Raw genomic sequence first — 57671 nt, forward strand, 5'->3', positions numbered from 1 at the left:
TCGAAGATAACAGACTGACCAACGTCATGGATCTTGATGAGTTAAAAGAAGAATACATTAAAATTCAAATGGCCTTCGATACAGATGTCAATTTGGCCATCAGAGAGCAAAACATTCCGATGCTCGATCAGGCCGGCGTGTTTTACACAGTGCTGATTCCGAAAAGCGATGAGGAGAAAAAGAGCTTTTTGAGAGAGCTGAAGCCAAAAGTATGGAATGAGATTCCTGTCAACCTGGAAGAAGTGTTCATTGCGAAGTTTGGAGGGAAGCGGAGATGGTAGACCGAGGTCTCCTCTATCGAGAGTGGAAGCAGAATCAAGTGGTGATTTTGTTAAGTATTGCGTTTTTAGTGCTGGCAAATCCTTTAACGATTTATCACTCATATTCTTTAAACGAGTCATGCCTAGCACATTCAGACCCAAAACTGTGTGCATTTTTTGTGGATTACCACATAGACAGCATGATTCAAATCAATTGGGTGATAGGGATTATACTGGCAGTATGTTTGGTCGGGCTTGAACGTTCGAGAGGTACGATGGACTTTTTGTTAGGTCTTCCATATAAAAGAAGCCAAATTTTTCAAACGAAATTTTGGCTAGGCGCAGTTGTCCTTTTGCTTTCACAATTAGTCGGATTTTTATTGGCATGGCTGCTGATTCTTTTCTTAAAACCTGAACAAGTAAACTTTTTTGAACATGGAAGCATTGGTGTTATGATCACTAGCATTATGTTTTACTCATTAGTAATGGCCGCTGGGTCGTTAGCTGGAAACGCTTTTGCTCAGTTGTTGACAGCTTTTGCAACTTCTGTATTGCCATATTTGATTATCGTTTTGCCATTTTCTAATATAGAAATTATCTCAGGGGTTCAAGTTTGGAGACTAATTCCTAACGTTGAATATTACTTCGATTTTGAAAATAATTTGATGGACTTTTCCCCGATTGCTTATGTGGATTCAAGTTGGGTGGCGGAAAGTAAATATTTATTACTAATCCCTGCAGTGATGAGTATTCTCTTTTATTTCATTGGTTATATCAGTTTTATAAAACATCATAATGAGCGTAATGGATACTTTTTCTTATGGAAAACATTAGATCGACCTATCCAAATCCTTGTCATTGTGTTAGGAATCCTGGGTTTTGGTATAGTGGGGCATTCTGCTGGTGAATCCATAGCGGGTTACATTATCGGTATGATTATCGGAGGAATTGTAGGATTTTTGGTCAGTTATTTTTCCATCTTTAAAAAAGTAAGACATTAAGATAACGGATTAAGGTTTGGAGGGAAGTGAAATGCCGGATTCCGGTCTGCTTTATAAAGAGTGGAAGCAAAATAAAGTTGCCTTAATCATCAGTATTTTGGTTTTTATATTGGGTAATCCATTATCAATTTTAAATATGTATCTCATCTATCAAGGTTGTGTCACCGGAAAAGAAAATTGGGTCGGCCCCTGCGTATTCAGCGTTGATTATTTAAACAGCTCATTTATCTCATTGTTTTGGATTTGGGGAGTCGTTTTGGCGGTCAGCCAGCTAGGGATTGAACGAAGCAAGAGCTTTTTTGATTTTACATTAAGCCTTCCGTATACAAGAGGGCAGATATTTCATGCGAAGTTCCTTACTGGCGGAATGGTGATTGTGATACCGCAGCTCATAGGTTATGTTTTATCTGTTTTGCTGATCATGCTTTTGAAGCCTGATCAGGCCGTTTATTTTCACAATTACAGCCTTGGAATGATCATCATCAGCATGCTGGCTTATTCGCTAGTTATGGCAGGAGGAGCTCTGACAGGAAATATTTTTGCCCAGCTTTTGGTCTCATTTACCGTGGCCATTTCGCCATTTTTGCTCATCAGCCTGCCTGCAATCAACCTGGAGATCCTTTTTGGCGGATCAATAGATTTTATCCATGGTCCAGTACCCAAATGGGTGCAGTATTTCATTCCGATAATCTATGTAGACGCGAAATGGGTTGAGAATTCACCATATTATTTAGTGATTCCGGCTATCATGACTATCATCTTCTACATCATCGGCTATATTAGTTTTGTCAAACTATCTAATGAAAGAAACGGGTACTTCTTCTTATGGAAGCCGCTTGACCGTCCGGTGCAGATCATCGTTATTATCATAGGAATCATGGGCTTTGGGTACTTTGGATTTTCTGCCAGCGAAAGCTTTGCAGGCTATCTCATTGGCATGGCTGCCGGTGCGGTAATCGGTTTCTTGATTAGTTATTTTGCGATTTATAAAAAAATGAAACTTTTGTAAGGGAGAGAGAACATATGATTGATGTTCAGCATATCGACCATTCTTTCACGATCGGAAAAAAGGGCCGTGAGAATGAAGTTCCAGTATTGAAGGATGTTTCATTACGTGTGGCGAAAGGTGAGATCGCCTGTATTGTCGGGCGAAGCGGCTCAGGGAAATCAACGCTTTTGAATTTGATTTCCGGCTACATATCGCCGACAAAAGGGCGGATTGTCATTAATGGCACTGATGTTACGGGGTTTAATGAAAAGGAATGGGCGCAATTTCGGCTTGATCATTTCGGGTTTATTTTTCAAAGCTTTCAGCTCATTCCGGGCTTAACAACGTATGAGAATGTGGAAATGCCGCTGGCGTTAAAAGGAATCAAGCCATCTGAGCGGAAGCAAAAGGTGCAGGACATGCTGAAACGCGTCGGTCTGGAAAACCACGCCGCTCATTATCCGAATGAACTGTCAGGCGGCCAGCAGCAGCGTGTCAGTATTGCTCGAGCGTTGATTTTAAATCCTTCGATTATCTTAGCGGATGAGCCGACGGGAAGCCTTGATTCAGAAACGGAACATGAAGTGCTGGAATTGATCCAGCAGTTGAATAGTGAGCGTGGCATTACATTTGTGATCATTACTCACGATGATGAAGTCGCTTCTATCGGACATTCAAAATTTCAGCTTCATGATGGTGTGCTAAAAGGAGGAATTACCGTTGAGGTTTAAGGATCAGGTTCATTTTATCAGAAGAAATATGAAGAAAAACAGACTTCGCGTCTTTATGACGATTCTTGCGACAACAATGGCGTGTGCGTTTTTGGTTGTGCTGTCGTCCGTTGGATTTGGGATTCAAAAGACAATTACAGATATGACAATGAGCCAGCAGATTGTAACGAAAGTCAGTGTAATGGGCAAGGAAGGAGACAAGCCTATTAAAAAAGCTGATTTAGAGAAGTATGATCACGTAAGGTCAGTTGTAGAAAGAACGCAAGTGTATGAACCAAACAAAGCTACTTTAGGCAATCGTACAAATGAAAGCTCAAATCTCATTTTTACTAATATGAATGATGAATTAAAGGCCAATATGGAATTGGAAAAGGGAAGAGTCGCAAAGTCGGAAAATGAAATCGTAGTAGGATACGACTTCGCAAAGAGATTATTGACGAAAAAAGAATCGGAAGAATATAACAAAAAAATCGAAGAAGCAAAAGGAAATCCAGAAGATATAAAAGAACCAAAGGGCTATACGAAAGATATTCTGAACAAAACAATAGAACTAAGTGTATCGAAGACAGATCCTAAAACAGGCGATGTTACAAAAACAAAAACATATGACTTTAAAATTGTCGGTATTACAAAAAAACCATCTCAAGACTGGATGGAGGACTCAAACATTTTCATCAGTGACCAATTCAAAAAGGATTTTTCGGAATTCTTAGATTTCAAAGGCGGAAATGTTGAAACGAACATTGGTGTTTTTGCTGATAAGTTTGAGAATGTGGAACAGCTGACAAATGATCTAACAGATGACGGGTACTATGTCACATCAGTGACTACCGAACTTGAGGGAGCCAATACCTTCTTCATGGTCTTCAAAATCGGACTGATCTTTGTCGGATGTATCGCAGTTATCATTTCAGCGATCGGCATTTTTAACACGATGACGATGGCGGTGACAGAGAGAACGCAAGAGATCGGCATTATGAAAGCGATTGGGGCGAGCCCGTCAATCATTCGCCGAATGTTCTTGATGGAAAGCGCGTATATCGGAATTTTAGGCTGTGTGATTGGGATTATCATTTCTTACGGCGTGAGCTACCTTGTCAACCTGGCCGTTCCGATGATTCTTGCGGCCACAAGCGGAAGCGATGCGGGCGACTTGAATTACACATTCTCCTACATCCCGGCGAGTCTTGTGATCATTGCCGTTGTGATTTGCGGAGGGGTTGCAGTCATTTCCGGAATGAACCCGGCGAGAAAAGCAACAAAAACCAACGTGCTGACAGCGTTGAGAAGAGAACTATAATGCGAACGAGCCGGCTGAGACAGCCGGCTTTTTCTATAGCGCATGATAGCGTTTTGCTATACACTTGATAAAAAAGGAAAAAGTGCGGTGAGTTGATTGTTTAAACTTTTGCTGATTGAAGATGATGAATCGCTGTTTCATGAAATCAAGGATCGTTTAACGGGATGGTCCTATGATGTATACGGCATTCAGGATTTCAGTCAGGTGCTGCAGGAATTTTCGGCGGTTAATCCTGATTGTGTCATTATTGATGTACAGCTGCCTAAATTTGACGGCTTTCATTGGTGCCGGCTGATCCGCTCCCGGTCAAATGTTCCGATTCTCTTTTTATCCTCCCGGGATCATCCTGCTGATATGGTGATGTCCATGCAGCTCGGGGCAGATGACTTTATTCAAAAGCCATTTCATTTTGATGTGCTGATCGCGAAAATCCAAGCGATGTTCCGGCGTGTGCACCATTATAATACGGAGCCGAATACGATTAAAACGTGGTGCGGCGCTGCTGTAGACGCGGAGCAGAACCTCGTCAGCAATGACAAAGGATCTGTTGAACTGACCAAAAATGAAATGTTCATTCTAAAACAATTAATAGAGCAAAAAAACAAGATCGTCAGCCGGGATGAGCTGATCAGAAGCTTGTGGAACGATGAGCGTTTTGTTAGTGATAATACGCTGACCGTCAATGTCAATCGCCTGCGAAAAAAACTGGACGTCCTGCAGCTTGGCGCATATATCGAGACAAAGGTGGGCCAGGGCTACATCGCGAAGGAAGAGGACAAGTTCTATGATTAAAGCATTCCTTATCGAAAGGCGGAGCTGGATTGCCGCGTTTTTGTTTCAGCAGGCTTTGATGCTGTTCATTGCTTTTGTCGATCCTTCTATATCATTCGGGAATGTACTTTATATGGTGTATTTGTGCATCATGTTTTTTTTCATATTCCTTTGGTTCCGCTATCGGAAAGAAACAGCGTTTTATAAAAGCTTGAAAACATGGGAGAACAATCTCGATGTGACAGCCATAAATGAACCGGAAACGCCGTTTGAAGCAATGGTTGAAAGAAGCATTGCCGGGCAAACAGAACACTTGAAGCAGACCGCAGCACGACATCGCTTAGCATTGGAAAATGAAAAAGATGAGCTGATGGCATGGATCCATGAGGTCAAAACCCCATTAACAGCGATGCATTTAATCATTGATAGAATGGAAGAAAAAGCACTGAAATCCCAGCTGTCCTATGAATGGCTGCGTATTCACCTGCTTCTTGATCAGCAGCTTCATCAAAAACGCATTTCATTTATTGAAAACGATCTGTCAGTAGAATTCATTCAGCTTCAGCCTTTGATCTTTAAAGAAATCAAAGATTTACAATCGTGGTGTATCCAAAAAGGGATCGGTTTTGACATACAGCTCGATGCCAAAGAAGTGCTGAGCGATGCAAAATGGCTGGCGTTTATCATCAGGCAGCTGCTGACAAACGCGGTGAAATACAGCGAAGCCTCTGAAATCGAGATCAAAAGCTTTCAAAAAGGGGAACAGACGCAGCTCCAAGTGAAAGACTGTGGCAGGGGCATTGATCCAAAAGATGTACCGCGTATTTTTGATAAAGGGTTTACATCCACAACGGATCACCATGATCAAGCGTCAACTGGCATGGGGCTGTACTTGGCAAAAAAAGCAGCGGCGCCGTTATTGATCCTTATTGATGTTGAGTCGGAGTTTGGTGCGGGGACAGTTTTTACATTAACCTTTCCAAGACGGAATCAATTTGAACATGTCATAAGCGTGTGACGAAAATGTCACATGCTTTTCTTTTTTGTTCGCCGTATCGAAGGAAAAGCCCGGCATTCCTTTTTATAATGAGATTATCCAATATAAAGGAGACTGCGTAAATGGTGATTTTAGAAGCGAATAAAATTCGAAAAAGTTATGGAAACAAGCTGAATAAACAGGAAGTGCTGAAGGGCATCGATATTCACATTGAAAAGGGCGAATTCGTCAGTATTATGGGTGCTTCCGGGTCGGGAAAAACCACTTTGCTCAACGTTCTGTCCTCAATCGATCAGGTCAGTCACGGAACCATTCATATTAATGGAAATGACATGACGGCTATGAAGGAAAAGCAGCTGGCTGAATTTAGAAAACAGCATTTAGGCTTTATCTTTCAGGATTACAATTTGTTAGACACATTGACAGTGAAAGAGAATATCCTTCTGCCTTTATCGATCACGAAACTATCAAAAAAGGAAGCCAATCGCAAGTTTGAGGAAGTTGCAAAAGAACTGGGAATATATGAATTGCGGGATAAGTACCCGAATGAAATTTCCGGCGGCCAGAAGCAGAGAACATCCGCCGGAAGAGCGTTTATTCATGACCCGAGCATTATTTTCGCTGATGAACCGACCGGCGCGCTTGATTCGAAATCGGCCTCTGATCTATTAAATAAGCTGAGCCAGCTCAATCAAAAACGCAACGCCACGATTATTATGGTTACCCATGATCCCGTCGCTGCCAGCTACTGCGGCAGAGTCATTTTTATTAAGGATGGGCAAATGTATACACAGCTGAATAAAGGGGGCCAGGACAGGCAGACGTTTTTCCAGGATATTATGAAAACGCAAGGCGTGTTAGGCGGGGTGCAGCATGAACATTAATCAGCTCATCCTGCGAAATTTGAAAAAGAATCTTCGTAATTACTATCTGTATGTGTTTGCGCTCATCTTTAGCGTGGCGCTTTATTTCGCCTTTGTCACGCTGCAGTATGATCCAGCAATTAACGAAGTGAAGGCTTCGATCAAGGGAGCAGCGGCTATTAAAACCGCTTCGATTTTGCTTGTGGCTGTGGTGGCGATCTTCATTTTATATGCCAATACGATTTTTATTAAGAGACGGAGTAAAGAAATCGGGTTGTTTCAATTAATTGGAATGACGAAGCATAAAATTTTTCGCATCTTAAGTGCAGAAAATGTCATGCTGTATTTCGGTTCATTAGCAATCGGGGTAGCGGCCGGGTTTTCGATATCGAAGCTGGTCTTGATGATTCTGTTCAAAATTGTCGATGTCAAAGCGGATGCGAAACTGCATTTTTCTGAGCAGGCCTTGGTCCAAACGGTCATTGTGTTCTGCGGCATTTACCTTTTGATCATGATCATGAATTATACGTTTATCAAAAAACAGAGTATTTTATCTTTGTTTAAAGTAACGTCCTCCACTGAAGACAAAGTGAAGAAAATATCATTTTTCCAAATGCTGATCGGCGCTTTAGGCATCTTGTTGATTTTGACAGGATACTATGTGTCTTCTGAGCTGTTTGGCGGAAAATTTAAGACCATTAATGAACTGTTTGTTGCGATGAGCTTCATTCTGGGGAGCGTCATTATCGGGACGTTTTTGTTTTATAAAGGATCAGTTACGTTTATCTCGAATATCATTCGAAAAAGCAAGGGCGGCTACTTAAATATTTCTGAGGTCCTGTCACTGTCATCGATCATGTTCAGAATGAAATCGAATGCGCTGTTGCTGACGATTATTACAACCGTTTCAGCGCTCGCCATCGGGCTGTTATCTCTTGCTTACATCTCGTATTACTCATCGGAAAAGACCGCTGAACAAAATGTAGCGGCTGATTTTTCATTCATGAATGAGAAAGATGCCAAGTTATTTGAAAACAGATTGAGGGAAAGCAACATCTCGTTTGTAAAAAAGGCAACACCTGTCCTGCAAGCAAATGTTGACATTGCAAATATTATGGATGGAACTCCGAAAGAGATGCAGGGCGACCCCAGCAATATGCAGCTTGCTGTTGTTAGCGACAAAGATGTAAAAGGAGTCGATGTGGCGGCTGGAGAAGCCGTTTTCTCAGGATACACCGACTTGCTGCAAAAAATAATGGTTTTCAAGGACTCTGGTGTTATTAAAGTAAAAAGCAAACATGAGACGCAGCCATTAAAATATAAAGGATTAAGAGAAGAGTTTCTTGTGTCCTACACGTTTACAAGCGGGGGCATGCCCGCTGTCATTGTGGATGACAGCCTGTTTAAACAGCTGAACAAGGATAAGGACCCCCGCATTCAGCTGGCGCAATCTACCTTTATCGGCGTCAATGTGAAACATGACGATCAAATGGAAAAAGCAAATGAGCTTTTTCAACAGGTGAACAAGAAAAACGAGCATTTATCAAGACTGGATACAAGCGCTGCGCAAAAATCACTGTTTGGTATGGTGATGTTCATCGTCGGCTTCTTAGGGTTAACGTTCCTGATTACATCAGGTTGTATCCTTTATTTTAAACAAATGGGTGAAAGTGAAGATGAAAAACCGAGCTATACGATTTTAAGAAAACTCGGTTTTACGCAGGGCGACCTAATAAAGGGAATACGCATCAAACAAATGTATAACTTCGGCATTCCGCTCGTTGTCGGCCTCTTCCACAGTTACTTTGCCGTCCAATCCGGCTGGTTCTTATTTGGATCAGAGGTATGGGCGCCTATGATTATGGTGATGGTGTTATATACTGCGCTCTATTCCATTTTTGGTTTTCTGTCAGTTCTTTATTATAAGAAGGTCATTAAATCGTCGTTGTGAAACAGAAAAAGCTCCAGACATTCTGGAGCTTTTTGTTTATCGTTTTGGCGCCCGATAACCGGCGGCTTCAGCTTCTTCAACTGAGCAAAACATTTCAGCCGGATCGGTTGTCCGGTCGTAGTATGTACTGCCTGGCGTGTGGTAGATGCCGTTTTTGCTTCCTTTGATATTACAGCCTTCTGCTTTGTCAGCTGTTTTGGTTTCATCACTTTTACTCGTATTGCTTGAAGAACTTCCAGTGTCTTCATGAGAACTGGCGGTTTGGCTTTCCGTCTCTTTTAATTGATTTTCAAGCTTTGTTTTATCTTGTCGGAGTGTTTCATTTTCAGCCTTTGCCGTTTTTGCATCTTCTTTGAGCTGCTTTTGATTTTCTTGAAGCTCTTTAATCTCAGCTTTTAATGATTTCTGAGTCTTTTTTAGATCGCTATTTTCGTTTTTAAGCTTCTCAAGCTTGTCTTGATCTTCTTTGTTGTCTTTTAATTTCTTTGCTTCAGAGCTGACAGATTTATATTCTTTCTCAAGTTCTTCATGCTCTTTTGTGAGGTTTTTATATTCGGCGTTTAGCGCTGAATATTTTTTCTCGGCATTTGCTGCGGAAGTGTCAGGTTCTGCCAATGCTGCCCCGGTAAAGAGCAGCACAAGGCCTCCAATGAAAAGCGGCCAAAAAAGTCTCTTGGAGAAACGTTTTTCCTTTTTCAGTACATATCTGACAAGGTGATATAATCCATAGCCCAGTGCAATGAGACATGCCAGAAAACCTAAGAATGCTAATACCATTTCCATAATATGACCCCTTTTTCTATTTATTTTACATTTTTCAAACAATATTTGTTAGATTTTTTCACGCTCATCAGTTGAAAAATGTGAGAGAGATAGATAGAATGAATGTGCTATGATAACTGGATTCGTACGGAGCCGTTTTAGGTTTCGTTTTTTTCATGAGCTTTTTTAGGTAAGAAAGGGGGATAAGTATGCCGCGTGCTCTTAAAATTTTAGTCATTGGAATGTTTATCAATGTGACGGGTGCTTCTTTTTTATGGCCGCTGAATACGATTTATATCCATAATCATTTAGGAAAGTCGTTAACAGTAGCCGGACTTGTCCTGATGCTGAATTCCGGCGCCAGTGTGGCTGGTAATTTATGCGGAGGTTTTTTGTTTGATAAAATCGGTGGTTTTAAATCGATTATGCTTGGGATAGCCATTACGTTAGCAAGCCTGATGGGTCTTGTCTTTTTTCATGATTGGCCGGCCTATATTGTGCTGCTGACGATTGTGGGCTTTGGCTCCGGTGTTGTTTTTCCGGCCAGCTACGCAATGGCGGGATCGGTATGGCCTGAAGGGGGAAGGAAGGCATTTAATGCGATATATGTCGCGCAAAACGCGGGTGTGGCCGTCGGTTCAGCGCTTGGCGGTGTCGTGGCATCTTTCTCGTTTTCATATGTATTTTTGGCGAATGCCGCGCTGTATCTGGTCTTTTTCTTTATTGTATATTTCGGATTTCGAAATATTCAGACGGGAGATGCGTCCCAAACGTCTGTGCTAGATTACGATGCTGTGAACAGCAAAGCAAAATTTGCCGCACTGATCATTTTAAGCGGAGGCTATGTACTCGGATGGCTGGCTTATTCTCAATGGTCAACCACAATTGCTTCGTACACACAAAGCATTGGAATATCTCTTTCCTTATACAGCGTGCTATGGACAGTTAACGGAATTCTCATTGTGCTCGGCCAGCCGCTCGTCAGTTTTGTGGTGAAAAAATGGGCCGAGTCGCTAAAAGCGCAAATGGTCATCGGCTTTATCATTTTTATTGTGTCTTTCAGCATGCTGCTGACTGCAAAGCAATTTCCGATGTTTCTCGCTGCGATGGTGATCCTGACGATCGGAGAAATGCTTGTTTGGCCTGCTGTGCCGACAATTGCCAATCAGCTTGCCCCTAAAGGGAAAGAAGGCTTTTATCAAGGCTTTGTCAACAGTGCGGCGACAGGCGGCAGAATGATTGGTCCCCTGTTCGGAGGAGTGCTTGTCGATCATTACGGCATTAAGGCCCTTGTTTTATCTCTGTTGGTATTGCTGCTGATCAGTATTGCCACAACGCTTCTATATGACAAACGGCTAAAATCAGCTAAAGAAACAAATAAGCAGGCATCAATCTCTTCATAATAAAAGATCCCGCCGGATGAGCGGGATCTTTTTACATAATCGGAAGCACATTAACGGCATCCTTTACATTTAAAAATGTTTTCAGCGATGAAAAATTGGCATCCAATTTATTCATTTTCATGGCCAATTCAGGCTTAATGCCGGTAATGATTAACTCAGTTCCGGTCAATTTCAGCAAATGGCTCAGCTTGAAAATTTGGTCGGCCGTTTGTTCGTTCACTTGGGCCAATCCGGATAAATCAATGATCAAGTAATCATCTTTGGATGTTGATAAGATATTCGTCAATGTGCAAACGATGGAATTAAATCGCTCCTCTGTCAGGTTTCCGACTAGCGGAAGAGCCGAAATGCCATTGCGAATCGGGACAATAGGAGTTGAAAGTGCAGTAATTTCTGTGAGGGAATCCTCGAGAAGCTTTTCATACTCTTTTTGCTTGGTGATGTCTTTCTGAATTCCGACAAAATACGTTTTATCTTCTATAACCATTGGATCAATATTTAATTCATTCCAGAACATCGTTCCGTCTTTTTTGTAGTTTTGGATCTGAACGGTGACCGGTTCTTTATTTTGTAAAGCGGTTCTGATGTTGTCCACTTCTGCAGGATCTGTGTGTTTCCCCTGTAAGAAGCGGCAGTTCTTTCCTAAAATTTCCTCGGTTTCGTAGCCGGTCATTTGAACAAAGCCTTGATTTACGTAGACAATAGGATTATCTCCAAGTGCGGGATCTGTAATTACCACACCGACTCGCACGTGATCAAGCGCTTTTTTGATGACTTCCAGCTGTCCTGGTATCCCAAATGATTGAAAACTAGCCATATAAATCCCCCTTAGGCCGTCAGCTTGCTATGCGAAAGCCTGATATTCCCCTTTTTTAAAATGAATTCTACAGTAACCGTAGCACAACACATGTTCTGATTCAAGCAAGCGCAGTTTGTTGTTTGTCATTAGGGCTTGTCCTCGTATACACTAAAAATAAGAACAGAATTTGAACATATGAACGGAAAGGTTTTCTACATGCTAAATAGGTGACTAGGTCAATGTCACTGGGTGAAAAATGAATCCAATGCATCAAGCTTACCGATCATGTGTTCACATATAATGGAAGAAACAAGCTTTTTACAGATTTGCCGGTATGTAGATATCGAAAATCATCGGAATCGTTTAAGGGGGCTGGATGGCCTGAAGTCGCTTTACGAAATAAGGGCTTTAGGAAGGTGATGATGAAGATGCTGCATCAGGTACTTATTGCTTGTGTAATTGGAGGAATCATGGGGATTCTCGGTCATGTGAAAAAGAGAGGCAGACTGGAGAAGCCCAGAATGACGAAGCGGTTTATCTACCTTGGATTTTTGGAAGATTGGTTTATCGGAATGACAGCTTCCATTTTACTTGTATTATCCGCTGACCCCGATTCAGGAATTCAACTTGTCATCTTATCCATTATCTCAGGCTACGGCGGTGAAGCTGTTCTCAGAAGTTTTGACTTTGTGAGAGAACTGAACAGCGGCGGCGAACCGGCCGAGTCCAAACGTCAAACCAAAACTCCACCCGAATAATTGTCCTCAATCTCCGCCCGTTCAGGGTACATTCCCATTGTATACAAACCTGCTTGCACTTATGAACAGAATTCTATAAAATACAGTTAGATTACGGTTGCGATAAGAACAATGAAGAGGAGCAGTAAGAAACAGATATTGTTGCAGAGAGTTGACGGCTGGTGAAAGTCAATCAAGTTTGTTTCCGAACTCACCTCAGAGTTGCAGCGGTGAAAAGCCGCTGACGCATAACTGCGTTAAAAGTATCAAGTGAGTGCGGCGTATGCCGCGCTAACGAGGGTGGTACCGCGGGAAAACGAAAGTCTCTCGTCCCTTTTTGGGATGAGGGAGTTTTTTTTAGTTTGGGAATATTCTGAATATAATCCTCTCCTTCCCGTCAATACTTGAACCATACACGCCGTATTCAATCAGAAGGAGGTTTTTACTTTGAGTTTTCAGCACAAAGAGATAGAAAAGAAATGGCAAACATATTGGCTTGAAAACAAAACATTTGCCACTCTTGATAATAATGAAAAACAAAAATTTTACGCGCTGGACATGTTTCCTTATCCGTCTGGAGCTGGGTTGCACGTCGGCCATCCTGAAGGATACACAGCTACGGATATTCTGTCCCGCATGAAGCGCATGCAGGGCTATGATGTCCTTCATCCAATGGGCTGGGACGCATTCGGCCTGCCAGCTGAACAATACGCCCTTGACACAGGGAACGACCCTGCTGTGTTTACGAAGCAGAATATTGATAACTTCCGCCGCCAAATTCAAGCGCTTGGCTTCTCATATGACTGGGATCGCGAAATCAATACGACTGACCCTGAATACTATAAATGGACGCAATGGATTTTCTTAAAGCTATACGAAAAAGGCCTTGCTTACGTTGACGAAGTGCCTGTAAACTGGTGCCCTGCGCTCGGTACTGTTCTTGCCAACGAAGAAGTCATTGACGGCAAGAGCGAACGCGGCGGCCATCCGGTAGAGAGACGCCCAATGAAGCAGTGGATGCTGAAAATCACCGCTTATGCGGACAGGCTCCTTGAGGATTTGGAAGAGCTTGATTGGCCGGAAAGCATTAAAGATATGCAGCGCAACTGGATCGGCCGTTCGGAAGGCGCTCACGTCCATTTTGCTATAGATGGACATGATGATTCCTTTACGGTGTTTACAACAAGACCAGATACGCTGTTTGGCGCTACATACACTGTCCTTGCCCCGGAACACGCATTGGTGGAAAACATCACAACGGCTGAGCAAAAAGAAGCTGTTGAAGCTTATATCAAAGAAATTCAATCAAAGAGTGACCTTGAACGCACAGATCTTGCGAAAACAAAGACAGGCGTATTCACAGGAGCGTATGCGATCAATCCTGTAAACGGAGAAAAACTGCCGATTTGGATTGCGGATTATGTTCTTGCATCATACGGAACAGGTGCTGTCATGGCAGTTCCAGGCCACGACGAGCGTGATTTTGAATTCGCCAAAACATTTGGCCTTCCGGTGAAGGAAGTCGTAAAAGGCGGGAACGTTGAGGAAGCAGCTTATACTGGCGACGGCGAGCACGTGAACTCTGATTTCCTGAACGGCCTTCACAAACAGGAAGCGATTGAGAAAGTGATCGCTTGGCTGGAAGAAACGAAAAACGGTGAGAAGAAAGTGACGTACCGTCTTCGTGACTGGCTCTTCAGCCGCCAGCGTTATTGGGGCGAGCCGATTCCGGTCATTCATTGGGAAGACGGAACGTCAACAGCTGTCCCTGAAGAGGAGCTGCCGCTGATTTTGCCGAAAACGGATGAAATCAAACCGAGCGGAACGGGCGAATCACCGCTTGCGAACATTAAAGAGTGGGTGGAAGTCACAGACCCTGAGACAGGGAAAAAAGGAAGAAGAGAAACGAATACAATGCCGCAATGGGCGGGAAGCTGCTGGTATTTCTTGCGCTATATTGATCCGCGCAATCCGGATCAGCTGGCATCACCAGAAAAATTGGAAAAATGGCTTCCGGTCGATATGTATATCGGCGGTGCAGAACATGCCGTGCTTCACCTTCTGTATGCCCGCTTCTGGCATAAGTTCCTTTATGATATCGGCGTAGTGCCGACGAAAGAACCGTTCCAAAAGCTGTACAACCAAGGAATGATTCTCGGTGAAAATAACGAAAAAATGAGTAAATCTAAAGGGAACGTTGTCAACCCTGACGAAATCGTGTCCTCTCACGGCGCTGATACGCTGAGATTGTACGAAATGTTCATGGGACCTCTTGATGCTTCAATCGCCTGGTCTGAATCAGGATTAGACGGTGCGCGCCGTTTCCTTGACCGTGTATGGCGCCTGTTTATTGAAGACAGCGGTGAGCTTAATGGCAAAATCGTTGAAGGCGCGGGTGAAACATTGGAGCGCGTCTACCATGAAACGGTCATGAAAGTCACAGACCATTATGAAGGCCTTCGTTTCAACACGGGTATTTCCCAGCTGATGGTCTTTATTAATGAAGCTTATAAAGCATCAGAACTGCCGAAAGAATATATGGAAGGCTTCGTGAAGCTTCTTTCTCCTATCGCGCCACACTTAGCGGAAGAGCTTTGGGAGAAGCTTGGCCATTCCGGCACAATTGCCTACGAAGCTTGGCCTGTATATGATGAAACAAAACTTGTGGATGATGAAGTTGAAATCGTTATTCAGCTGAACGGAAAAGTAAAAGCGAAATTACAGGTTCCTGCCGATGCAACGAAAGAACAGCTGGAACAGCTTGCTCAAGCAGATGAAAAGGTCAAAGAGCAGCTTGAAGGCAAAACGATTCGGAAAATCATCGCGGTGCCTGGGAAGCTTGTCAATATTGTGGCAAACTAAGCCTAGAAAAAATCCCCTTTGCCAAAAGGGGATTTTTTTCATCAGTCTCAGAATAGCAATCGTTCAGCTGACTTTGATATACTGAACATGATCAGTGTGAATAGGAGTGTTTTCTTTGGAAATAAAAGAAATCAGCACAGCCGCTTTGAAAGAAAAAATTGAGGCGGACGAAGAATTATATTTAATTGATGTCAGAGAAGATGAAGAGGTAGCGGAAGGCATGATCCCGCAAGCCGTTCATATTCGCATGGGGGATATTCCTGAAAAAATGGAAACCCTTGATAAAGACAAAGAGTACGTATTTATCTGCCGCTCAGGAATGCGCAGCATGAACGTCTGCAAGTACCTGGATGAGCAAGGCTTTAAAACAGTCAATGTTGAAGGCGGCATGATGGCCTGGGAAGGCGAAACAAAACCAAAAAACTAGGGGAGAGCGGTCCCCTAGTTTTTATTTGTATTCCGGAAGCCAATCGCCGTGTGCTGCAAATAAATCGTCACACATGGAGATGATGTCCTTCATGGAAAGCTCCGCGCTTGTATGCGGATCAAGCATTGCAGCTTGGTAAACCGCTTCTTTTTTCCGTGTGACAGCCGCTTCGATTGTCATCAGCTGTGTATTAATATTCGTCCGGTTTAAGGCGGCAAGCTGCTCAGGCAGTTCTCCGGCGAAGCACGGTGTAATTTTTTTTCTGTCGGCGACGCATGTCACTTCCACAACCGCTTTTGAAGGAAGGTTGGTGATCAGCCCTGTATTCAAGACGTTTCCTCCGAAGGTGAATGGTTCGTTTGTTTCCATTGCTTCTATAATTCTTGAACCATATTCCTTTGAGCGTTCGTGCGTAAGGTTTTTATTATTGACGATATCATCCCGCATTTTCTCCCAATTTTCAATTTGCTTGACGCACCTTCTCGGATATTCGTCGAGCGGGATTTGCAGCTCGCTGATCAGTTCGGGGTAATTCCGTTTAATAAAGTATGGGTGATACTCTGCGTTATGTTCGGACGATTCCGTGACATAATAGCCGAACTTATCCATTAATTCAAACCGCACCATATCATGATGCTTTGTTTTTTGTTTTTCTTTCGCTCTCCTTTTGATTTCTGGATATAAATCTGTGCCGTCTTTTTTGACTTCCAAAAGCCAAGCCATATGATTAATGCCTGCGATGCGTTCCTCAATTCCGTCATGCTCCATTCCGAGAGATTTAAATAAATCCTTCGTGCACACTTGAACACTGTGGCAGAGCCCGATTGTTTTGATATTGGTATAGCGGAGCATGGCGCCTGTAAGAGTGGCCATTGGATTTGTATAGTTTAAGAACCATGCGTCAGGGCACATTTCCTCCATATCTTTTGCGATATCAAATAAGACCGGGATTGTTCTGAGAGATCTGAATATCCCGCCAATGCCGACTGTATCGGCGATCGTCTGGCGCAGCCCATACCGTTTAGGAATCTCGAAATCGATGACTGTGCTCGGTTTGTATCCTCCAACCTGAATCGCATTGATGACATAGCCTGCGTTTTGCAAGGCGAGTTTTCTGTCATCATAGCTGTTGATGGCCACACTTGGGTTATAACGGTCTCTTAGATTTTCGAGCATGAGCTGGGATTCCTGCAGGCGTTTGGGATCAATGTCGTAAAGAGCGAACTCAAATCCATTCAGTGCCTCTGTTAACAGGCAGTCTCCCAAAACATTTTTGGCGAAAATCGTGCTCCCTGCACCGATAAATGTAATCTTTTTCATATTGCTTCCTCCTTTAATGTTAACCCTTTACCGCTCCGGAAGACAGGCCGGCAATAAAGTATTTTTGCAGCGCCAAAAACAGAACAACCATCGGCAGCATTGCCATAAGTGCCGCTGCGGCAACTAAATGAAGGTTGTTTGCGTTTTCTCCGAAAAAACCTGCCATGGCTACTGTTAATGTCTGAACCTTTTGATCTTGTAAAAAGAAAATGGCAAATTGATAGTCGTTCCAAATAAAGACACAAGAAATAATACAGATGGTCGCAGTGATCGGCTTCAGCAGAGGGAACACAATCGTAAAAAAGATTTTCAGCATGCCTGCGCCGTCAATTCTTGCGGCTTCTTCAAGCTCTTTTGGAATGGTCGATCGGATAAAGCCCGAATACAAGAATACGGTTAACGGCATGTAAGCCGCTGTATTGATGAAAATGGCGATTGCGTGTGTATTGACCATTCCGGCGTCCACGACCATTCGGTACAAAGGAACCATGGACGTTAACGGAGGGATGATCATAATGGAAATCAGCAAGGCAAAAACGGCTTTATTCAGTTTCGTTTCCCGCCGGGCAAGCGGGTAGGCGGCAAGTGAGCCGAATATAATTAATAACAAGGCAGAAAAACCTGTGATGATCATGGTGTTTATAAAAGAGTTTCCTAGCGAAGCGCGCTCCCACGCCTCTGAAAAATTATGAAAGGAGATGTCGGCTGGAAATATCCATTTCGAACTGTAGTCTCCTTTTGCTTTCAATGAAGTGGTCAGCAGGATATAAAAAGGAATAAAATGCGCACAGGCCACAATGGCTGCAAGAAGCGTAATGATCCGCATGCTTTTTGTACGGGCGGCTTTCATGACATTTCCGTCTCCTTTCTTTTAAAGTACGCAAGCGCGCAAAAGCTGATGATCAAAATGACAAATGCCATAAATATGCCTTGCGTTGCGGCATAGCCGGCATCCTGCCGTTTGAAATACAAATCATACATAAATGTGGACATGGATTGTGACGCATTTCCGGGGCCGCCAGCGGTGAGTGCAATGATGACGTCAAACAGCTTTAAGCCTCCGATAATGTTGATGACCATATTAATGGTAATGGAGGGCATTAACAGCGGCAGCGTGATGGTAAAAAACTGCTGGCCTTGTTTCGCGCCATCCATTTGCGCCGCTTCATAGTAGTCTTTAGGAATGCTTTGCAGACCGGCTAAGTAGACAACCATAGCGATCCCGACATATTGATAGGTGTTAATCATGACAATGATCCATGGATTGAGCGAGGGACTGGCGAGCGCATTAATAGGGCTGATGCCGAAGACCCCGAGCAAATCGTTGAGTGCGCCTCCGTCATAGGAGAAGAAAAAGTACCAAATGTAGCCCATAATGAGCGGGCTGATCATCACCGGCAAATACACAATTGTTCTTGTTACCGCTTTCGTTTTAATGCTTTGATTTAAGAGCAGAGCGTACAGAAGCCCGACCACATTTTGAAAAAAGGTGCTGCCAAGCCCGTAAAGCAGAGTGTTTTTTAAGATATGCCAAGTGTCAGGATCAGAAAACAGCCTTTCATATTGCGCGAATCCAACCCATTGGTAGACTTGTGAAAAGCCGTTCCAGTTTGTAAAGGTAATCAATGTGCCTTTCACAAACGGATAAATCATAAAGACCAGAACGGAGAGCAAAGCAGGAATGTACATCCACCAAAGTGAGGACTGCTTTTTTGGCTTAACCTGTTTCACATGAACGTCTTTTGCGATCTCACTCATTGTTTTCAGCTCCCTGTGTTTCCGATTGCTCCCGGAGTCGTTTATATTCTCTTCCCAGCTTCTGCGAAATGTCTTGAGGCGCCAAAATGTCAGCCGCCAGCTCCTGTCCGACCGTGCCCAGGACATCCCACATTCCGTTTGGCAAGTATAAACGGTCGAAGTAAGGCTCGACTTTGACATCTTGATAATGCTCATAATCGTTTGCGTAGAAAATATCAGCTTTCACATTGGTCAGCCCTGAAGGAAGCGATGTGGCTTCAGCCATTTGTTTGGCATTGGCCGGGCGGGCCATAAATGCGATAAATTCTTTTGCCTCTTTTAATTGAGGCGAATCTTTCCATGCTGCAAGCGTGTAGCGTTCACCGCCGATCCATATCGGATCATCACCGGGATGGATGGCAGGTGTCGGGATAATGCCGACCTTGACATTCGGATTGATCTGGGCAACGTCTTGGCCGAGTGTGCCGCCTTGCATTGTAAAGGCGATTTTGTTTTGGGCCATTAATTCAATGAGCTGTGATTTTTTTGCCGTGACGGCGTCGATATTGATCAAATTTTCTTTCTGCATTTGTTTGAGGATTTCTGATAAATAAGTGAATTTACTCCATTGAAAAGAACCGTTGATGAGCTGTTTTTTTTCATTATGGGCAGGGTCTGTGATGAGAAGAGGTGTAGCGAATTGGTCGTAATATTGGGCGAATGAGCTTTTGTCATAGCCGGCAAACCAGAAGGGTACGATCTTTCCCTTGCTCTTTTTTTTAATCGTTCTCAGTGCTTTGATAAAGTCATCCATGGTTTCCGGCGGAGCAATGCCGTAACGGTCTAAAATATTGCGGTTATACGCCAGACCGTCTTTTGCCTGATTGATCGGATAGGCATACACCTTTCCGCTTTTATTTTTGAGGATGCTGTTTAAATTAGGATCGAGATCCTGAGTCCATTCCATCTCCCGGAGATCCGCTGTATATTCTCCGTACCTGATTTTCCCCCAGCCATGTGTATCGAATAGATCAGGCAAATCATTGGCCGCCATTCTGACACGCATCATATTTTCATAGTCATTGCCTGGGAAATGAAGGCTGACATGAATGTCACTGTGTTCCTTTTCGAATGCTGCTGCCAGTTTTCTGAACGTATCTCTTTCACTGTCGGTTGACATTGTAGAATAAATGGTTAACGTCTTTTTTGCGGTATCTGCTGAGCTTTTCTCTGCTGAACACCCGGACAGAACAAGCAGAATAAGAGAGAGAAATAAAACAAAAGTGTGTTTCATCTTTTCCTCCTTATCATCGTGATGAATCTTTGCTTATGTCACCTCCTTTGTTGTACATCCGCAGCTTTGTCTTACGATTAATGTTGTGGGCAGGGTGACATGGTGAGGAAGCGTTCGGCCATTGAGACGGTCAAGCAGCAGTTTTACGCCTGTCCGGCCCATTTCTTCTGTGTATACCTTCACCGTCGTTAAAGGCGTGCTGGCAAATTCAGCTTCCTCAATGCCGTTAAAGCTGACAATTGCAGTATCCCGTGGCACTTGCAGTCCGGCTTCCTGCAGCGCTTTTAATGCGCCGATCGCCATAGAATCGCTGGCAATAAAGAATGCTTCCGGCAGATGGCTTTGATCGATTGCTTTCTTCATCAGGCGATAGCCCTCACGCATGCTGTATTCTCCGATCAGCACATGCTCAGGCTGGGGGGCGGCTGACTCCAAAAAAGCGGTCAGGCGTTTGTCTTCAATCGTTCTGCGAATGCTTTGGCCGTCCTTCAGCGTATGCTCTTTTTCTTGTCCGCCAATGTAGCCTAACCGTTTGTAGCCTAAGTCGAAAAGGTGATCAATCGCCTGGCGTGAAGCCGATTCAAAATCGATTCCAATCGAATCGTATGCTTGCGGATCTGGTGAATGATTGATAAATACGGCATGCTCCAGCCTTCCGCTAATATGCTTAACCGCTTCATCATGAACACGGCCGATGACAATGACACCATCCAATTCCCGAAAGATATGTTCCTGAAAGGAGCCGAGATGAATCGAATTTGTAATGAAAATTTCCTGTTCAAAGCATTCCTTTTCAATCCCTTTCCGAATGGAAGAAAAATAAGGGTCCTGCCTTTCCTGATCAGGGGACAGACAGCTCAGCACACCGATCAGCGGCTGAGCCCGCTGTTTTTGCCCGCGGGATTTTCGGCGTTTGGCAACGGTTTGATAACCAAGCTCTTCAGCGATGTTGATGACTCTTTGTCTCGTTTCGCCCGCAACAGAAAGCGACTCATCTTCATTTAAAATTCTGGACACAGTTGCGCTGGAAACTTTAGCTTTCAAGGCGATATCTTTAATACGAACCATGGGTATCCCTCTCATCTATTTAGTAAAATATTAACTCATCTGTTTTTGATAAATTGATACTATCATATAAAAGTAAGCGGTTACAATAATTGTTTTCAGAATATTTCGTTACATTTACTAAATATTTAGTAAATGATGTGATTTATGTTGGAAAAATAAAGGGGAACCCAGATCTGTCTCGTAAATGTGAAGTAAGCGAATAAGGAAGGGTGATGGGATGAGAGTCGAAAGAAGAAAGCAACTGTTTCGATTGCTTGGTGATTTGCCTGATCGGAGGCCAATCAGTGTTGAGACATTACGTATTGAAGAAAGAGAAGAAAATATTGTTGAAACGCTCGTGCTCGATTTAAATGGACATGAAAAGGTGCCCGCTTATTTTGTGAAGCCGAAGAAAACAGAAGGACCGTGCCCAGCCGTATTGTTTCAGCATTCGCATGGGGGCCAGTATGATAGGGGAAAAAGTGAGCTGATTGAGGGAGCGGATTATTTGAAAACGCCTTCTTTTTCTGATGAGCTTACTTCACTCGGATACGGCGTTCTTGCGATTGATCATTGGGGATTTGGAGATCGGCGGGGAAAAGCGGAAAGTGAGATATTTAAAGAAATGCTTCTCACCGGAAAAGTGATGTGGGGGATGATGATTTATGACAGTTTAAGTGCGTTGGACTATATGCAGTCACGCTCTGATGTTCAGCCTGACAGGATCGGAACCATCGGCATGTCTATGGGAGGTTTGATGGCGTGGTGGACAGCGGCGCTCGATGACCGGATTAAGGTGTGTGTGGATTTGTGCAGCCAGGTGGATCATCACGTGCTGATCAAAACACAGAATCTTGACAGGCACGGCTTTTATTATTACGTCCCATCGCTTGCAAAGCATTTTTCCGCATCGGAGATCCAAAGCCTGATCGCGCCGCGCCCGCACCTTAGTCTTGTTGGTGTACACGACCGGTTAACGCCGGCTGAGGGCGTGGACAAAATCGAAAAAGAATTGACAGCTGTCTATGCTGGACAGGGAGCTTCTGATTGCTACCGAGTGGTCCGTTCTGCTTCGGGACATTTCGAAACAGCAGTTATGAGGCATGAAGCTGTACGGTTTTTGCAAAAGTGGCTGTGACTGTTAAAAGAAATCGAAAAAGACCGTTTTATGTGAAAACGGTCTTTTTGTTTCCTTTTAACCAACTGCCATAAATCGATGCTTTCTTCTATTGACAGAAACAGGAGAGAATAATATATTCTAATTGTTAACCTTTAAATATAATTGGTTAACAATTAAAGCGAGAAGCACTACACGTTCTTCAGTTATCAGTGAAAGGGCGAGAAATGATGCAAGAAGAAACTTTTTATAGTGTCAGAATGAGGGCTTCTATGAATGGATCTCATGAAGACGGCGGAAAGCATATATCCGGCGGAGAACGGCTTATTCCTTTCCATGAGATGAAGCATACAGTCAATGCTTTATTAGAAAAAGGGTTATCCCATTCAAGAGGAAAACCTGATTTTATGCAAATTCAATTTGAAGAGGTATATGAATCGATAAAAACCATTCAGCCATTGCCTGTGCATACGAATGAAGTGAGCTGCCCGGAAGAAGGACAAAAGCTGGCCCGATTGTTATTGGAAAAAGAAGGCGTTTCACGAGACGTGATTGAAAAAGCATATGAACAAATCCCTGAATGGTCAGATGTCAGGGGTGCGGTGTTGTTTGATATTCATACAGGCAAGCGAATGGATCAAACAAAAGAAAAAGGGGTGCGGGTCTCCAGAATGGATTGGCCGGACGCTAATTTTGAAAAATGGGCGCTTCACAGTCACGTGCCAGCTCATTCAAGAATAAAAGAGGCCCTTGCGCTCGCTTCAAAGGTAAGCCGGCACCCGGCAGCCGTTGCAGAATTATGCTGGTCGGACGATCCGGATTACATAACAGGCTATGTTGCGGGTAAGAAAATGGGCTATCAGCGTATTACAGCAATGAAAGAATACGGGACTGAAGAGGGCTGCCGAGTCTTTTTTATTGATGGATCCAATGATGTAAACACGTACATACATGACCTGGAGAAGCAGCCTATTTTAATAGAGTGGGAGGAAGATCATGACTCATGATTTGATAGAAAAAAGTAAAAAGCACCTCTGGCTGCCATTTACCCAAATGAAAGATTATGATGAAAACCCCTTAATCATCGAAAGCGGGACTGGAATCAAAGTCAAAGACATAAATGGCAAGGAATACTATGACGGTTTTTCATCAGTTTGGCTTAATGTCCACGGACACCGCAAAAAAGAACTAGATAACGCCATAAAAAAACAGCTCGGAAAAATTGCGCACTCCACGTTATTGGGCATGACCAACGTTCCAGCAACCCAGCTTGCCGAAACATTAATCGACATCAGCCCAAAAAAGCTCACGCGGGTCTTTTATTCAGACAGCGGCGCAGAAGCGATGGAAATAGCCCTAAAAATGGCGTTTCAGTATTGGAAGAACATCGGGAAGCCCGAGAAACAAAAATTTATCGCAATGAAAAACGGGTATCACGGTGATACGATTGGCGCCGTCAGTGTCGGTTCAATTGAGCTTTTTCACCACGTATACGGCCCGTTGATGTTCGAGAGTTACAAGGCTCCTATTCCTTATGTGTATCGCTCTGAAAGCGGTGATCCTGATGAGTGCCGTGATGAGTGCCTCCGAGAGCTTGAACAGCTGCTTAAGGAACATCACGAGGAAATTGCCGCGCTTTCCATTGAATCAATGGTACAAGGGGCTTCCGGTATGATCGTGATGCCGGAAGGATATTTGGCAGGGGTGCGCGAGCTATGTACAACATACGATGTCTTAATGATCGTTGATGAAGTCGCTACAGGCTTTGGCCGTACAGGAAAAATGTTTGCGTGCGAGCACGAGAATGTCCAGCCTGATCTGATGGCTGCCGGTAAAGGCATTACAGGAGGCTATTTGCCAATTGCCGTTACGTTTGCCACTGAAGACATCTATAAGGCATTTTATGATGATTATGAAAACCTAAAAACCTTTTTCCATGGCCATTCCTATACAGGCAATCAGCTTGGCTGTGCGGTTGCGCTTGAAAATCTGGCATTATTTGAATCTGAAAACATTGTGGAACAAGTAGCGGAAAAAAGTAAAAAGCTCCATTTTCTTCTTCAAGATCTGCACGCTCTTCCTCATGTTGGGGATATTCGGCAGCTTGGCTTTATGTGCGGTGCAGAGCTTGTCCGGTCAAAGGAAACCAAAGAACCTTACCCGGCTGATCGGCGGGTTGGATACAAAGTTTCCTTAAAAATGCGGGAGCTGGGAATGCTGACAAGGCCGCTTGGGGACGTGGTTGCATTTCTTCCTCCTCTCGCCAGTACTGCTGAAGAGCTCACGGAAATGGTTGCCATTATGAAACAAGCGATCCACGAGGTTACGAGCCTTGAAGATTGATTCTTGGTTAAACGAGCGGTTAGACAGAGCAAAGGAAACCGGCGTACACCGTAACCTGCGGACAATGAATGGGGCACCGGTTCCAGAGAGGAACATTGATGGCGAAAATCAAACGGTCTGGTCCTCAAACAATTATTTAGGGCTCGCAAGCGATAGACGTTTGATCGATGCAGCCCAAACAGCATTGCAGCAATTTGGGACAGGAAGCAGCGGTTCACGTTTAACGACAGGCAATTCGGTCTGGCATGAAAAGCTAGAAAAGAAGATTGCCAGCTTTAAACGGACAGAAGCGGCCCTGCTGTTTTCGAGCGGTTACTTGGCCAATGTCGGTGTCCTTTCATCCTTGCCAGAAAAGGAAGATGTCATTTTAAGTGACCAGCTCAATCATGCAAGTATGATCGACGGTTGCCGACTTTCTAAGGCTGATACAGTTGTTTATCGGCATAGTGATATGAATGATCTTGAAAACAAGCTGAATGAAACACAGCGTTATCAGCGCCGTTTTATCGTAACAGACGGGGTATTCAGCATGGATGGCACAATCGCCCCTCTTGATCAGATCATCTCACTTGCGAAACGCTATCATGCCTTCGTGGTCGTTGATGATGCCCACGCAACAGGAGTTTTGGGCGATTCGGGACGAGGAACGAGTGAATACTTTGGTGTTTGTCCCGACATTGTGATCGGCACCTTAAGCAAAGCTGTTGGCGCGGAAGGAGGTTTTGCGGCAGGATCAGCGGTCTTCATCGACTTTTTGCTGAACCATGCCAGAACATTTATCTATCAAACCGCTATTCCGCCAGCCAGCTGTGCGGCTGCTCATGAGGCTTTCAACATCATTGAAGCCAGCAGGGAAAAACGACAGCTTTTATTTTCTTATATCAGCATGATCAGAACCAGTCTGAAGAATATGGGTTATGTGGTAAAAGGAGATCACACACCGATTATTCCTGTCGTCATTGGCGATGCCCATAAAACGGTCATATTTGCTGAAAAACTGCAGGGCAAGGGAATTTATGCTCCTGCCATTCGGCCGCCGACCGTTGCGCCGGGTGAAAGCCGTATTCGAATTACAATCACGTCTGACCACAGTATGGGTGATATTGATCATTTGCTGAAAACATTTCATTCAATCGGAAAGGAGCTGCACATCATTTGAGGGGTTTTTTTGTGACGGGAACTGATACAGAAGTGGGGAAAACGGTTATATCCAGCGGTCTTGCTGCCTTATTGAAAGAACATAATAGAGATGTCGGGGTGTATAAACCATTTTTAAGCGGGATATCGCGTCATCATCCAGATAGTGATACTAGTCTGCTGAAAGACATGTCGCAGACCAGTCTTTCTCATGAAGACATTACGCCTTTTGCCTTCAAAGCGCCGCTTGCACCATACGTTGCAGGGAAACTTGAGGGAAAGACTGTCACCATGGAAGAGGTTTTAAGCCATTGGGAGCGGATTAAAGAAAAACATGAATGCTTCATCGTAGAAGGTGCGGGCGGTATTTCTGTGCCATTGGGAGAGGACTATTTGGTCAGTCATGTCATAAAAGCGTTGCAGCTTCCCATGATTATTGTGGCACGTCCTCACCTTGGAACCATTAATCATACCTTTTTAACTGTCAAATATGCAGAAAGCATGGGGCTTCCAATCGCCGGAATTATCATCAATGGAATCAGTGACTCTCCTGATGAAGATGAAAAAACCAATCCTGAGATGATTGAGCGCTTATGCGGTGTGCCGATTTTAGGGGTTACGCCAAAGCTTGCCAACGTGACGAAAGAAACGGTTCTACATATGGTAAAAGACCATATCAATCTATCATTACTGATGAATCAAGTGGGGGTATGAGAATGAATCAATGGATGGAACTCGCAGACCGGGTGCTGGCTGGAGCAGAAGTGACAGACGAAGAGGCGCTTTCAATATTACATTGTCCTGATGAAGATATTTTGCTATTAATGCATGGAGCTTTTCATATCAGAAAACACTTTTATGGAAAAAAAGTAAAGCTCAATATGATTATGAATGCGAAATCCGGGCTCTGCCCGGAAAACTGCGGCTATTGTTCACAGTCTGCGATTTCGAAAGCGCCGATTGAGTCTTACCGAATGGTGAATAAGGAAACGCTGCTTGAAGGCGCAAAGCGGGCGCACGATCTGAATATCGGCACATATTGTATCGTGGCAAGCGGCAGAGGGCCGTCTAACAGAGAAGTGGATCAGGTCGTAGATGCGGTTCAGGAAATTAAAGAGACGTATGGACTGAAGGTTTGTGCGTGTCTCGGACTGTTGAAGCCAGAGCAGGCGAAGCGTCTCAAAGATGCCGGAGTAGACCGCTATAATCATAATTTGAATACGTCACAGAGAAACCATTCAAACATCACGACCTCACATACATACGATGACAGAGTCAATACGGTTGAAATCGCAAAAGAATCGGGGCTGTCTCCGTGTTCAGGCGCCATTATCGGGATGAAGGAGACGAAACAGGATGTCATTGACATCGCCAAAAGCTTGAAGGCTCTTGACGCGGATTCCATTCCGGTGAATTTTTTGCATGCAATTGATGGCACGCCGTTAGAAGGCGTCAACGAATTAAACCCACTGTATTGTTTAAAAGTGCTGGCGCTGTTCCGTTTTATCAATCCATCAAAAGAAATTCGCATTTCCGGAGGAAGAGAGGTCAATCTCCGCTCATTGCAGCCATTAGGGCTTTACGCCGCAAACTCTATTTTTGTCGGAGACTACTTAACAACTGCCGGGCAAGAGGAGACGGAGGATCATAAAATGCTGAGTGATTTAGGCTTTGAAGTTGAATCAGTCGAAGAAATGAAGGCCAGTTTAAGTGCGAAAAGCTGAAAGAATCAATAAAAGCAATCGGTATGATGTCGATTGCTTTTATTTTTGAACAGAAAGGAGAAAATCACGTGACAATTGCATCGTCAACTGCATCTTCTGAGTTTTTGAAAAACCCATATTCTTTTTACGACACATTGCGAGCTGTTCATCCTATCTATAAAGGGAGTTTCTTAAAATACCCGGGCTGGTATGTCACAGGACATGAAGAAACAGCTGCTATTTTGAAAGATGCGAGATTCAAAGTCCGCACCCCGCTGCCCGAGAGCTCAACCAAATATCAGGACCTTTCACATGTGCAAAATCAAATGATGCTGTTTCAGAACCAGCCTGATCATAGACGATTGCGGACGCTTGCCAGCGGAGCGTTTACGCCGAGAGCGACAGAGAGTTATCAGCCGTATATCATTGAAACTGTCCATCATTTGCTTGATCAAGTGCAAGGTGAAAAAAAGATGGAGGTCATTTCGGACTTTGCTTTTCCTTTAGCAAGCTTTGTCATAGCTAACATTATAGGTGTACCGGAGGAAGATAGGGAGCAATTAAAGGAGTGGGCTGCGAGTCTCATTCAAACGATTGATTTTACCCGGTCAAGAAAGGCATTAACAGAGGGCGATATTATGGCTGTGCAGGCTATGGCATATTTCAAAGAGCTGATTCAAAAGCGAAAACGCCACCCTCAACAGGATATGATCAGCATGCTCTTGAAGGGGAGAGAAAAGGATAAGCTGACGGAAGAGGAGGCGGCATCTACGTGCATATTGCTGGCGATCGCCGGACATGAGACAACGGTCAATCTCATCAGCAATTCAGTCCTTTGTCTGCTGCAGCATCCAGAACAGCTTTTGAAACTGAGAGAAAATCCAGATCTTATTGGTACCGCAGTTGAGGAATGTTTACGCTATGAAAGCCCCACGCAAATGACAGCCAGAGTTGCGTCAGAGGATATTGACATCAGCGGGGTGACGATCCGTCAAGGAGAGCAAGTCTATCTTTTGTTAGGAGCGGCTAATCGAGACCCAAGCATTTTCACGCACGCCGATGATTTCGATATAACCAGAAGCCCTAATCCGCATCTTTCATTCGGGCATGGACATCATGTTTGCCTAGGATCCTCACTGGCACGATTAGAAGCAAAGATAGCGATTCATACCCTTCTGCAGCGAATGCCCGGCCTCAAGCTCGCTGGCTCTGAATGGCAGTACCGGCCGCTTTTTGGCTTCCGGGCGCTTGAGCAGCTGCCGGTGACTTTTGAATAAACTAAAAGAGCATGTGAGTGCCAAAAAAGTGTCAGCCCCGGCGAAAATGGGCAATCTATAAAAAAAGGGGAGTGAACACAGTGAAAAAAGTGCTGATCGCCGGCGGAAATGGTGTGATTGGGAGACTGCTTGCTGAAGGGCTTATATCAGATTATGAAGTGACAGTGCTTGATAAAGATGATTTCGATGGCAAAGCCTCTTCCATTCAGGCTGACGCGGCAAATTATGAGGAGCTGTTGAAGAAGATTCCAAAAGATACGGATGCTATCTTGAATTTACTCGCTGTTAAAATCAAATACGATATTATGGACATCGCTGAGTTTGAAAAAATGACGGATGTTTTCTATAGGGCAAGCTATTATCTGTGCCGTGCGGCAGCGGAGCTCGGCATTCAAAAGCTCGTGTTCGCCAGCAGCAATCATGTCACAGATGTATACGAAAAAGACGGGCGCTCGCTCTTAGGACGGGAAATCACAACAAGCGATTATCCGCTGTCAAAAAACTTGTACGGTGTATTAAAGCTGACCTCTGAACAGATTGGCCATTTGTTTTATTTGGAAAATAAGCTATCAGTAATCAACCTTCGAATCGGAACAGTCGTCACAGATGAAATGGATACGCTGCATGAAAAAGAACGGACGAAAAAGACACTGCTTTCTCACCCCGATCTGCTGTCGATTTTCAAAGCCGCCATTGAGACCAATATCCGGTACGGCACTTATTACGCCGTCTCTGATAATCCGGGCCGGCCATGGTCCATTGAATCTGCCGTGAATGAACTTGGGTTTTCGCCACGAATCAATACGGCCGAACTTCTGAACGAGGAGGAGAACGGAGCATAATCATTTTCTAAGATTATGCTCTTTTTCTTTTGTTATCGGTCTCAATTCGCGGAAGCCCCCGCCCGGCCAGGGACTCTGTTCAAATGATTATAGACATGGCAATCACAGATTTGCTACATTTTAGACACGATATCGTCACATGCTGAGCTCGGTTTCAGAAATATGATAACGCTTACAAAGAGAGGTGGGAGCTATCGCACATTCACTGAAAAACCGTCTGTTTGATATGTTGATTTATGGTTTCTTGCTGATGTTCGCTTTAATATGCGTACTTCCGTTCATTCATGTCATCGCAGCATCCTTCGCCACAGTAGAAGAAGTCGTGTCGAAAAAATTTATTTTAATACCGACCACTTTTTCGTTAGATGCTTATCGCTACATTTTTTCAACAGATATTATTTATAAGAGTTTGCTTGTTTCTGTGTTTGTGACAGTGATAGGCACTGCGGTCAGCATGTTTCTTTCGTCACTGATGGCTTACGGGTTATCCCGCCGTGATTTAATCGGCCGGCAGCCGCTCATGTTTCTCGTCGTATTTACGATGCTGTTTAGCGGCGGCATGATTCCGACTTTCCTTGTGGTCAAATCGCTTGGATTGCTCGATTCTTACTGGGCGCTTATTTTGCCGACAGCCATTAATGCCTTTAACCTGATCATTCTGAAAAACTTCTTTCAAAATATCCCGTCAAGCCTGGAAGAGTCCGCGAAAATTGACGGGTGCAATGATCTGGGCATATTCTTTAAAATTGTGCTGCCGCTGTCTCTTCCTGCGATCGCAACGATTTCACTATTTTATGCGGTCACGTATTGGAACACGTATATGACAGCGATCTTGTACTTAAATGATTCAGCAAAATGGCCGATTCAGGTGCTTCTGCGCCAAATCGTCATTGTATCAAGCGGCATGCAGGGGGACATGTCAGAAATGGGGTCAGGCAGCCCGCCGCCTGAGCAAACCATTAAAATGGCGGTCATAGTGGTGGCGACCATCCCGGTTCTGCTTGTCTATCCGTTTATACAAAAGCATTTTGCAAAAGGAGCTTTGCTGGGATCTGTCAAAGGATAAAGAAATATGAAACGGAGGGGTACGATGGGAAACAAATGGAGGGTGCTTTTGATTGTGCTTGTACTGGCACTCGGCGGAGTGCTGGCGGGCTGTAAAGGGGCTGATCAGTCTTCGGCTGAAGGCAAAGCTGGCCCGGATTCAAAGGTAAAGCTGTCTTGGATGGCGATTTTGTATCACCAGCAGCCGCCGAAAGACAGGGCGATTAAAGAAATTGAAAAGCTGACAAATACAGAACTCGACATCACCTGGGTTCCAGACGCGGTGAAAGAAGACAGGCTGAATGCGGCGCTTGCAGCGGGCAATCTTCCGCAAATCGTGACCATCCAGGATATTAAAAATTCGTCAGTCATGAATGCCTTCCGGTCAGGAATGTTTTGGGAAATTGGTGATTATATCAAGGATTATCCCAACTTAAACAAAATGAACAAACTCATTAATAAAAATGTGACAATTGACGGCAAGCTCTACGGGATATACAGAGAGCGCCCGCTTTCCAGACAGGGGATCGTCATTCGGAAGGACTGGCTGGACAATTTAAATTTGAAAACCCCGAAAACGTTGGATGAGCTTTATGAAGTGGCTAAAGCATTTACGGAGGACGACCCGGACAAGGATGGGAAAGATGATACGATCGGGCTGGCAGACCGTAATGACTTGATTTACGGCGCGTTTAAAACGATTGGCTCGTATGAAGGCATGCCGACAGATTGGAAAGAAACGGGCGGCAAATTCACGCCTGATTTCATGACACAGGAATACAAAGACACGATGAACTATATGAAAAAGCTGCGTGATAACGGGTATATGAATAAGGATTTTCCCGTCACAAGCAAAACCCAGCAGCAGGAGCTGTTTTCTCAAGGAAAAGCCGGAATTTATATTGGCAATATGGTAGATGCGGTCAATCTGCGCGACCATGCCTCTGATAAATCGATGAAGCTCGAGATCATCAACCGCATAAAAGGCCCAGATGGGAAAGAGCGGGTATGGGCATCAGGAGGCCATAACGGCGTGTTTGCTTTCCCGAAAACGAGTGTGAAAACGGAAGCTGAGCTTAAACGGATCTTGGCGTTTTTTGACCGAATTGCCGAAGAAGATGTCTATAGCCTGATGACTTATGGCATTGACGGCGTTCATTACAACAAAGGTGAGGACAAAACGTTTACACGCAAAGAAAGCCAGGTAAAAGACTGGCAGACTGATATTCAGCCGCTGTCCGCTTTAATTGCCATTGATAAAGCCTACTTAAAAAACACTGGAGATCCGCTTCGGACGGCGTACGAGGAGCTGACCGAGGACAATGAAAAGATTATCGTCTCAAACCCGGCTGAAAGCCTGTATTCCGCATCGGAGTCGGAACGGGGTGATGAACTGAAGAAAATCATTGATGACGCGACCTACAAATATATGATTGGAGACATCACAGAAAGCCAGTTCGATAAAGAAGTGGAAAAATGGGAGTCAAGTGGAGGAAAGCAGATTATTCAGGAATACGAAGAAGCGTTTAAACAAGCAAAATAACATTGGAAAAACCCAAAACGCGCAAGCAGTTTTGGGTTTTTTACATGCTTCTTTTTTGCTGGCGGTAGTTTCCCGGTGTAATCCCCTCCAGCTTCTTAAATGATCTGATAAAATTTTGCGAGTTTTTATATTTCAGCTTTTCGGCAATGTCCTTGACCGCCATGTCTGTTTCGGCAAGCCAGCTTTTCGCCATATGGTGTCGGTAGCTTGAGACATACTCGCTGAATGAAATACCCATTTCTTTTTTGAAAATGCTGCTTAAATAATTTGGGTTGTAATGCAGCCTGCGCGCGATTTCGTCCAGTGTCAATTCGGATTCAAACTCATGATGGATGATATGAATGATGTTGTCGGAAATATTTTTGTACTGGGCATCCGCGCGGGCGTTCACTTTGTCTGTCATCGGATCAATAAACTCATTCTTTAGCCAGTTTTCGGTATCCTCGAACGTTTTCAGCTCAAAAATTTGATCATACAGCATTTTGTTTTCTTCAAGCTCAAACAATTCGATCCCGAGCACATGCATCAGCTCAATCACATGGTTCAAAAAGCGGGCGATGGCGATTTGAAATTGATACGGGTTGGTGTTCTGGGTGAAAATGGCTTGCAAAATCGCGTGCAGGCATTTATCCGCTTTCTCCTTGTCTCCTGCTTTGACAGCATCGAACAGCTCATGCTGAAGCTGCTTTGGAAAATGGGTTTTGAAGGTTTTTTTCTGGTCAAGGTCTTCGTAAAAGATGATCGACTTGTTTTCCGCTTTAAGACGGTATTTCAACGCTTCTGAGCCTTCCGCATAGGCTGTTTTCGCTTTTGTCAGTACATCAAACGGCTGGCTGATGCCGATGCTGACAGACAGCTGCAGCTCAGCTTCCGCTTTTTCCTGAATCATCCTTGCAGTCTCATTCAGCTCAGCTATGAATTCTTCTTTTGTCCCGCTTTGGTTGATCAAAATCGTCGCCTGCTGTTTGTCAACTACGGCGGGGGCAAGATGTTTGTCAGTCGGGATGCTGCGCTCAATCATGCTGTTGACGGCAAACAAAAGCAGATCCATATCTTTTTTCTCATAAGGCGTATGATTCAGTGTGTCAATTTGGAGCACAAGCAGGGCAAGGTGCCGCCAATTTTGCTTTAAGCCGAGGCTTTCAAAACGGTTATCAACCTCCTCATCCGTCAGTTTTCCAAGCATAAGCCTGACCATAAAATATTGCTGCAGATGAGTGGCCTGCTGCTTCATCGTTTCTTCAAGGTCGTCATTTCGGTCCTTCAGCTGCTTAAAGCTCTGTTCAATTAACTCAAATTCATTTTGAGGAGGCTGTTGTTTCTCTTGTGTGGCTCCATGTCTTGCGAATGATTCGTAAAGCACCCTGATCGGCTTGTAAAAATGGCGGGAGCCCAGCCAAGAGAACAATAATGAAAGCGTTAACAAAATAAGGCATACTGCAAAAGTGATCCAGCCGATTGATTTGGCTTCTTTTTTTAGCTCGGGCAGGGAAACGAGAGAAAAATAAGTCCATGTATTATAGTCAGATTTTTGATAGGTGACTTTATAATGAATCCGGTCAATAACTGTTTCAAACTGTCCGCTATTGGCCGTTTGCGCCAGCACTTTTTGGACAAAGCCGTCGTTATGAAGAGATTCACCAACGTCAGACATATTGTTATGAAGGATGATGCGGCCTTTTTCATCGATGATAAACAGGTTGTTGGCGTTTGAATAGCCGGGCATATTTTTGACAAGCGAACAGCTCGGGATGCTTGCGGCGGCCAATCCCTTTGTATTTGTGCTGTTCAAAGGAAGCTGCTTAATTAAATTGATATTGTAGCGGCAGTTGTCTGATGTGCCTTCTTTGGTTGAAATCAAATGATTGTTTTCCTCAAGCGTCCAATATGAGCGGCTCGCTTTGTGTTTCGTGTACGCTGAGGCTGCTTCATGAAGAGTGTCTGTATTCAAACGGTACAAACCGGAATTGTTCATGTACCATTTTTTCGTATAACTGACTAACGTCATGTTGGACAGGTCGGTATCAAAGCTTTGCAGATAATTGAGCTCTTGGTTCACTTGGTTATAGATTTGAAATTGGTCTGAGTGCAAAGGCTTGGACAATGTGCGAAGGAGAGGCGGCGAACTCACATAGTGGGTTAAAGAGTGATCGACGGTTTTCAATATATGCTCGATGCTTTGCTGGGTCTGCTGGAGTGTGTCGAATTTTTCCTCCGAAACGTTGGAAATAGCCGTTTTCTGAGAGTGCTCGTACGAAAACAATCCGACCAAAATAACCGGAATGGTGCTGAGCAGGCAGAAAAACGTGATCAGTTTGTAGTAAAACTTGTATTGGCTTCTTTTCATAAAACCCCCCATTTCATAACATCCACTTCACCTTAATACAATTAATCCAAAGATTGATAGATATTGTCAATAATCATTTTCTAATATCGGTGTCTTTTTTTCAGGTGGACCGGCTGAACCCTTGATTATAAAGGGATAAAACAGGATGTGATCATATGATTGTAGACGGACTTTTGCCTCTGCGCTACAGTGAATGCAAGAAACCGTGAAAGGAGGCTAGGAAAAAATGAAAACAGCAGAAGCGCAAGCGCCGGCTGTTGATGCAGTCATTTTTAAAAAAGAAAAAAGAAAGCGCTTACTAAGTAAGCTGATTCAGCAAAAATATTTGTACTTGATGATTTTGCCAGGGTGTATTTATTTTTTGCTTTTTAAGTATGTCCCGATGTGGGGAATTGTGATTGCGTTTCAGGATTATCAGCCGTTCCTCGGCATTTTGGGCAGTGAGTGGGTGGGGCTGAAGCATTTTATCAGGCTGTTTACTGAGCCTACATTTTTTCTCTTGTTAAAAAACACGCTCGTGTTATTTGCTTTGAACCTGGCCATATTTTTCCCGGTGCCGATACTGCTGGCGCTTCTATTGAACGAAGTGCGGATTGCTCTCTTTAAAAAATTTGTTCAGACGCTGATTTATATCCCGCATTTTATGTCTTGGGTCATTGTTGTATCGCTTTCGTTTGTGCTTTTAACGGTAGACGGAGGCTTGATTAATGAACTGATTGTGTTTTTTGGCGGTGAAAAAATCAATTTTCTGCTGAACGAAGAATGGTTCCGGCCCCTGTATATTCTTCAGGTTATCTGGAGGGAAGCGGGCTGGTCGACGATCATTTATCTGGCGGCTATTACAGCGGTTGACCCCCAGCTGTATGAAGCGGCGAAAATGGACGGAGCGGGACGGCTGCGGCAAATGTGGCATATTACGCTGCCCTCCATTAAAAGCGTTATCGTCGTTTTGCTGATTTTGAAAATCGGAGACACGCTGGAGCTTGGCTTCGAGCATGTGTATTTGCTGTTAAATGCGACAAACAGGGAAGTGGCGGAAATTTTTGATACGTATGTTTATACTGCAGGGCTGAAACAGGGCCAATTCAGCTACAGTACAGCAGTCGGCGTATTTAAAGCGGCGGTCGGGCTGATTTTGGTCATGCTTGCGAATCGTTTGGCGAAGAAATTTGGCGAGGAAGGAATTTATTAAGAAAGGGATGGGATCAATGGATCAATCAATCGCTGTAAAATCGCCTCTTACGTACGCGGAGGCATTGGCAAACACCATTATGAATACGTACACAGTCGAGGAGCTGCCTCCTGCAAACCGCTGGCACTACCATCAAGGTGTTTTCTTATGCGGTGTATTGCGGCTGTGGGAAGCAACCGGGGAAAAGCGGTATTTTGAGTATGCGAAGGCTTATGCAGATCTCTTAATCGATGATTATGGCAATCTATTATTTAGAAGAGATGAACTGGACGCCATTCAAGCGGGTCTCATTCTTTTTCCATTATACGAGCAGACGAAGGATGAGCGGTATGTCAAAGCGGCAAAAAGGCTGCGCGGCTTATATGAAACACTGAACCGGACGTCTGAGGGCGGTTTTTGGCACAAAGACGGTTATCCTTACCAAATGTGGCTTGACGGCTTATACATGGGGGGGCCGTTCGCACTGAAATATGCCAATCTGAAGCAGGAGCCGGAGCTGTTTGATCAGGTCGTGCTGCAGGAGTCATTGATGAGAAAGCATACGAAGGATGCAAAAACCGGACTTTTTTATCACGCCTGGGATGAAGCGAAAAAAATGCCTTGGGCCAATGAAGAGACAGGCTGTTCACCGGAATTTTGGGCACGTTCCATCGGCTGGTACGTCATGTCTCTTGCTGACATGATTGAAGAGCTGCCGAAGAAGCATCCAAACCGTCATGTGTGGAAAAACACGCTGCAGGACATGATGGAAAGCATCTGTCGCTATCAAGACAAGGAGACCGGGTTATGGTATCAGATCGTTGATAAGGGAGACAGGTCTGATAACTGGCTGGAAAGCTCAGGATCCTGCCTGTACATGTATGCACTTGCGAAGGGAATCAATAAAGGCTATCTAGACAGAGCTTACGAAACAACACTGCTAAAAGCGTATCAAGGCTTGATTCAGCATAAAACCGAAACATCAGAAGTCGGCGCGTTTCTCGTCAAAGACATATGTGTCGGAACGTCAGCCGGTTTCTATGACTATTATGTCAGCCGCGAAAGAAGCACAAACGATCTGCACGGAGCCGGCGCGTTTATTTTGGCTATGACAGAGCTGGAGCCTCTTTTTAGGTCAGCGGGGAAATGACAAAAAGGATACGGACGGCTTTGTGTGTGATCGTCTCAGTGCTCTTTTTGGCATCATGCTCAAGCAGGCCGGACGGAATGCATGTCATTCTCTTTTCTGATATGCAGGCTGGCGTAGAGGAAAAAATAAAAAAGGCCGCCGAGCAGAATGCCGGGAAGGTCGATATCTTTCCAGCTTTTCAGGAAAAACTGCTGACTGAAATTACCGCCCATGAGGGAGATGTTTTCATCGTGCCTGAAGACATGTTTCAAGCTTACGATGATCCGGAAAATTTTCAGCCGTTAAACGGATTGCCTCCTAAAAAAACATCTCCTTATACAACTGTTAATAAAAAATCAGGAGAAAAAACGATCTATGCCGTTCAGATCGAAAAAGGGAAAAAGCAGCTGAACGGCTATTCTTTTCGATTGAATCGAGATATGGCGGCGTTTATCCCTGTGTATGCTGAAAAAACAGAGGAAGCGCTGCAGCTGATTTCTCAACTAACTGAAGCCCGATAGAGGTGAGGATATTGAAGAACATCGTCTTTTGCGGATTGAGCAGCAGAGCATTCAGTATGTTTATCAAACCGCTGATGGAGCGGTTTTCAACTCATTATGAGATTACGGGATTGCTGGATGCCGATCCGAAACGTTTTGCCGTTTGCAAAAAGAAATTTCCCGAGCTGGCCCACGTGCCCGAGTTTAGCGAAGATGCTTTTGACGAGATGATGCGCGTGTCAAAGCCTGATATCGTCATTGTGGCAGGCAGGGACGATACGCATGTCACATATATTGTAAAAAGTCTTCAGTGGAATACAGATGTGATTACTGAAAAACCAATGGTGACAACAGTGCAGGATGCGAATCGGGTGCTTGAAGCGGAGGCCAAAAGCGAAGGGAAAGTCACCGTCGCGTTTAACTATCGCTACAGCCCGTTTCATCGGAAAATAAAAGAAATGATTCTGGACGGAAAAATAGGCAGGGTCACTTCTGTTGATTTAAATTGGTATATTGATACGTATCATGGCGCCAGCTATTTTAAACGCTGGAACAGGTCGAGACAGTTTTCCGGCGGTCTTTCTGTCCATAAATCAACACATCACTTCGATCTCGTCAATTGGTGGCTCGGGCAAAAACCGGAAGAGGTATTTGCTTATGGCGCCTTGAATTACTATGGGCCGGACAGTGAGTGGAACCCCTTGCCGGAAGAAGACGGGCGTTTTTGCGGGACGTGCCGTGTTAAAGAAAAATGCCACTACTATTCAAGGTGGCATCCCCGTTCCTCTAAAGCTTCTATAAAAGATGATCATCTCGAAGCAGGAGACCAGTCCAGCTTATATACTGCATACAGGCCTGACGCGTGTATTTTTGACGAGGAAATTGACATCGAGGATACGTACGTGGCGGCAGTCAAATATGATGGCGGCGCACTATTAAGCTACTCGATTATTTTTTCGGCCCCGTATGAAGGCTACCGGCTGACAATCAACGGCACAAAAGGGCGTATCGAATCAAATGAATTTCACGAACCTTCCAGAATTCCGTTTGCTTTTCCTGAGCAGACAATCGAATACTATCCGCTTTTTGAATCAAAGCAGACGATACAAGTAGTCAAAAATGAAGGGGGGCATGGCGGAGGTGATCCGCTTTTGCTTGAGGATCTTTTTTTAGGAAAAGACCCGCTGCGCCGCTATGATATTTTAGCCGGGGCTGAAGCTGGAGCCTACTCCATCGCGGTTGGTGAGGGAATGTGGCGCTCGGTTGCCGAAAAGAAGCCGATCGGCATGAAAGAGCTTTTTCAGATGCAGAATGTATAATGCAAAAAAAGGAGGGGGCGCCATGGAACATGATGGCTCACTGGGACGGATGCTGCGTTTTTGCGAATGGATCATGAGATTTGCGTATACAAACTTGCTATGGCTGTTTTTTACGTTGCTCGGTCTCGGTGTGTTTGGCATTATGCCCGCGACCGCGGCTTTATTTGCTGTCATGCGGAAGTGGATCCAGGGGCAGGACAACGTTCCGGTGCTCAAAACGTTTTGGCAGGAATACAAGGGTGAATTTTTTCGTTCAAATCTGCTCGGTGCTGTACTGGCGCTCATCGGAGTGATCATTTATATTGATTTGGCCTTCATTTATCCAAGTCATTTCCTTCTGCACATCCTGCGCTTCGCCATTATGATATTTGGCTTTTTGTTCGTATCCATGCTTTTTTATGTGTTTCCGCTGCTTGTCCATTTTGACTGGAAAAAACGTCTGTATGTGAAATTTTCGCTCTTGCTCAGTGTGGCGTATTTGCAATATACGCTTGCGATGCTTGCGCTGACTGTTGCTCTCTTTTTCTTGCTTGCTTACCTGCCCGGCATTGTCCCTTTTTTCAGCGTCAGCCTGATCAGCTACTGCCATATGCGAATTGTTTATGCCTTGCTGCTGAAAGTGGAGCAGCACGGCGGCGAGCCACAGAGGGAATCCCATATACGGAAAGCTTTTTATCCGGAAACGAGATAATCATCATTTCCCTATCATAACGCTGTTCCAAACGGAATAGATTGATAGAGAAAGGAGAGCGGATAAAATGCTGAAGGTAGCGGTATTTGATGAAGAGCATGAAAAAGACTTACAAACGGAAATCAATTCATTTTTAAAAGGGATATCGGAGGAGCAGCTGATTGATATCAAATATACGGTTTCGGCAGCGTGCGACCCAGACGGCGAGCAGCTTTACTGTTTTTCCGCCCTTATTTTATATCGCAAATAAAAAGATCTTTCCGCAGGTGCGGAAAGATCTTTTTTGTTAATATGCTTTTTTCACTCTTGGACTTCTCGGTTTATCGAGTTTCTCCGCTTTTTTGATCTCTCTTCTTTCTTTTGAGAGCGATTGATAGAGAGAGGCAATCATCAGCAGGATAACGATAGAAAACGGCAGCGCTGCCAGAATCGCTGTGTTCTGCAAAGCGGCAAGCCCTCCGGAATAAAGGAGCACAGCCGCCATGGCAGACTGAATGATACCCCAGCTGAGTTTCACAGAATTCGCCGGATTTAAAGAACCGTACGACGTCTGCATGCCCAGCACGAATGTAGCTGAATCTGCAGACGTGATAAAAAATACTGCGATCAGAATCAATGCAAGGATCGATGTCACCATTGTCAGCGGATAGTGATCAAGTGTTCCGAACAGCATCGTTTCAGTGGACAGCTTGGCTACATTGAACGTGCCTTTTTGCTGGAGATCCATGGCTGATACGCCGAAAATGGAGAACCATAGAAATGTCAAAATACAAGGTGTCACCAAGACGCCGATTAAAAATTCGCGGATCGTCCGGCCTCTGGATACACGGGCGATGAAAATGCCGACAAATGGAGACCAGGAAATCCACCATGCCCAATAGAAAATCGTCCAGCTATTAATCCATTCGCGTTTTTCAGGATCATTCGGTGTCAGTCTGAAGCTCATTTGAACGATATTTTGAATGTATTGTCCGATAGAATCTGTAAATGAGTTCATGATCAGCACTGTAGGCCCGACAACGAGCATAAACAACATTAACAATCCGGCCAATACCATGTTTGTGTTGCTTAAATACTTAATTCCTTTTCCGAGTCCGCTCCACGCAGAAAGTAAAAAGAGCACTGTCACAATAATGATTAAAACCAATTGGACGATAAACGCATTCGGAATGCCGAACAGGTAATTCAAACCGCCGTTAATTTGGGTTGCGCCAAGACCAAGACTTGTTGACACCCCGACAACAGTGGCGAAAACTGCAATACAGTCAATGGCCTTTCCGATCGGCCCGTTTACTTTATCCCCGAGAATCGGTGACAGTGTGCTGCTGATTAACCCGGGTGCGCCTTTGCGGAATTGGAAATAGGCAATGCATAATGCCACAATGGCATAAATGGCCCAAGCGTGCAAACCCCAGTGGAAAAACGTATAGCGGAGTGCATCTCTGAAGGCTTGGGGGGTTTCTGTTTCACCTGATGGAGAGCTAATTGCGTAATGGCTGATCGGTTCAGCCGCACCGTAGAATACTAAGCCGATTCCCATGCCTGCGCTGAACAGCATGGCAAACCATGATAATAACCCGAATTCCGGTTTTTCATCAGGCTTTCCGAGTTTGATTTTTCCGATCGGGCTGAAAATCAAAAAGAGACAAAACCCGACAAACAAAGAGACAACTAAAAGATAATACCAACCAAATGAATCGGTAATAAATGCTTGTGCCGATTGAGACACATTTTGCAGGCTGTCAGGAGAAATAACACCCCATAATACAGCTGCAGCTGTGATGGCAATCACAATCCAAAATACACTAGATATATGTTTCAACATTTCTCACCCTCTAATTTTTTGTGTACGCCTATATCTTGCTCGCAGGCTTAGTATGGTCGTACGATGGCTGCTCATTCCTCTCTTAAAATTACCCCGCAATCAGGTGAAACAAAACAAGTCTCACCCTAACATGAATGCGGGGAATGTTCAAATATTCGGCCTTTGTGGCAAGTGTTCAAAAGCAATGGTTAAGAACGGGCGTATTGTCCGGCATTAAGCCCCGCAAGCCTGCCTGTGACAAGGGCGGAGGTAATATTGTATCCGCCTGTGTAGCCGTGGATATCCAGAATTTCACCGCAAAAATACAGCCCCTCCATTTTTTTAGAAGCCATCTTTTTCGGGTCAATTTCTTTTACAGATACCCCGCCTCCCGTGACAAATGCCTTATCAAGCGACAGTGTGCCATTTGCGAGAACAGTAAACTGCTTGCAGTCCCTTACAAATTGTCTGAAAGGATCCTTCGGCAGCTCAGAAAACGATACGTTCGGAGAGATGCCGTTTTTTTCGAGCAGGAATAGGAGATAGCGCTCCTGCATCCAAGGCTTCAGCACGTTTTTAATGGTTTTTTTCGGTGCTTCCTTCAGTTCTTTATACATCTTTTGGAAAAGCGTTTCTTCATTGATATCCGGATACAAGTCGATTCTGATCGGCACTTGAGGCTGTTTTTTCAGCTCTTTTACGACAAATTGGCTGCATCTGAGAATGGCAGGTCCTGAGAGGCCGAAATGGGTAAACAGCATGTCCATTTTATGTGTGATAATCGGTTTGCCTTTTTTATTTAACACACTGACGGCTACATCTCTTAGTGATAAGCCTTGAAGTGTTTTTTGCTTAATGAACGGTTCGCCAGAAGTGACTGGAACCTCTGTCGGAAACAGCTCTGTTATGGTATGGCCCGCGGCTTCAGCCCATTCATAGCCGTCTCCCGTGCTTCCGGTATGAGGCACGCTTTTACCGCCGACAGCGATAATGACTGCCTGGCTATGGATCATTTCGCCATTATTCGTCACAATCCCTGCTGCCTGTCCATCTTCATATAAAACAGATTTAATTTTCTCGTTCGTTCTGATTGTTACGCGGAGCTGCTTCAGCCTGTTTAACAGCGCGTCAACGACACTTTGGGCTTTGTCGGTCACAGGGAACATCCGGCCGTGATCCTCTTCCTTTAATTGAATGCCGAGGTTTTCAAAAAACTTTATAATGTCCTCATTATTAAATTCAGAAAACGCGCTGTATAAAAAACGCCCGTTGCCGGGGATGTGCTTGATAATTTCTTCCACAGGAAGGCGGTTCGTCACATTACAGCGGCCGCCCCCGGAAATCGCGAGTTTCCGTCCTAATTTATTTCCTTTATCTATCAGCAACACGCCAGCGCCCTGTTCTCCTGCTGCAATCGCAGCCATCAAGCCTGAAGGGCCTCCGCCGATTACGATTACGTCATATTGTTTCATCTTTATCATCAACTTTCTTTTCATTTCGTGTGCGGACACCCCGTCCGCAGTACTATTATAGCGAAAGAAAGCCGCTCCTTAAACGTCTTTTGCCGCGGACATGAATGTTCACAGGATTGCTTTTGTATTTATTACCGTCTAAATGCCCAGTTGTGGTAAAATAGAAAAGTTGAATCTTCGTAGAAAATGGTGATGAAGAAACATGTCAAGCAAACTGTTAAGAGGCACGTTTGTATTAACGCTCGGTACATATATATCGCGGATTCTGGGGATGGTCTATTTAATTCCCTTCAGCATTATGGTCGGGGCGACAGGCGGTGCATTATTTCAATACGGATACAACCAATACACTTTATTTTTGAATATTGCTACGATGGGCTTTCCGGCCGCTGTTTCTAAATTTGTTTCCAAATATAATTCAAAAGGGGATTATGAGACAAGCAGGAAAATGCTCAAGGCGGGCATGTCGGTTATGCTCGTCACAGGAATGATAGCCTTTTTCATTCTGTATCTATCGGCTCCGATGTTTGCGGAAATATCGCTGGGAGGCAAGGATAATAACGGCCTGACAATTGATCATGTCGTTTATGTCATCCGCATGGTCAGCTTAGCGCTTTTGGTCGTACCGATTATGAGCCTTGTCCGCGGATTCTTTCAAGGGCACCAAATGATGGGTCCGACAGCTGTTTCCCAAGTCGTTGAACAGATTGTCCGCATCATCTTTCTATTGAGTGCGACATTCTTGATTTTGAAGGTTTTCAACGGCGGCCTTGTCATCGCTGTGGGCTATGCAACCTTCGCAGCGCTGATCGGTGCCTTCGGGGGGCTGGTCGTGCTTTATATTTATTGGAACAAACGGAAGGGCAGCCTGCTGGCGATGATGCCGAATACGGGTCCGACGGCAAACCTAAGCTACAAGAAAATGTTTTTCGAGCTGTTCAGCTATGCTGCTCCGTACGTTTTTGTCGGACTAGCCATCCCTTTGTATAACTATATTGATACAAATACGTTTAACAAAGCGATGATTGAAGCCGGTCATCAAGCCATCAGCCAGGACATGCTTGCGATTCTAACCCTGTATGTTCAGAAGCTCGTGATGATCCCGGTTTCCCTAGCAACTGCTTTCGGACTGACATTAATTCCAACGATTACTGAATCGTTTACAAGCGGAAACTATAAGCTGTTAAATCAGCAGATTAATCAAACGATGCAGACGATCCTGTTTTTAATTATTCCGGCTGTTGTCGGGATCTCTCTATTGTCAGGACCGACGTATACGTTCTTTTACGGGTCAGAGAGCCTTCACCCTGAACTGGGGGCAAACATTTTGCTATGGTATTCGCCAGTCGCGATTTTGTTCTCTTTGTTTACAGTCAACGCAGCCATTCTGCAGGGCATCAATAAGCAAAAATTTGCGGTTGTCAGCCTTGTGATCGGTGTCGTGATCAAGCTTGTGCTGAATGTTCCGCTGATCAAGCTGATGCAGGCTGACGGAGCGATTTTAGCGACGGCGCTTGGATATATCGCTTCCCTTTTATATGGGTTTATCATGATTAAGCGCCATGCAGGCTATTCGTATAAGATACTTGTTAAACGAACTGTTTTGATGCTTGTCTTATCAGCCATTATGGGTATTGCCGTGAAAATCGTGCAGTGGGTATTAGGCTTCTTTATTTCCTATCAGGATGGCCAGCTGCAAGCTGCGATTGTTGTGGTGATCGCGGCTGCTGTTGGCGGAGCTGTCTACCTGTATTGCGGCTACCGATTAGGATTTTTACAGAAAATTTTAGGCCGCCGTTTGCCAGGTTTCTTAAGGAAAGGCAGACATGCAGGCTGATGAACTAGATATGATGAAACTGAGGGCTCGCATGCTGCGGGCTTTCTTTTATAAAGGAGAGATTGGGAATGAGACTTGATAAGCTGCTTGCCAACAGCGGGTATGGTTCCAGAAAAGAAGTCAAAGCCGTTGTAAAGGCTGGAGCCGTGATGATCGACGGCAAACCTGCCAAAGATGTAAAGGCGCACGTTGATCCTGATACACAGGAGGTGACCGTATACGGGGAACCGGTTGATTATCGAGAATTCATTTATCTTATGATGAATAAACCACAGGGCGTGCTGTCGGCGACTGAGGACAGCCGGCAGCAAACGGTGGTCGATCTGCTGACGCCGGAGGAGATGAGATTTGAGCCATTTCCAGCCGGCAGGCTTGATAAAGATACAGAGGGCTTTTTGCTGCTCACAAATGACGGGCAGCTCGCACATCGGCTCCTTTCTCCTAAAAAGCATGTTCCAAAAACGTATGAAGTCCATTTAAAATCACAGGTTTCCCGGGAAGACATCTCCGATTTGGAAACGGGTGTCTACATAGAGGGCGGCTATAAAACAAAGCCGGCAAAAACGGAAATCAAAACAAACGACAGTGGCAATACCGTGATATACCTGACAATTACAGAAGGAAAATACCATCAGGTCAAGCAAATGGCAAAGGCAGTCGGCAATGAAGTGGTTTATCTGAAGCGGCTTTCGATGGGACGCGTTTCCCTAGATCCCGCTCTGGCACCCGGAGAATACCGTGAGCTGACAGAGGAAGAGCTTCATTTGCTCAATGAGCCGCAAGCATGACAAAAACCCCGCATACCGAATGCGGGGTTTTATTTATAAGCGCACAAAAACAAGGCTCAGTAGTTTCTTCGCCCTGTTATCTATCGGGCCGCTCTCAGGCGGCCCTATGTAATTTTTCAATTTATGAGGTAATCTTTACTTTCTTTCTCGTTGTCTCCCACTTGCCACGGCTTGGACTATGAACAAGATCATTATATGCCAACACATTTAAGTCTCTTTGAATCGTTCTAGGTGTAATGCCGAATTCGTCAACCAGTTCCTGTGTTGTCACAAGACCTTTTTCTTGGATAAACATGTAAACTGATTTGATTCGAGTTAGCATACGGTTTGTTGAAGGTTTCAAAAAACCACTCCCTATCATAAGATCGGATGGACTTGACTAACCACAACTCACGACTATCAACTGCGTACGAAATAGCAACAAAGGCAGACATCTGTAATTGTTATAATAATTCGCCCTCATTATACACGATATTGCAGTGATGAATCTAGGGATAACTCCTATTAATTTTTTCCAATTCACGTTGGGCAGCCATCCTTGTTGGATTACTATGTATTTCGGCTCAATATTATTATGGTTAAAGAAACTTTTTTTATTCTGTTTCGTAGTAAATTTTGGAGGTGGGTGAGTTTTGACAAATTTGCTTGAAGCTTCAATAGAACAGGCCGGGTATACAAGCCGAAAAAAAGTGCTCACCGATGTTTTTCTGGAAGTCAGAAAAGGGGAACTAGTTGGACTGATCGGAGCTAACGGCGCCGGAAAAAGCACCGCAATTAAGGCGATACTCGGCCTTTCAGAAGATTTTAAAGGGCATATTGCCTGGAACGACTGTTCATTTGCATATATTCCGGAGCATCCGTCCTTTTACGAAGAACTGACGCTGTGGGAGCATTTGGATCTGATCAGCACACTCCACGGCATTGAAGAGAGAGAATTTGCGCATCGGGCCCAAAGCCTGCTGCAGACGTTTTCGCTTGATCATGTCAAACATGAGCTGCCTGTCACCTTTTCGAAGGGCATGCAGCAAAAACTAATGCTTATCCAGGCCTTTCTCTCTAAGCCGGATATGTATGTGATTGATGAACCGTTTATCGGCCTTGATCCGATATCGACGAAACGCTTTGTGGACATGCTTAAGGCTGAAAAAGAACGTGGAGCCGGAATTCTTATGTGCACGCATGTACTCGATACCGCGGAAAAAATCTGTGACCGGTTTTATATGATTGAGAAAGGTTCATTATTTCTCCAAGGCACGTTAAAAGATATTCAGGACGAGACCGGATTAGAGGGGCAGTCATTGCTTGACTGTTTTTATAAGGCAGTTCAAGGTGATCGGCCATGAACGGGCGTACGCTCTTTTTTCGAAGGCTGTTTGACTATTATAAGTATCAGTTTAAAGTGTTGCATGCGGTCATTGACTGGACAGTCGCTCTCTATATTGTTTTGCCGGCGATTGCTTTTGTCATCTATCAGTATATTGATTTGATGAATGGAAGAGGTCTTCTTTATGAGTGGTCTGAAGTGGCGGAGTGGAGATGGCTGTACGCTGTGTGTGGGCTGATCATGTTTACAGGTTCGATTCGTACATTTTTAATGGAAGCGGACAAAGTGTTTTTGCTGCAAAAGAAAGAAATCATCTATCAGCTCAAACGGTACGCGCTTTTGTATTCTTTTCTCGTCACGATGGCTAAATGGCTGCTTCTCTTTTTCATTGTCCTTCCCTTGATCAGTCATTCTGTTCACATCACATTCGCAGAAACCACTGCTCTATTGTGTTATTTGTTTGGCCTTCATATATTCTTTTTATCCTTAAAGCAAGACAGGATCAGAAAGCCGCGCTCTATTTCGAGATGGATTGGCGATATCCTTGTCAGAGCTATTCTTTTTGCTGGTTCTGCTATCCTGATTGTTTTGACTCAGTGGCACTTGCTTGCGCTTTTTGGCATTTTATTTTTGCTTTTCTCAGTTATCCGCAGTTTGAAAAAGACGGCTTCGTTCACGGCTTTTGAAGCTGAAGTGACTGAAGAGAAAAAAAGCAGGCTTGCCCTTGCAGGACTTGTGATGATGATGAGTCAGGAGGCGGGAATGCCAAAAGTAAAAGACAAGATGAGAAGAAAACCGTTATTATACCGAAATTCAAAAAGGATATTTAAAAGACGAACGATCTGCACAGGCTATAAGGAATTGTTTTTTAAAGTCATGCTGAGGAATGGCGAGTATGCGAGGCAGATGTACATGCTATTGTCAGCTTTCACCGTTCTCATATTTGTTTCCCCAATTTGGCTGAAGGTGATTGCGCTGCTGGTATATACAGGGGTTTGCCGTTATATCCTGACGCTTATTTTTGACAAGGTCATGGATGCCCCTTTTTTAATTGGCACCGATAAGGAAAGTGATGAATATTATCGGGCCAGAAAAAACTGTATCAACATCCTGCACTATGCGTTTGCCGCCTGTTGTTTTTTAGCGGCCGCTGTCTCTTTATTGTTTACATAAAAAACCCAAACGACGACGTTTGGGTTTTTTGGTCTATGTTATAAAATAAACAGCTGGATGAAAAACAGAATGGCGAAAACGATGACGAGCGGATGAATCTCTCTCCATTTTCCCCGCGCCGCTTTTACGATCGGATATGAAATAAAGCCAAGCGCAATTCCTGTAGAAATGCTGGATGTCAAAGGCATGGCCAGAATGACGAGAAACGCTGGAAATGCCTCGTCCATCTCTTTCCAGTTCATATTGGAAACCGAGCCCATCATCAAGCTGCCGACGATAATCAAAGCAGGCGAGGTGATGGCGGCTATACCGGACAAGGCGCTGACAAGCGGACTGAAAAACATTGAAGCCGCAAACATCACCGCGACAGTCAAAGCCGTAAGCCCCGTTCTTCCCCCGGCTGCGACACCGGCGGAAGATTCGATAAATGCGGTCGTCGGACTTGTGCCGAAAACAGCTCCTACTGTCGTCGCGGTTGAATCAGCAAGCAGCGCTTTTCGCACGTTAGGCAGCTTGTTGTTTTTCATCAGCCCGGCTTGCTCGGCAACTCCGATCATCGTGCCTGTCGTATCAAAAATGGTGACTAATAGAAAAGAAAAGACGACAGCGTACAGGCCGTGATGAATGACATCGCCAAAAGCGGTAAATGGATTTGAGATCATCAATCCTTCCGGCAAATGAGGAAGCGACATAAATCCCTTTGGAAAATGGAGCTGGCCGGTGAAAAAGGCGATCAAAGCGGTAGCTGCCATTCCGATAAATAAAGCGCCGCTTACATTCAGCACCATCAGGACCACACTGATCAAAAGGCCAACCAGCGTTAAGATAACACCAGGTGAATGCAGATTGCCGAGAGTGACCAGGTTTGACTCATCAGCTGCCACAATTCCCGCTTGACGCAAACCGATAAAAGCAATAAACAGCCCGATCCCTGTTGTGATCCCGTATTTTAAATTGTTTGGAATCGCTTCTATAAGTTGTTTTCTTAAAGGCGTTAACGATAGAATAATGAAGAGAACCCCTGCTGTAAATACTGCGCTGAAAGCTGTTGCGTACGTGATGCCGCCATCGCTTGCGCTTACGACATGAAAGGCTAAATAAGCGTTCAAGCCCATGCCGGGCGCAATAGCAATCGGATAATTTGCTGCCAGGGCCATCCACAGCGTTCCGACAATGGAGGCAATAATCGTTGCGGTGAACACCTGGTCGAAAGGAACCCCGGCGTTAGCCAGAATGACCGGATTGACCACGACGATATAGACCATTGTGAAAAAGGTCGTCAGCCCTGCTATGATTTCTTGCTTTATGGATGTTTGCTGCTCTTTTAGATGAAACATAGTATCCTCCAATTACGAACGTTTTAACAAAACACCATTAATATTATTCGTTTTATTTGGTTTTTGCAAGTCATTTCTTGCGGAAAGGGGATCATTATGAACTGGGAAGTTGAAGTGATCAGAAAAAAAGAGGATTTAATTCGTGATACGCAGGAATTTTTGAGAATCAACAGTGTCATGGACGAAACAACCGCCGGACCCGGTAAACCGTTTGGAGAGGGGGTAAACGCCAGCCTGACTTCATTGCTGGAGCTTGGAGAAAAAGAAGGCTTTACAACAAAAAATCTTGACGGCTTCGCAGGTCATATTGAATGGGGGGAGGGCGATGACATTATCGGCGTACTTTGCCATGTTGACGTCGTGCCGCCGGGAGATGGGTGGACGAGTGATCCATTTTCAGCGGAAATCCGCAACGGACGGATTTATGCAAGGGGCGCCATTGATGACAAAGGCCCGACAATGGCGGCATTCTACGCGCTGAAAATCGTGAAAGACATGAATTTGCCCCTGTCCAAGCGAGTCAGAATGATTATCGGAACAGATGAAGAAAGCGATTGGAGATGCGTAGAGCATTATTTCAAGCATGAAGAAATGCCAACAATGGGCTTTGCGCCTGACGCCGATTTTCCGATCATTAATGCGGAAAAAGGGATCATCGATGCTTCTTTACTTATTCCGCACCGTCCAAATCAAGCAGAACCAAAGGCAGTGCTTGTCTCGTTTCAATCAGGCCTTCGCTTGAACATGGTGCCTGATGCTGCGGAAGCTGTCATTGAAGGGCCGAAAAATGAAGAGATTCTGTCTTCATTTAAAGACATGCTCCGCACGACGGACCAAAAAGGGGAAGCTGCAATAGAGAACGGACAGCTCATTTTGCGTATGTACGGTCTTTCCTGCCATGCGATGGAACCGAACAATGGGATCAATGCCGGCATTTTATTGTGCGAATTTCTCCAGCAGACTGAGCTTGACGATGCAGGAAAGCGGTTTGTGCAAGTTGTGACAGATAAGTTTTCAGGTGATACAAGAGGAAAGAAACTGGACATCGACTGTGAGGATGAAATCAGCGGTGAGCTGACATTAAATGTCGGAACACTGCGCTATAAAGAAGGGCAAGTAGGCGAGCTTGGGATCAATATCCGCTATCCTGTGACAGCAGAAAGCAAAGCGATCCGCGATGCATTCGAAAGCGCATCTGAATTTGATCTGGGAGAATTCAAAGACAGCAAGCCGCATCACGTGTCAGCAGATCATCCGCTAGTCAAAACCCTGCAAAAGGTTTATGAAGGCCAGCTGGGTAAAAAAGCTGACTTAATCTCAATCGGCGGTGGGACTTATGCCAGATCGCTAAAAGCCGGTGTCGCCTTCGGCCCGCTGTTTCCCGGACGCCCTGACAGCGCACATCAAAAGGATGAATATATCGAAATTGATGACCTGCTGAGATCGACAGCGTTATATGCTCAGGCCATTTACGAGCTTGCAAAATAAAAGGACCGGCTTCTACTGAAGCCAGTCCTTTTTTTAAATAAATGACCATAAATCAGTTGATAAGTACCGTTCTCCTGTATCAGCTGTCATGCAGACCACAACTTTGTCAGGAGAGAGGCGTTTCGCTGTTTCGATTGCCGCGAAGCAGGCAGCGCCTGATGAAGGGCCGACAAGAATTCCTTCTTCAGCAGCAAGCCGTCTTGTCGTTGTATATGCGTCTTCATCAGAGATTTTGATAATTTCATCATAAACGTCTTCATTTAAAATCGGCGGTATAAAGCCTGGGCTCGTTCCTACAAGTTTATGCGCGCCAGGTTTTCCGCCGGATAATACAGGCGAACCCGCTGGCTCAACAACATGAACCGTGATATCCGGAAAAAGCTCTTTGAGCGCCTCACCTGTTCCGGTAATGGTTCCGCCCGTTCCAGAGGAGGCGACAAAAGCGCCGAGCGGTTTTCCGATTTCCTCTATTGCCCGGGCGATTTCAGGCGCTGTTGTTTTCCGGTGCGCATCAGGATTAGCAGTGTTATCGAACTGCATTGGAATATAGCTGTTCGGAATTTGTTCGGCAAGCTCCTTCGCTTTTTTGATGCTGCCCGGCATTCTTTCCTCTCCGGGAGTTAACACAACCTCTGCACCGTAAGCTTTAAGTAGGTTGATCCGTTCCTTCGTCATCGTATCAGGCATGACTAAGATTGCTTTATATCCGCGTGCTGCCGCATTCATGGCAAGCCCGATTCCAGTATTTCCGCTTGTCGGCTCTATAATAACTGATCCCGGCTTGAGTAAACCGTTTTGTTCAGCTTCTATGATCATTTGATAAGCGGCTCTGTCTTTCACACTGCCGCTCGGATTGAAAAATTCAAGCTTTAAATAGACTTGTGCCGCATTTTCCGGCTGAAGCCTATTCAATCTCACTAGCGGTGTATCTCCTATCAGATCAGCTGTGTTTGCAACGATTTTCAACATTGTCATTCCTTTCTGAATAAAACAAGTGTCATATAATATCCTAACATAATAAACGTTTGTGCGAGAGTGTTTTCATACACTGTTCCTCTATCCGCACAGCCTCTTTATTGATAAAATAATAGCTGTCAAAGAAGGGAGTGTCAGACGGATGCCAGATATACGGCCTCATTATTTCATCGGCGTTCCCATACCTGAGGGAATTGCAAATCCGATCTACCAGGCTGCGAAAAACGAACCGGTATTGACGTTTCAAAAATGGGTGCACCCGCTTGACTATCATATCACGTTAATTTTTCTCGGAGCGGCGGATGAGACACAAATAAAGAAGCTTGAAGGTTCGCTAGCAGAGATTGCTTCAGAAATTGACCCATTTTCAATTGAGTTTGACAAGATAGATGTATTCGGCGACCGCAGAAGGCCGCGCGTTTTACATCTGGAGCCAAAGAAAAACAAAACGCTTGATAGACTGCGGGAACATACGAAGCAGGCTGTACTTCAGGCCGGCTTTCAAGTGGAAAAAAGACCGTATCATCCTCATATGACGCTGGCAAGAAAATGGACAGGCGAAGATGGATTTCCAGCTCATGTTCCGTTTGAAAGCGGCGAAGTTTCGATGATGGCTGAACGATTTTCGCTCTTTCAAATACACTTGAACCAATCACCAAAATACGAGGAAATATTCAAATTTCAATTATCTTAATTCATTGCGGAGTGGAGAAACAAACATGGCACAAATCATCAAAATTCATGATTATATATCAAGATATGAGCTTGATCCGTACCATTATATCAACCAGTTTGTACGTCTGAAAAAAGAGCGCTGGCTTTCACTAGTAGAAGCAGCGGAGCGACAGCATGAAGAAAGGCAAGCCAGAGCTGAAGAACCGGAACCGGTGCAGAAACGAAAAAAATTTTCATTGAAAAGAAGAAAAGAAGAGATAAAAGCCGATATACAAGAAGAGAGACACCGATGGTTTGAGGACGAAGAAGATATTCATGTAAGGCTCCCGAAGAGCAGGGTGGCGCTTGCTTCTTTTTATAAAAGACATTTATATGATTTTCAGCTCAAATGGGCAAGCTCTACTCTTTCAGAAATATCTCAACTCTCAAACCAGGTGAAGCAGGACCGCATTTTGCGTTATCTGACCCAGCAGCTGCCTGATTCTTATTTTATTATGTATAAGCCTGTGCTGAAAATTCAGCAGGCGGCGGTTGAATTAAGCATTGTGATTATTTCTCCTCTGGAAATTTATTGCGTTTCTTTTTTAGAGGCTGAGGAAGACAGTGTCTACATAGGGTCTAAAAATCGTTTTTGGGACAAGAAAACAGCCTCTCAGACTGCATCAGTGTTAAATCCAGGGCTTAGCCTGTTTCGTACGGACTCGGTTGTGTCAAAGATCGTAAAGGAAAAACAGGCTGAGATTCCGGTTCGAAAATTGCTTCTGAGCAGAACGTCGTACATCGATTACCCGGAGCCGCCATACGGCTTAGAAATAGCGGATAAGCGGAGCGCGGAAGAATGGATTGAGCGGCAGAAGAAAAACACTGCTCCGATCAAACATCATCAGGTAAAGGCTGCAAAGGCTCTATTGTCTTACTGCATGTCTGACTCCTATCGCAGACAGGAGTGGCTGGAGTAAAAGAGAACGATTTGAGCGGTTTTCTCATAACATAAGCAGGTGAGAAAGATGAGCCATTGGTTTTTTATTATTAATCCGACAGCAGGACATCGAAACGGCCTGCGTGTTTGGAAGTCCATTCAAAAAGAATTGATCAAACGAAAGGTTGAGCACCGTTCATTTTTAACTGAACATCCGGGACACGCCGAGGTGCTCGCCAGACAGATTTCAACGATACAAGAATATAAGCTGAAGCGCCTGATCGTCATTGGCGGAGACGGAACCATGCATGAAGTTGTCAACGGGCTGAAAGATGTTGACGATATTGAGCTGAGCTTTGTGCCGGCGGGCGCGTATAATGATTTTTCGCGAGGGTTCTCTATTAAAAAAATCGATCTGATACAGGAAATCAAGAAGGTAAAGCGCCCGTTAACAAGAACCTTTCATTTAGGGAGCGTCAATTTCCTTCAGGATAAATCACAGATTCTTTATTTTATGAATCACATCGGGATCGGGTTTGACGCATATGTCAATAAAAAGGCGATGGAATTTCCGTTGAGACGGGTTTTTCTTTTTCTCCGCCTTCGATTTCTTGTGTATCCGCTTTCTCATTTGCACGCTTCGGCAACCTTTAAGCCGTTTACGTTAGCTTGTACGACGGAAGACGAGACGCGCGAATTTCATGATGTCTGGTTTGCCGTTGTATCCAACCATCCGTTTTACGGGGGAGGCATGAAGGCGGCGCCCCTAGCAAATCCGCGCGAGAAGACATTTGATATCGTAATCGTTGAAAACCAGCCGTTTTTGAAAAAATATTGGCTTTTATGTCTCATGGCATTTGGAAAACATACAAAGATGGATGGCGTTACGATGTTTAAAGCGAAGGACATTACATTTTACACGAAGGACAAAATCCCGTTCCATGCTGACGGAGAAATCATGGGCACTACCCCGTTTCGTCTGGCATCTAGTCCTTCACCCCTAAGGATCAAAACATAAACGTGTTTGAAGGAGAGAGCTTCCGATGGTCAGCATCCGCCGCAGCTTCGAAGCGTATGTCGATGACATGAATATCATTACTGTTCTGATTCCTGCTGAACAAAAGGAAATCATGACACCGCCGTTTCGGCTTGAGACAGAAACAACAGTTTTTCCTCTGGCTGTCAGGGAGGAATACTCCCTTGAAGCAAAATACAAGTACGTCTGCGTATCCGACCATCCTGTGACATTTGGAAAAATCCATTGCGTCAGAGCATCCAGCGGCCACAAAACGGATCTCCAAATTGGCGCGGTCATCCGGACGTCTGCGTTTGATGACGAATTTTATTATGACGGAGAGCTGGGCGCCGTTTATACCGCGGATCATACCGTATTTAAAGTATGGGCGCCTGCTGCAACCTCAGCTGCTGTCAAGCTTTCACACCCCAATAAAAGCGGGCGCACATTCCAAATGACTCGGTTGGAAAAAGGCGTCTATGCCGTTACGGTCACAGGTGACCTTCACGGATATGAGTATTTGTTTTGCATCTGCAACAATTCAGAATGGATGGAAACCGTTGACCCGTATGCCAAGGCTGTGACTGTAAATGGAGAGAAGGGCGTCGTCTTGCGCCCGAATCAAATGAGATGGACTGCTCCTCTTAAACCATTCTCACACCCAGTGGATGCCGTCATCTATGAGACGCATCTTCGCGACTTCTCCATCCATGAAAACAGCGGCATGATAAACAAGGGAAAATACTTAGCATTAACGGAAACTGATACACAAACCGCAAATGGCAGTTCTTCTGGACTGGCGTATATAAAAGAGCTCGGTGTTACACATGTGGAGCTTCTGCCGGTGAATGATTTTGCCGGAGTTGATGAAGAGAAGCCGCTTGATGCATACAATTGGGGATATAACCCGCTTCATTTCTTTGCCCCGGAGGGAAGCTATGCCTCAAATCCTCATGATCCTCAAACGAGAAAAACAGAGCTGCAACAAATGATCAATACCCTGCATCAGCACGGTCTGCGAGTCATTCTGGATGTTGTTTTTAACCATGTGTATAAGAGGGAGAATTCCCCCTTTGAAAAGACAGTGCCCGGTTATTTTTTCCGGCACGACGAATGTGGGATGCCATCAAACGGCACCGGCGTTGGCAATGATATTGCATCAGAAAGAAGGATGGCAAGAAAATTCATTGCGGATTGCGTGGTCTATTGGCTTGAAGAATACAATGTTGACGGCTTCCGCTTTGATCTCCTCGGGATTTTAGATATTGACACCGTGCTTTATATGAAAGAGAAAGCAACTAAGGCAAAGCCCGGAATCCTGCTTTTTGGAGAAGGGTGGGATCTGGCTACACCGCTGCCGCATGAACAGAAAGCTGCTTTGGCGAACGCGCCAAGAATGCCGGGCATCGGTTTTTTTAATGATATGTTTCGTGACGCTGTAAAAGGGAACACCTTTCACCTTATGGCAGCAGGGTTTGCGCTCGGCGGCAGTGAATCAGCACAAGCTGTGATGCATGGAATTGCCGGGTCTTCCGGATGGAAGGCATTAGCACCGATTGCTCCGGAACCAAGCCAGACCATCAATTATGTCGAATCACACGACAATCACACCTTTTGGGATAAAATGAGCTTCGCGCTTCCTCAAGAAAATGACAGCCGAAAGCGAAGCAGGCAAAGGCTTGCAGCCGCGGTTATTTTGCTTGCCCAAGGGGTGCCGTTTATTCACAGCGGCCAGGAATTTTTCCGGACGAAGCAGGGAGTGGAAAACAGCTATCAATCCAGTGACAGCATCAACCAGCTCGACTGGGATCGCCGTGAAACATTCAAAGAAGATGTTCATTATATCCGCAGGCTGATCTCGCTGAGAAAAGTGCATCCTGCATTCCGCCTCAGGTCCGCTGCAGACATCCGGCGCCATCTTGAATGCTTGACGCTAAAAGAACACCTTATCGCATACAGGCTTTATGATCTTGACGAGGTTGACGAATGGAAAGATATCATTGTTATCCATCACTCGAGTCCAGACTCCGTCGAGTGGAGGCTGCCAAACGACATACCTTATCGGCTTTTATGTGATCCATCAGGATTTCGGGAAGACCCGGCAGAAATCAAGAAAACGGTTGCAGTAAACGGCATCGGAACGGTTATCTTATATTTAGCATCAGATCTTAAGAGTTTTGCTTGACGAAGTTTGTGCTATAGCGCTAAAATTTAAAGGACGGCTATTGATTAGCATATGAGACTCTCAATAGCTGTCTTTTTTATTTTTATACGATTCGTAAAAAGGCATTCGCTGGATAGACTAGAAACGATTAGCCTTAATTCTAAAATATTTTAAGAAATGATGGGTTGAACATTGATATGAACTGGTTGGGACAATTACTAGGTAGCGATTGGGAGATCTTCCCCGCCGGAGGAGCTACAGGAGATGCATATTATGCGAAACATAACGGGCAGCAGCTTTTTTTAAAACGTAATAGCTCACCTTTTTTAGCTGTTTTATCCGCCGAAGGCATTGTTCCGAAGCTGGTTTGGACAAAACGGATGGAAAATGGGGACGTCATTACGGCCCAGCACTGGATGACCGGCAGAGAGCTGAAGCCTAAAGACATGAGCGGACGGCCCGTTGCTGAATTGCTTCGTAAAATACACACATCAAAAGCCTTGCTGGACATGCTGAAGAGACTTGGAAAAGAACCGCTGAACCCGGGGGCTCTTTTGTCTCAGCTGAAGCAGGCTGTATTTGCTGTGCAGCAATCTTCGCCGCTGATTCAAGAAGGGATCAAGTATTTGGAAGAACACCTGCATGAAGTGCATTTCGGTGAGAAAGTCGTTTGCCATTGTGATGTCAATCATAATAACTGGCTATTGTCTGAAGACAACCAGCTGTATTTAATTGACTGGGACGGCGCCATGATCGCTGATCCGGCGATGGACCTCGGGCCTTTGCTGTACCACTACGTCGAAAAGCCAGCTTGGGAGAGCTGGCTGAGCATGTACGGCATAGAGCTGACAGAAAGCCTTCGGTTGCGAATGGCTTGGTATGTGTTATCTGAAACAATTACTTTCATTGCCTGGCATAAAGCAAAAGGCAATGATAAGGAATTTCATGATGCAATGGAAGAGCTGCATATCCTCATGAAACGAATTGTTGATTAATCAGGAATACGAATCCATTTGCTCTACCCATTGAGACAGGCTGTTCTGATGCTCTTGTATGTGTGAGTCGATGGATTTGGACGATATTCCTGATTGGCTGTAGCGGTAAACATCTTCAAGCACGTTTTTGAAATTTGAATCAAGCTCGGTGTTTGCCATCAGTGATTTAATCACACGCTCAAGCTGCTCGTACTCTGCGACTGTTCCGCAGCAGTCCAATTGATGGTCAGTCAATATATCCTTCAATAAATGAACTTGATGCTCATAATGTAAACCCATAACGGTACACATC

At 44.6% G+C, this 57671-nt stretch carries 53 protein-coding genes and 1 other annotated feature (1 of these 54 cut by a window edge); of the genes, 39 read left to right on the forward strand and 14 right to left on the reverse strand.

What is annotated here, in order from left to right; genetic code table 11:
- The 9 genes from ytrB to bceB all read left to right on the forward strand — a co-directional run.
- A protein-coding gene (gene ytrB / locus WA279_RS18030) for an ABC transporter ATP-binding protein YtrB (RefSeq protein WP_130571831.1) crosses the window boundary here: on the forward strand, nucleotides 1-281 show its 3' end. 598 nt of this gene lie to the left of the window's left edge; only the last 281 of its 879 coding nucleotides appear in the window; its start codon lies off the left edge, out of view; it ends in the stop codon at nucleotides 279-281.
- Nucleotides 275-1261 carry an ABC transporter permease subunit gene (locus tag WA279_RS18035; protein WP_336156197.1) on the forward strand — a complete coding sequence of 329 codons (987 nt, stop codon included), beginning with the start codon at nucleotides 275-277 and terminating at the stop codon, nucleotides 1259-1261. The genes ytrB and WA279_RS18035 overlap by 7 nt, the downstream gene beginning before the upstream one ends.
- Nucleotides 1262-1292: 31 nt before the next feature.
- The gene (ytrD, locus tag WA279_RS18040) at nucleotides 1293-2270 is read left to right on the forward strand and encodes an ABC transporter permease YtrD (RefSeq protein WP_336156198.1); all 978 of its coding nucleotides are present in this window, start codon (nucleotides 1293-1295) and stop codon (nucleotides 2268-2270) included.
- A 14-nt stretch (nucleotides 2271-2284) separates the two neighbouring features.
- Nucleotides 2285-2980, forward strand: coding sequence for an ABC transporter ATP-binding protein YtrE (ytrE, locus tag WA279_RS18045; RefSeq protein ID WP_336156199.1), 696 nt, complete (start codon nucleotides 2285-2287; stop codon nucleotides 2978-2980).
- Nucleotides 2970-4280, forward strand: a complete 1311-nt coding sequence (gene ytrF, locus WA279_RS18050; RefSeq protein ID WP_015251399.1) for an ABC transporter permease YtrF — start codon at nucleotides 2970-2972, stop codon at nucleotides 4278-4280. Before ytrE ends, ytrF begins: the two co-directional genes overlap by 11 nt.
- Nucleotides 4281-4376: 96 nt before the next feature.
- Nucleotides 4377-5072, forward strand: a complete 696-nt coding sequence (gene bceR / locus WA279_RS18055) for a two-component response regulator BceR (protein ID WP_336156200.1) — start codon at nucleotides 4377-4379, stop codon at nucleotides 5070-5072.
- A complete protein-coding gene (gene bceS, locus WA279_RS18060; RefSeq protein ID WP_336156201.1) occupies nucleotides 5065-6069 on the forward strand; it encodes a two-component sensor histidine kinase BceS in 1005 nt (334 codons plus the stop codon). Before bceR ends, bceS begins: the two co-directional genes overlap by 8 nt.
- A gap of 101 nt (nucleotides 6070-6170) precedes the next feature.
- Nucleotides 6171-6932, forward strand: coding sequence for a bacitracin ABC transporter ATP-binding protein BceA (bceA, locus tag WA279_RS18065; protein ID WP_003229137.1), 762 nt, complete (start codon nucleotides 6171-6173; stop codon nucleotides 6930-6932).
- Nucleotides 6922-8862 carry a bacitracin ABC transporter permease BceB gene (gene bceB, locus WA279_RS18070; protein WP_336156202.1) on the forward strand — a complete coding sequence of 647 codons (1941 nt, stop codon included), beginning with the start codon at nucleotides 6922-6924 and terminating at the stop codon, nucleotides 8860-8862. Before bceA ends, bceB begins: the two co-directional genes overlap by 11 nt.
- 36 nt (nucleotides 8863-8898) lie before the next feature.
- Here the strand turns inward: bceB and WA279_RS18075 are convergent, their stop codons facing one another.
- Complete coding sequence (locus tag WA279_RS18075; RefSeq protein ID WP_336156203.1) at nucleotides 8899-9645, reverse strand: LMBR1 domain-containing protein; 747 nt, start codon at nucleotides 9643-9645, stop codon at nucleotides 8899-8901.
- Nucleotides 9646-9833: 188 nt separating this feature from the next.
- Between WA279_RS18075 and WA279_RS18080 the strand changes: the two genes are divergently transcribed.
- Nucleotides 9834-11027: an MDR family MFS transporter gene (locus WA279_RS18080; protein ID WP_042977570.1), complete on the forward strand. Its 1194-nt coding sequence runs from the start codon at nucleotides 9834-9836 to the stop codon at nucleotides 11025-11027.
- A gap of 31 nt (nucleotides 11028-11058) precedes the next feature.
- On the opposite strand, the gene WA279_RS18085 is transcribed toward WA279_RS18080, so the two are convergent.
- Nucleotides 11059-11844 (reverse strand): blue-light photoreceptor, encoded by a 786-nt coding sequence (locus WA279_RS18085; RefSeq protein ID WP_336156204.1) that lies wholly within the window; start codon nucleotides 11842-11844, stop codon nucleotides 11059-11061.
- Between the two features lie 404 nt (nucleotides 11845-12248).
- Between WA279_RS18085 and WA279_RS18090 the strand changes: the two genes are divergently transcribed.
- The 3 genes from WA279_RS18090 to WA279_RS18100 all read left to right on the forward strand — a co-directional run bounded on the left by WA279_RS18090 (nucleotide 12249) and on the right by WA279_RS18100 (nucleotide 15852).
- Nucleotides 12249-12584, forward strand: coding sequence for a DUF4257 domain-containing protein (locus WA279_RS18090; RefSeq protein ID WP_003246114.1), 336 nt, complete (start codon nucleotides 12249-12251; stop codon nucleotides 12582-12584).
- Nucleotides 12585-12686: 102 nt separating this feature from the next.
- Nucleotides 12687-12901 (forward strand) — a binding site (T-box leader).
- Between the two features lie 109 nt (nucleotides 12902-13010).
- Complete coding sequence (leuS, locus tag WA279_RS18095; RefSeq protein WP_160244709.1) at nucleotides 13011-15425, forward strand: leucine--tRNA ligase; 2415 nt, start codon at nucleotides 13011-13013, stop codon at nucleotides 15423-15425.
- Between the two features lie 115 nt (nucleotides 15426-15540).
- Entirely contained in the window at nucleotides 15541-15852 is a 312-nt protein-coding gene (locus WA279_RS18100) for a rhodanese-like domain-containing protein (protein ID WP_004398993.1), read from the forward strand.
- Nucleotides 15853-15873: 21 nt separating this feature from the next.
- Here WA279_RS18100 and melA read toward each other — a convergent pair whose 3' ends face one another.
- Genes melA through WA279_RS18125 form a run of 5 tightly spaced genes read right to left on the reverse strand, consistent with a single transcriptional unit; the run spans nucleotide 15874 to nucleotide 21271 of the window.
- Entirely contained in the window at nucleotides 15874-17172 is a 1299-nt protein-coding gene (gene melA / locus WA279_RS18105) for an alpha-galactosidase MelA (protein WP_336156205.1), read from the reverse strand.
- Nucleotides 17173-17191: 19 nt separating this feature from the next.
- Nucleotides 17192-18022, reverse strand: coding sequence for a carbohydrate ABC transporter permease (locus WA279_RS18110; protein WP_336156207.1), 831 nt, complete (start codon nucleotides 18020-18022; stop codon nucleotides 17192-17194).
- The gene (locus WA279_RS18115) at nucleotides 18019-18930 is read right to left on the reverse strand and encodes a carbohydrate ABC transporter permease (RefSeq protein ID WP_336156208.1); all 912 of its coding nucleotides are present in this window, start codon (nucleotides 18928-18930) and stop codon (nucleotides 18019-18021) included. Before WA279_RS18115 ends, WA279_RS18110 begins: the two co-directional genes overlap by 4 nt.
- Nucleotides 18923-20203, reverse strand: coding sequence for an ABC transporter substrate-binding protein (locus WA279_RS18120; protein ID WP_336156209.1), 1281 nt, complete (start codon nucleotides 20201-20203; stop codon nucleotides 18923-18925). The genes WA279_RS18115 and WA279_RS18120 overlap by 8 nt, the downstream gene beginning before the upstream one ends.
- A gap of 33 nt (nucleotides 20204-20236) precedes the next feature.
- Entirely contained in the window at nucleotides 20237-21271 is a 1035-nt protein-coding gene (locus WA279_RS18125; RefSeq protein ID WP_336156210.1) for a LacI family DNA-binding transcriptional regulator, read from the reverse strand.
- 217 nt (nucleotides 21272-21488) lie between these two features.
- Between WA279_RS18125 and WA279_RS18130 the strand changes: the two genes are divergently transcribed.
- The 10 genes from WA279_RS18130 to WA279_RS18175 all read left to right on the forward strand — a co-directional run bounded on the left by WA279_RS18130 (nucleotide 21489) and on the right by WA279_RS18175 (nucleotide 32256).
- On the forward strand, nucleotides 21489-22388 hold the full coding sequence (locus WA279_RS18130) for a dienelactone hydrolase family protein (protein ID WP_336156211.1): 900 nt from the start codon (nucleotides 21489-21491) through the stop codon (nucleotides 22386-22388).
- A 209-nt stretch (nucleotides 22389-22597) separates the two neighbouring features.
- Nucleotides 22598-23374: a 6-carboxyhexanoate--CoA ligase gene (bioW, locus tag WA279_RS18135; RefSeq protein WP_033884852.1), complete on the forward strand. Its 777-nt coding sequence runs from the start codon at nucleotides 22598-22600 to the stop codon at nucleotides 23372-23374.
- On the forward strand, nucleotides 23364-24710 hold the full coding sequence (gene bioA, locus WA279_RS18140) for an adenosylmethionine--8-amino-7-oxononanoate transaminase (protein ID WP_216999985.1): 1347 nt from the start codon (nucleotides 23364-23366) through the stop codon (nucleotides 24708-24710). The genes bioW and bioA overlap by 11 nt, the downstream gene beginning before the upstream one ends.
- Complete coding sequence (bioF, locus tag WA279_RS18145) at nucleotides 24700-25869, forward strand: 8-amino-7-oxononanoate synthase (RefSeq protein WP_336156212.1); 1170 nt, start codon at nucleotides 24700-24702, stop codon at nucleotides 25867-25869. Before bioA ends, bioF begins: the two co-directional genes overlap by 11 nt.
- Nucleotides 25866-26561, forward strand: coding sequence for a dethiobiotin synthase (gene bioD, locus WA279_RS18150; RefSeq protein WP_336156213.1), 696 nt, complete (start codon nucleotides 25866-25868; stop codon nucleotides 26559-26561). The genes bioF and bioD overlap by 4 nt, the downstream gene beginning before the upstream one ends.
- Before the next feature lie 2 nt (nucleotides 26562-26563).
- Complete coding sequence (bioB, locus tag WA279_RS18155) at nucleotides 26564-27571, forward strand: biotin synthase BioB (protein ID WP_015251417.1); 1008 nt, start codon at nucleotides 26564-26566, stop codon at nucleotides 27569-27571.
- A gap of 68 nt (nucleotides 27572-27639) precedes the next feature.
- A complete protein-coding gene (bioI, locus tag WA279_RS18160) occupies nucleotides 27640-28827 on the forward strand; it encodes a biotin biosynthesis cytochrome P450 (RefSeq protein ID WP_336156214.1) in 1188 nt (395 codons plus the stop codon).
- A gap of 80 nt (nucleotides 28828-28907) precedes the next feature.
- Nucleotides 28908-29669 (forward strand): NAD-dependent epimerase/dehydratase family protein, encoded by a 762-nt coding sequence (locus tag WA279_RS18165; RefSeq protein WP_336156215.1) that lies wholly within the window; start codon nucleotides 28908-28910, stop codon nucleotides 29667-29669.
- Between the two features lie 205 nt (nucleotides 29670-29874).
- A complete protein-coding gene (locus WA279_RS18170; RefSeq protein ID WP_010886597.1) occupies nucleotides 29875-30735 on the forward strand; it encodes a carbohydrate ABC transporter permease in 861 nt (286 codons plus the stop codon).
- 24 nt (nucleotides 30736-30759) lie between these two features.
- Nucleotides 30760-32256, forward strand: a complete 1497-nt coding sequence (locus WA279_RS18175) for an extracellular solute-binding protein (RefSeq protein ID WP_336156216.1) — start codon at nucleotides 30760-30762, stop codon at nucleotides 32254-32256.
- 40 nt (nucleotides 32257-32296) lie between these two features.
- Here the strand turns inward: WA279_RS18175 and WA279_RS18180 are convergent, their stop codons facing one another.
- A complete protein-coding gene (locus WA279_RS18180) occupies nucleotides 32297-34615 on the reverse strand; it encodes a helix-turn-helix domain-containing protein (RefSeq protein WP_336156217.1) in 2319 nt (772 codons plus the stop codon).
- Between the two features lie 214 nt (nucleotides 34616-34829).
- Here WA279_RS18180 and rmgP point away from each other — a divergent pair, with 214 nt between their 5' ends.
- The 6 genes from rmgP to WA279_RS18210 all read left to right on the forward strand — a co-directional run bounded on the left by rmgP (nucleotide 34830) and on the right by WA279_RS18210 (nucleotide 39663).
- Nucleotides 34830-35795: a polygalacturonan/rhamnogalacturonan ABC transporter permease gene (gene rmgP / locus WA279_RS18185; protein ID WP_336156218.1), complete on the forward strand. Its 966-nt coding sequence runs from the start codon at nucleotides 34830-34832 to the stop codon at nucleotides 35793-35795.
- A 7-nt stretch (nucleotides 35796-35802) separates the two neighbouring features.
- Nucleotides 35803-36924 (forward strand): unsaturated rhamnogalacturonyl hydrolase, encoded by a 1122-nt coding sequence (gene rmgQ / locus WA279_RS18190; protein WP_336156228.1) that lies wholly within the window; start codon nucleotides 35803-35805, stop codon nucleotides 36922-36924.
- A complete protein-coding gene (gene rmgS, locus WA279_RS18195) occupies nucleotides 36921-37424 on the forward strand; it encodes a rhamnogalaturonan transport/degradation protein RmgS (RefSeq protein WP_336156219.1) in 504 nt (167 codons plus the stop codon). Before rmgQ ends, rmgS begins: the two co-directional genes overlap by 4 nt.
- 11 nt (nucleotides 37425-37435) lie before the next feature.
- Nucleotides 37436-38722, forward strand: coding sequence for a Gfo/Idh/MocA family protein (locus WA279_RS18200; protein WP_336156220.1), 1287 nt, complete (start codon nucleotides 37436-37438; stop codon nucleotides 38720-38722).
- 22 nt (nucleotides 38723-38744) lie between these two features.
- Nucleotides 38745-39413 carry a YesL family protein gene (locus WA279_RS18205; RefSeq protein ID WP_336156221.1) on the forward strand — a complete coding sequence of 223 codons (669 nt, stop codon included), beginning with the start codon at nucleotides 38745-38747 and terminating at the stop codon, nucleotides 39411-39413.
- A gap of 67 nt (nucleotides 39414-39480) precedes the next feature.
- Complete coding sequence (locus WA279_RS18210) at nucleotides 39481-39663, forward strand: sporulation protein Cse60 (RefSeq protein WP_003223398.1); 183 nt, start codon at nucleotides 39481-39483, stop codon at nucleotides 39661-39663.
- 36 nt (nucleotides 39664-39699) lie between these two features.
- Here the strand turns inward: WA279_RS18210 and opuD are convergent, their stop codons facing one another.
- Nucleotides 39700-41238: a glycine betaine transporter OpuD gene (gene opuD, locus WA279_RS18215; protein WP_015384403.1), complete on the reverse strand. Its 1539-nt coding sequence runs from the start codon at nucleotides 41236-41238 to the stop codon at nucleotides 39700-39702.
- A 188-nt stretch (nucleotides 41239-41426) separates the two neighbouring features.
- Entirely contained in the window at nucleotides 41427-42689 is a 1263-nt protein-coding gene (locus WA279_RS18220) for an NAD(P)/FAD-dependent oxidoreductase (protein WP_003229222.1), read from the reverse strand.
- A 202-nt stretch (nucleotides 42690-42891) separates the two neighbouring features.
- On the opposite strand from WA279_RS18220, the gene murJ reads away from it, so the two are divergent.
- Together murJ and WA279_RS18230 are read left to right on the forward strand one after the other, a co-directional pair.
- Nucleotides 42892-44526 (forward strand): lipid II flippase MurJ, encoded by a 1635-nt coding sequence (murJ, locus tag WA279_RS18225; protein WP_014480588.1) that lies wholly within the window; start codon nucleotides 42892-42894, stop codon nucleotides 44524-44526.
- 68 nt (nucleotides 44527-44594) lie between these two features.
- Nucleotides 44595-45314, forward strand: a complete 720-nt coding sequence (locus tag WA279_RS18230) for a pseudouridine synthase (RefSeq protein WP_336156222.1) — start codon at nucleotides 44595-44597, stop codon at nucleotides 45312-45314.
- A gap of 121 nt (nucleotides 45315-45435) precedes the next feature.
- Here the strand turns inward: WA279_RS18230 and WA279_RS18235 are convergent, their stop codons facing one another.
- Nucleotides 45436-45657, reverse strand: a complete 222-nt coding sequence (locus WA279_RS18235; RefSeq protein ID WP_003152337.1) for a DeoR family transcriptional regulator — start codon at nucleotides 45655-45657, stop codon at nucleotides 45436-45438.
- A gap of 289 nt (nucleotides 45658-45946) precedes the next feature.
- Here WA279_RS18235 and WA279_RS18240 point away from each other — a divergent pair, with 289 nt between their 5' ends.
- Nucleotides 45947-46657 (forward strand): ABC transporter ATP-binding protein, encoded by a 711-nt coding sequence (locus WA279_RS18240; protein ID WP_336156223.1) that lies wholly within the window; start codon nucleotides 45947-45949, stop codon nucleotides 46655-46657.
- Nucleotides 46654-47811: an ABC transporter permease gene (locus WA279_RS18245; RefSeq protein WP_336156224.1), complete on the forward strand. Its 1158-nt coding sequence runs from the start codon at nucleotides 46654-46656 to the stop codon at nucleotides 47809-47811. Before WA279_RS18240 ends, WA279_RS18245 begins: the two co-directional genes overlap by 4 nt.
- A gap of 38 nt (nucleotides 47812-47849) precedes the next feature.
- On the opposite strand, the gene pbuO is transcribed toward WA279_RS18245, so the two are convergent.
- Nucleotides 47850-49148, reverse strand: a complete 1299-nt coding sequence (gene pbuO, locus WA279_RS18250) for a hypoxanthine/guanine permease PbuO (RefSeq protein WP_014480583.1) — start codon at nucleotides 49146-49148, stop codon at nucleotides 47850-47852.
- A gap of 96 nt (nucleotides 49149-49244) precedes the next feature.
- Between pbuO and pepV the strand changes: the two genes are divergently transcribed.
- The gene (pepV, locus tag WA279_RS18255) at nucleotides 49245-50636 is read left to right on the forward strand and encodes a dipeptidase PepV (protein WP_336156225.1); all 1392 of its coding nucleotides are present in this window, start codon (nucleotides 49245-49247) and stop codon (nucleotides 50634-50636) included.
- Nucleotides 50637-50669: 33 nt separating this feature from the next.
- Here the strand turns inward: pepV and cysK are convergent, their stop codons facing one another.
- Nucleotides 50670-51605, reverse strand: a complete 936-nt coding sequence (gene cysK / locus WA279_RS18260) for a cysteine synthase A (RefSeq protein WP_003229237.1) — start codon at nucleotides 51603-51605, stop codon at nucleotides 50670-50672.
- A gap of 148 nt (nucleotides 51606-51753) precedes the next feature.
- On the opposite strand from cysK, the gene thpR reads away from it, so the two are divergent.
- The 5 genes from thpR (at nucleotide 51754) to WA279_RS18285 (ending at nucleotide 57379) form a co-directional block, all read left to right on the forward strand.
- On the forward strand, nucleotides 51754-52305 hold the full coding sequence (gene thpR / locus WA279_RS18265; protein ID WP_017695483.1) for an RNA 2',3'-cyclic phosphodiesterase: 552 nt from the start codon (nucleotides 51754-51756) through the stop codon (nucleotides 52303-52305).
- A gap of 25 nt (nucleotides 52306-52330) precedes the next feature.
- A complete protein-coding gene (locus WA279_RS18270) occupies nucleotides 52331-53245 on the forward strand; it encodes a hypothetical protein (protein ID WP_335451110.1) in 915 nt (304 codons plus the stop codon).
- Nucleotides 53246-53293: 48 nt separating this feature from the next.
- Nucleotides 53294-54223 (forward strand): diacylglycerol kinase family lipid kinase, encoded by a 930-nt coding sequence (locus WA279_RS18275; RefSeq protein WP_003229243.1) that lies wholly within the window; start codon nucleotides 53294-53296, stop codon nucleotides 54221-54223.
- A 25-nt stretch (nucleotides 54224-54248) separates the two neighbouring features.
- Nucleotides 54249-56405, forward strand: a complete 2157-nt coding sequence (gene pulA / locus WA279_RS18280; RefSeq protein WP_336156226.1) for a type I pullulanase — start codon at nucleotides 54249-54251, stop codon at nucleotides 56403-56405.
- Nucleotides 56406-56581: 176 nt separating this feature from the next.
- On the forward strand, nucleotides 56582-57379 hold the full coding sequence (locus tag WA279_RS18285) for a phosphotransferase family protein (RefSeq protein ID WP_009967993.1): 798 nt from the start codon (nucleotides 56582-56584) through the stop codon (nucleotides 57377-57379).
- Here the strand turns inward: WA279_RS18285 and WA279_RS18290 are convergent, their stop codons facing one another.
- Entirely contained in the window at nucleotides 57380-57658 is a 279-nt protein-coding gene (locus tag WA279_RS18290; RefSeq protein WP_003237926.1) for a YtzH-like family protein, read from the reverse strand. It lies immediately after the preceding gene.
- Between the last annotated feature and the right edge of the window lie 13 nt (nucleotides 57659-57671).

The sequence above is a fragment of the Bacillus sp. 204(2023) genome, assembly GCF_037027505.1.
GTDB lineage: Bacteria > Bacillota > Bacilli > Bacillales > Bacillaceae > Bacillus > Bacillus subtilis.

Excerpts from the sequence above, each read along its gene's own strand:
- WA279_RS18035 (WP_336156197.1), top strand. The coding sequence starts at position 275 with ATGGTAGACCGAGGTCTCCTCTATCGAGAGTGGAAGCAGAATCAAGTG.
- ytrD (WP_336156198.1), top strand. The coding sequence starts at position 1,293 with ATGCCGGATTCCGGTCTGCTTTATAAAGAGTGGAAGCAAAATAAAGTT.
- ytrE (WP_336156199.1), top strand. The coding sequence starts at position 2,285 with ATGATTGATGTTCAGCATATCGACCATTCTTTCACGATCGGAAAAAAG.
- bceS (WP_336156201.1), top strand. The coding sequence starts at position 5,065 with ATGATTAAAGCATTCCTTATCGAAAGGCGGAGCTGGATTGCCGCGTTT.
- bceA (WP_003229137.1), top strand. The coding sequence starts at position 6,171 with ATGGTGATTTTAGAAGCGAATAAAATTCGAAAAAGTTATGGAAACAAG.
- bceB (WP_336156202.1), top strand. The coding sequence starts at position 6,922 with ATGAACATTAATCAGCTCATCCTGCGAAATTTGAAAAAGAATCTTCGT.
- WA279_RS18075 (WP_336156203.1), bottom strand. The coding sequence starts at position 9,645 with ATGGAAATGGTATTAGCATTCTTAGGTTTTCTGGCATGTCTCATTGCA.
- WA279_RS18080 (WP_042977570.1), top strand. The coding sequence starts at position 9,834 with ATGCCGCGTGCTCTTAAAATTTTAGTCATTGGAATGTTTATCAATGTG.
- WA279_RS18085 (WP_336156204.1), bottom strand. The coding sequence starts at position 11,844 with ATGGCTAGTTTTCAATCATTTGGGATACCAGGACAGCTGGAAGTCATC.
- WA279_RS18090 (WP_003246114.1), top strand. The coding sequence starts at position 12,249 with ATGAAGATGCTGCATCAGGTACTTATTGCTTGTGTAATTGGAGGAATC.
- melA (WP_336156205.1), bottom strand. The coding sequence starts at position 17,172 with ATGAAAAAGATTACATTTATCGGTGCAGGGAGCACGATTTTCGCCAAA.
- WA279_RS18110 (WP_336156207.1), bottom strand. The coding sequence starts at position 18,022 with ATGAAAGCCGCCCGTACAAAAAGCATGCGGATCATTACGCTTCTTGCA.
- WA279_RS18115 (WP_336156208.1), bottom strand. The coding sequence starts at position 18,930 with ATGAGTGAGATCGCAAAAGACGTTCATGTGAAACAGGTTAAGCCAAAA.
- WA279_RS18120 (WP_336156209.1), bottom strand. The coding sequence starts at position 20,203 with ATGAAACACACTTTTGTTTTATTTCTCTCTCTTATTCTGCTTGTTCTG.
- WA279_RS18125 (WP_336156210.1), bottom strand. The coding sequence starts at position 21,271 with ATGGTTCGTATTAAAGATATCGCCTTGAAAGCTAAAGTTTCCAGCGCA.
- WA279_RS18130 (WP_336156211.1), top strand. The coding sequence starts at position 21,489 with ATGAGAGTCGAAAGAAGAAAGCAACTGTTTCGATTGCTTGGTGATTTG.
- bioW (WP_033884852.1), top strand. The coding sequence starts at position 22,598 with ATGCAAGAAGAAACTTTTTATAGTGTCAGAATGAGGGCTTCTATGAAT.
- bioA (WP_216999985.1), top strand. The coding sequence starts at position 23,364 with ATGACTCATGATTTGATAGAAAAAAGTAAAAAGCACCTCTGGCTGCCA.
- bioB (WP_015251417.1), top strand. The coding sequence starts at position 26,564 with ATGAATCAATGGATGGAACTCGCAGACCGGGTGCTGGCTGGAGCAGAA.
- WA279_RS18175 (WP_336156216.1), top strand. The coding sequence starts at position 30,760 with ATGGGAAACAAATGGAGGGTGCTTTTGATTGTGCTTGTACTGGCACTC.
- WA279_RS18180 (WP_336156217.1), bottom strand. The coding sequence starts at position 34,615 with ATGGGGGGTTTTATGAAAAGAAGCCAATACAAGTTTTACTACAAACTG.
- rmgP (WP_336156218.1), top strand. The coding sequence starts at position 34,830 with ATGAAAACAGCAGAAGCGCAAGCGCCGGCTGTTGATGCAGTCATTTTT.
- rmgQ (WP_336156228.1), top strand. The coding sequence starts at position 35,803 with ATGGGATCAATGGATCAATCAATCGCTGTAAAATCGCCTCTTACGTAC.
- rmgS (WP_336156219.1), top strand. The coding sequence starts at position 36,921 with ATGACAAAAAGGATACGGACGGCTTTGTGTGTGATCGTCTCAGTGCTC.
- WA279_RS18205 (WP_336156221.1), top strand. The coding sequence starts at position 38,745 with ATGGAACATGATGGCTCACTGGGACGGATGCTGCGTTTTTGCGAATGG.
- WA279_RS18210 (WP_003223398.1), top strand. The coding sequence starts at position 39,481 with ATGCTGAAGGTAGCGGTATTTGATGAAGAGCATGAAAAAGACTTACAA.
- opuD (WP_015384403.1), bottom strand. The coding sequence starts at position 41,238 with ATGTTGAAACATATATCTAGTGTATTTTGGATTGTGATTGCCATCACA.
- WA279_RS18220 (WP_003229222.1), bottom strand. The coding sequence starts at position 42,689 with ATGAAACAATATGACGTAATCGTAATCGGCGGAGGCCCTTCAGGCTTG.
- murJ (WP_014480588.1), top strand. The coding sequence starts at position 42,892 with ATGTCAAGCAAACTGTTAAGAGGCACGTTTGTATTAACGCTCGGTACA.
- WA279_RS18230 (WP_336156222.1), top strand. The coding sequence starts at position 44,595 with ATGAGACTTGATAAGCTGCTTGCCAACAGCGGGTATGGTTCCAGAAAA.
- WA279_RS18245 (WP_336156224.1), top strand. The coding sequence starts at position 46,654 with ATGAACGGGCGTACGCTCTTTTTTCGAAGGCTGTTTGACTATTATAAG.
- pbuO (WP_014480583.1), bottom strand. The coding sequence starts at position 49,148 with ATGTTTCATCTAAAAGAGCAGCAAACATCCATAAAGCAAGAAATCATA.
- pepV (WP_336156225.1), top strand. The coding sequence starts at position 49,245 with ATGAACTGGGAAGTTGAAGTGATCAGAAAAAAAGAGGATTTAATTCGT.
- cysK (WP_003229237.1), bottom strand. The coding sequence starts at position 51,605 with ATGTTGAAAATCGTTGCAAACACAGCTGATCTGATAGGAGATACACCG.
- thpR (WP_017695483.1), top strand. The coding sequence starts at position 51,754 with ATGCCAGATATACGGCCTCATTATTTCATCGGCGTTCCCATACCTGAG.
- WA279_RS18270 (WP_335451110.1), top strand. The coding sequence starts at position 52,331 with ATGGCACAAATCATCAAAATTCATGATTATATATCAAGATATGAGCTT.
- WA279_RS18275 (WP_003229243.1), top strand. The coding sequence starts at position 53,294 with ATGAGCCATTGGTTTTTTATTATTAATCCGACAGCAGGACATCGAAAC.
- pulA (WP_336156226.1), top strand. The coding sequence starts at position 54,249 with ATGGTCAGCATCCGCCGCAGCTTCGAAGCGTATGTCGATGACATGAAT.
- WA279_RS18285 (WP_009967993.1), top strand. The coding sequence starts at position 56,582 with ATGAACTGGTTGGGACAATTACTAGGTAGCGATTGGGAGATCTTCCCC.
- WA279_RS18290 (WP_003237926.1), bottom strand. The coding sequence starts at position 57,658 with ATGGGTTTACATTATGAGCATCAAGTTCATTTATTGAAGGATATATTG.